The following is a 56,686-nucleotide window of genomic DNA, read 5'->3' on the forward strand; positions in this document are numbered from 1 at the left end:
TCTGGTTCTGGGATGTAGGAGTCCAGAGTTTCTACCAGTTTCTTAACGGCAGAAGTACCCATTTCGTTCTCGTCCTGGCCGTTCAGAGCCATCAGAGCAGAACCCGGGATGATTGGAGTGTCATCACCTGGGAAGTCGTAGGTGGACAGCAGATCGCGCAGTTCCATCTCTACCAGTTCCAGCATTTCGTTGTATTCTTCAGTGCCTGCGCCGCCGCAATCGTCAGCCAGCAGGTCAGCTTTGTTCAGGAATACTACGATGTAAGGTACGCCAACCTGACGAGACAGCAGGATGTGCTCGCGAGTCTGTGGCATTGGGCCGTCAGTAGCGCCGCAAACCAGGATCGCGCCGTCCATCTGGGCAGCACCGGTGATCATGTTCTTAACGTAGTCAGCGTGACCTGGGCAGTCAACGTGAGCGTAGTGACGATCTTTTGATTCGTATTCTACGTGTGCAGTAGAAATGGTGATACCACGCTCACGCTCTTCTGGAGCAGAGTCGATACCATCAAAAGCAACTGCCTTACCGCCCCAAACTTCTGCGCAAACGCGAGTCAGAGCTGCGGTCAGAGTGGTTTTACCATGGTCAACGTGACCGATAGTGCCTACGTTTACGTGGGGTTTGGAACGCTCAAACGTTTCCTTAGCCATGACATTCTCTCTTTTATCGTGGTATCAAGTTTCAGACTGAGCACATAGACAAAAAGGCAGGCCAAATGCCTACCTTATGTCAAATATGGTGCTGATACCCAGAATCGAACTGGGGACCTCATCCTTACCAAGGATGCGCTCTACCGCCTGAGCTATATCAGCAATTCTTTTTCTGGAGCGGGCAGCGGGAATCGAACCCGCATCATCAGCTTGGAAGGCTGAGGTTCTACCATTGAACTATGCCCGCGCACATTCGCCGTCTGGACACCCGGCGCAGGTTTTGCTCGCTCCGACAATCGCGTTTTATCAACGTGCCTGTCATAATAATTGGTGGTGGGGGCTGGATTCGAACCAGCGAAGCTTTCGCGTCAGATTTACAGTCTGATCCCTTTGGCCGCTCGGGAACCCCACCGCGCTTTCAGTGAGACGTATATTAGGCCCGACCCCGGGGTTCGTCAACTACTTTTTTCAAAAAGATTTAAAAAAACTTAATTTTTTTCGTTTTTATCGTACCAATCAGATTTTTTGGTTATTAAACACTCAAAAACTGCAATTCTGGTACGTTTTTTGATCTACCAACGTCTCGATTTTCTGCTAATGAAAAGCCGGTTCGTGAGCCAAATTTCATTTTCTGTCTCTCCCAGCCAGAAAATATTCAGAAAAATCTTATCCACCGAAGCATTTTTCAGAAGTTTTTCTGAGTTTTTTCGAAATCGCGGAAAAATCTCCCTTTCTGTTCCCGCTTGCACCTGATTTTTGATCACTGAAGCGATCCCCCCTTCTGTTTCTGGTGCTCCATCATTCCTGCAGGTTGTCAGAAACGAAAAAAACCGGTCGAAACCGGTTTTTTCTACATCAGAGAAGCCTGATCACTGAACAGAACATTCACTTAACTGCCAGGACGCCTTTGAATCGTCTGCCTGCACTCGATCACGCAGACCCTGATTCACTTCCGGTCCTTCCGGTATCTCCAGCCAGAATTCCCGACGGGTTTTGGTTACCTGCTTAACCGCAACCTGACTATTAAACTCGCGAACCTGATCTGCCAGCTGCACGGCAGAGTCCTGATTGCGGAATACCCCCAGGGAAACACCTTCTGCCAGTTCGCCTTTAGTGATAATAAAGCTGTCGAAACCCCGCTTCTGCATTTCTTTCAGAATTCGCACTGCAGCATCACGACTTGGGCGCGGTGGAATGTAAACCCAATACTCTTCAGGCTCACCACTTGGAATCTCGGTATAAATAGAACGCCCTGTCAGACCAAGCGCCTGCGAGCGCGCAGCAGCATGACGGGAGTCGATCTCATCACCATACGGCCCCAGCAAATAACAACGACGGCGGCCATTGGTGTCGACTTCCCGGGCTTTTGGCAAGGCGATGGTGGTTTCCGATAACAGGGTCAGACGCTGCCCGGTCGTTGGCAACTCCACGGTCTGGCTACTGATGTTGGCCTTGGTGGTGCCTTCCTTCTGCCAGTAATACGCCATCAGCACCATGTTGCCGATCAGCAGCGAGAAAAATATCCAGCGCATAAGGTTTCCAGTCCGTCCAATACAAGCTCTGGCCAATAAGGTTGTCCGAGGGTTGTGGCAAGCCAGTCACCATCCCCTCCCGTAATAAAGGGACTATGCCCCGGATAATCGTCCATGATGCTGCGCACAAATGCGACTTGTTGACGCCGCGCACCGGCGCTCACACATTGCAGGGTATCGCGCCCCGGCGCGAGCAGGCCGTCGTCCTGTTCATCCTGCCAGGGAATCACGCGCCGCGTATTCTGCCACAGCGCCTGCCGGGTCATGGCCAACCCCGGCACAATAAAACCGCCGTCATGGTGGTTGGCAGTGCTCAAAAAATCAATCGTCAGGGCCGTTCCGGCATCAATGACCAACAAATCCCCCGGACGGTGCTGACGCGCTCCCAGCATGGCCAGCCAGCGATCCACGCCCAGACGCTCAGGATGAGGATAACAATGCTCAAAACCCGACAGGTCCGGCAGTGGCTGATCGATCCAGTGCAGCACACAGTTATGACGAATCGCCACTTGCTGCTGTAATAACTCGCGCAGGAACTCCTGATTGCCAACACAGGCCACCAGAATCCGCTCAACACCATCCAGCAGGCTATCCCAGTCGAGTGACTGCAGCTCGGCATACTCACAGCGACCAAAGGTCGGTGCCGAAGTGGTCTTTTTCCATTTGACCCGGGTATTACCGGCATCAAGCAACAGGACGGACACTCAACTCTCCGGCAACAATAACTTCCATGCCCTTCTCGGTCTGCAACAGCAGCTCACCTTTGCGATTCACACCTTTAACGATGCCACGCTTTTCGTTGATGCCCGATACCAGGTTCACTTCTTTCTGATAATAAACGTCTCGCTCGGCCCAATACTGGACCCACGGAGCAAAACCGTCACGTTGGAACTCTTCGACCGTACGCAGCAGCTGCGCCAGCAACACCGCCGCGACCTGATTGCGAGACAGGTCTGGCTGATATTGGCGCAGTGCCGCCCAAGGCTGTTCAATGCTGCTGGCATCACTGTCACTGAGCGCCATATTCAGTCCGATACCAATCACAATCTGGCAGTAATTGGCCTGACTCTGACGAGCTTCCAGCAGAATACCCGCCAGCTTGCGACCATCGAGATAGACGTCATTTGGCCATTTAAGGCCGATGCCACTAATCCCCAGCTGTACGAGAGCCCGCTCAACGGCGATGGCCGTCATCAGGCTCAGACCTTCCTGTCCGGACAAATCACCCGGCAGAGTCACCAGCAGTGACAAATAGATATTCTTGCCAAACGGACTGACCCAGTGACGACCACGACGGCCACGGCCGGCACGCTGTTTTTCCGCCAATACGGCGTAACGCTTGCCCATATGATCGCCAGCGCGTTCCAGCAGATAACTGTTGGTTGAATCCACATCGAGCAGAATGTCGAGGCGATCGAGGCGCGGGCTCAGCTGACTGGTAATAGAAGAAGACGACAGCAGCTCCACCGGCTCTTGCAGGCGATAACCTTTACCCTTGACTGAAGAACAGGGAATTTCCAGATCATCGAGCTTTTTAAGCTGCTTCCATACAGCAGCACGGCTGACACCGAGCTGTTGGCCCAGTTCGTCACCGGAGTGAAAACGGCCATCAGCCAGTAAAGCCAGCAATTGTTCAAGCATGGGGAAAGTCTCCAGCGGGTCTCGCCGGAGACTATAACAGAGAGGATGTAAGGCCAGAACCCGGCAAAACCGGGACGGCCCTGTGTATTATCAGAAGCTGGCGCTGAGGCCGAGGGTGAAGTTACGACCCGGCTGCGGCACGGTGTCTTTCACAAATGAGGTGTGGTAACGAATCACTTCGTTCAACAGGTTATTGGCACGCAACGACAGCTGATATTCTGCCTCAGGACGCACCAGGTAATAACCCACACCGGCATTCAGCAACCAGTATCCATCGGTGCTGGTTTCCTGCAGCTCGCCATCCGCCGAACTGCCCCAGCTGGCCAGGCGATCCTGCTTCAGTACACGGTAGCCCTGCACAAAACCATTAAGGAAGTCGTCTTCGTAGTTCAGGCCCATGCCAACACGGTCGGCCGGCATACGCGGCAGATAACCACCTTCGACGAACTTGCCACGTACACGATCCGCCATCCACTGCCATTGCCAGGCTTCGGTTTGTTGCCAGCTCAGCTGGGCTTCAGCACCGGTCAGGCGGGCGTCGGCCTGTTCGTAGCGATACGCCTGGAACTCATCGACGGTTACCCAGCTACCGTTGTCCTGCAGAGCAGACTGATAGGTAAAGTCACGCACGCGGTTCTGGTATACCGCCACACTGCCCTGCCAGTCACCTTCGGTACGGCGTAAGGCGAGGTCAAGATTGAGGGATTTTTCCGCTGCCAGATCCGGATTGCCAACATCGTAGGTCAGAGTGGAATCGTGCGCACCACAAGAATACAGCTCTTCAGCACCCGGTGCGTGGTGAGCGGATGTCACCGAACTGGCGACCTGCCAACCGCCGTTAAAATCGCGCAGGAAACCGGCCGACCAGGAGCTGTTGGCAAATACCCGCGCTCGAGTGTCATCCACTTCAAAACCACAAAGGTCTTCAACGGCACTGGCCGCCAGCATGGAACCACCCGCCGGGTCGGTACGTTGACGATCCAGACGCGCGCCCAGTTGCCAGGTCCAGTCCTGCCACTGGTGTTCGCCCAGCCAGAACAAACCGCCAATACGGGTATCGGTTTCAGGCACCAGCGCTTCGCTGCCACTGGCGGCGAAATCTTCGTGGCTCAGCTGCACACCCACCCGATGCTCCCAGTCCGCAATCGGCTCCAGCAATGTCTCGACACGTAACGCCTGCACATCACGTTCGAACAGGGTTTTACTCCCCGCCTCGGTATCGCTGCCTTCATGACCTTCCGCGTGCTGATAATCAGTCAGAGCCAGACGAACATCCAGCTGCTGAACGCCATCAACCGGTGCTTCCAGTTTGAGGTCAGACTGCACCCGACGCTGCACCAGCGCCACCCGGGCAGCGCCTTCTTCTTCATGTTCTTCGTGGTCGGCATCCGCACTGTCTTCTTCCTCGTGATGATGCTCGTGGCCCGGCAGACCAAAACCGGATTTCAGCCAGCCCAGTTCCACTCCGGCGGAACCACCTTCGAACTGGTAACGACCACCGGCCGCCACTTCCTGCTGCAGATCGATATCCGAGTTCGGCAGACGTTTGTCGCCGTCATCGGTAGCATCAGACGGAATACGATATTCACCGGCACGGTTCTGGTTGATACGGGCATTCCAGCGCCAAGGGCCATCTTCCTGCTCATGGCGAAGGCCAAGCGCCGTGCCGTCGTTGACGGTCTGATACTGCACATCCGCCGTGGTCAGGCCACCTTCCGGCAACGGCTGATCATCGTTTGCCACCAGATTCACAACGCCACCAAATGCACCGCTGCCGTACAACAAGGTCGCCGGGCCGCGCAACACTTCGATCTGGCTGGCTCCTTGCAGTTGTACCGCAACCGCATGATCCGGGCTGATACTGGACGCATCCACCGCATCCATACCGTTTTCCAGCACCGCCACTCGGGAACCACCCAGACCACGAATCACCGGACGCGAAACCGCTGCACCATAACCGCTGCTGGCGATACCGGCCTGCTGTGACAGTGTTTCCCCCAGTGATGCCGCTTTCTGACGCTGCAACTCATCACCACTTAATACCGCTGACGACTGCGCCAGCTGCTCGGGCGACTTGTCCCCCGGTGTCAGCGTCACCACCACTTCTTCAACCGCAGGATTTGAAGATTCACCCGCATTTACACATGCCGGTACCACCAGCGCACTCACAAGGCCCGGAACCACATAACGCAACATTGATTGTCTACCTGTTCAAAAACGTTCGAACCACCGGCAGCAGCACATCCGCCCCCGGCGAGGAATTACAGCAAGGCCATCAACTGGCCCGAGTCAGGAACAAGGCATCAGACGGGAGGAGCGCGCGCAGCACTGCGAGGAACAGAACGTTCGAGCGAGGCAAAACCGTGCCACGGCAGGTACAGAACCGGAGCAGGAACATACAGAATGGAGGGCAAAACCGGCTGTAACAGGCCGCTGTTGTTATCGGCACTGAAACGGCAAAGATCACAGACTTCTCCGCCCTGATGCGACGCCAGCTGTTCATGCAGCAGATGTCCACCCGATACCAGCAGTACCAGGGCAACCATCAGAGCAGCCAGTGTCGGAGAACGGAAAGCCTTCATTAAAACGTTATACAATTACAAAAACGGGGCAGCAGTCTGAACGCAAAGTCCCGTCGAGTAAAGACCTGAATCCGCCATGTCCGGACAACATGGCGAAGACCAGAACAGATAAACAGGAGGCGGTGATACAGAAAGGCCGCCGGTAAACACCCGAGCCTCTCGGATCACTCAGTGATTAAAGTCGGCAAGACGGATATTGAAGTGCACCTCTACCGCACGCTGGATATCACGGATCGTTGGGGTGCGCTCGGTGTGTACCAGTACAATTAATGACTGGGCATGCACACGATCATCACCATCCGGATGGGTGAACACCTTGCCGTCCTTGGAGACATAAGCCAGTGGTGTGCCCAGATTTTTCTGGACGATGGCATTCACCACGTCAGCCCAGCGTTCACCTTCAAGCCAGATCGGATAACGCACCGCATGGTCATTGGCATGGGTAAACATGTCTTCGATGATCAGCTCCACCCCAGGTGCCACCATGGCCCGCACCAGCATCTCCGGATAGGAACGGATTGGCCGCAGGATCGACTTTACATGCATGTTGCGCAGACGTGGACGGTTGTCGTCATCCACACATTCGGCAATCACCTTCGGCCCCAGATGGCGCTCAAACAGGCGATAACAGATATCAAACGAATAACTGTCGCTGTCAGCCGAGTACTCATCACGCGACAACACAATAATATGACGCGCACGATCAACACCGGCTCGCTGCAAGTCATCGGTGCGACTGGCAGACCCAGTGCAATGGACCACACCAAGACGGCGCAGGGATTCCGGCAAGCCTTCACCAAACTCTTCGTTCAGCAGCATGATCGGGGTTTCCCGATATTCATCACCGCTTTCACGTATCTGGGAAATCAGACGTTCAAAGTAGGCATCGCGGTTATGACGGGGAGAATTGATGATGAGAATGTGGTCAGCCATGTTCCAGTCCCAGAAGCCGGTACGAATACGTTCATTACGAGCCATGCGGAAATCCACATAGTCACTGATCAACAGCGTCATCAAGGAAATGCCGCCCATAAACATCAGCAGGATGGTCGCCAGCTGGCCTGCAGGCGTTGCCGCCGACAAATCACCGTAACCAACGGTTGATACCGTGGTCATGGTCAGCCACAGCGCCGACCACCAGTCCAGGCCTTCAAGGCTCACCATGGCAACCACATGCGCAGCCACCAGACTCAGCAATAACAGGGCTGAACGCTGCATCGAACGGATGATGCTGGCCTCGGTCTGGTAGACCGCATGGCGCACCCGCTGATGATGTTTGATAAATCGGGTAACGGAGTTCATTGCGGCATCATATCCGCAAGTATCCACCGACCGAAACCCTGCCCGGATCAATTCCGGCACTCCTTCAGCCTGCAAAGCGGGCAGGCTTTGGTTACACTGCGCAGCGTTTATCCTGTACCAGAACAGAGGCTTTTATCATGGGTTATGACATTTACGGCATCGGCAACGCGCTGGTCGACAAGGAATTTGAAGTAGAAGACAGTTTCTTCGCCAAGGCGGGCATCGAGAAAGGCCTCATGACCCTGATCGATGAAGACAAGCTTCAGGCACTGCTGGCCCAGCTGACCGCAGAATACGGCATCAAGAAACGCGCCAGCGGCGGCAGCGCAGCCAACACCATCATTGGTGCTACCTACTTTGGCGCCAAAACCTGGTACAGCTGCAACGTCGCCAACGACGAAGCTGGTGAGTTCTACATGAACGACATCCAGACCGCAGGTGTTGATACCAACCTCGGTTTTGACCGTGAAGAAGGCACCACTGGCCGCTGCCTGGTGATGGTCACTCCGGATGCCGAGCGCACCATGAATACCTTCCTCGGTATTACCGCCAACCTCAACGATAGTCACATCAATGAAGAAGCGCTGGCCAGCTCCAAATACGTCTACGTGGAAGGATATCTGGTAACCGGCGAAACCTCGCGCGCAGCCGCCATCAAGGTGCGTGATCTGGCTCGCAAACACGGTGTCAAGGTCGCCATGACCTGCTCCGACCCGGCGATGGCCCAATACTTCCGTGATGGTCTGCTGAGCATGCTGGGTGATGGTGTTGACCTGTTGTTCTGTAACGAACAGGAAGCCCGTTTACTAACCGCCACCGACACTCTGGAAGCGGCCGTGGAACAACTGAAGACTCTGGCTTCTACCTTCGCGATTACCTGTGGTGCCAACGGCGCCCTGGCCTGGGATGGTCAACAGTTGCACCAGATTGCCCCACACAAGGTAACCGCCGTTGACTCCAACGGTGCCGGTGACATGTTTGCCGGTGCGTTCCTGTACGCCCTTACTCATGGTCACGACTTTGCTGCCGCTGGTCGTCTGGCCTCTGCTGCTTCCGCTCAGGTTGTCAGCCAGTTTGGCCCTCGTCTGGAACCTGCCCAGCACGCACCACTGAAGGAACATCTGAACGGTTAACCAGCCAAACCTATCCCGCTTGCGCTGACCGGATCATCCGGTCAGCCGAATTGATCAAAAAACAACCAATCTAAAGATCCTTGCCACCCAATCCCGGCTAGCGCTTCTTTTCTTCAGCTTACACCCAAACTTATCCACAGAATCTGTGGATAGTCCGTCATCCAAATGTCAAAAAACAGCCGTGAACAACCAGGTAGTCTGTACAAAAAAACGTCAAAGTGGAAATGCACAGCAGCAAAGCCGCATCATGACTCAGCCATAATGTGAAGCCATATGATTTTTCAGGAAATTTTTGCGGGGGATAAGTCAACAGAGAAATTGCCCCAAAACACCGGTGTTTACCGGAGTATCCACAAGGGCGACTCACCGATTGAGAATGAGCAGCATGGTTATACACACCGCACGTTTACTGCAGTGATGAACGAGCCAGTTCACCGAGGGTTTTTATCAACAGGCGTGCGTTTACCGGCTTGGTAATCACCTCGTTCATACCGGCATTCAGGCAAATGGTACGATCCTCGGGCAGTGCACTGGCCGTCAGACCAATTACCGGTACCAACGCACGCTCTCCGATCAGCTGACGAATCTCACGAGTAGCATCCAGACCATCCATCACCGGCATATGCCAGTCCATCAGCACCGCATCAAACAACAGGTCACGACAGGCATCAAGTGCCTGCACACCGTTTTCTGCCACGGTAACTACAATGCCGGATTTTTCCAGCAACTTGCAGGTAACCATCTGGTTGATCGGATTATCCTCTACCAGCAGCACTCGCAAACCGGCAACCGACCGCTCATTCAATTGCGTTTCCGAGGGCTGGCTACAACAGGCATCCATGCAGGGTTCAAACGGAATCGAAAACGAAAAACAGGCCCCCACACCCGGTTCACTGCGCACACAGATACTGCCACCCATTTTCTCAACCAGATCCTTGCTGATCGCTAACCCCAGACCGGAGCCCTGATAACGGCGCGTGGTAGAATCGTCGACCTGACTGAACGGCTGGAATAAACGGCCAATATCTTCCGCCGCGATACCAATACCGGTATCTTCAATTTCAAACTCCAGTAACACCCGGCTTTCCTGATAACCGAGGAATTTGCCCTTGATGGTTACCGAACCCCGCTCGGTAAACTTCAGTGCATTCCCGGCCAGATTTAACAAAACCTGCTTCAGACGTCCGGCATCCCCCTGAAAACCCCGCGCCGGTAACGGCTGCAATGACCAGCTGAACGCCAGTCCGCGGGTTTCCGCCGTTGCCCGTAATAACTGATGAACGTCATTCACCACATCGGTCAGGACAAAGGGCTTTTTCTCCAGCTTCAGATGGCCAGCATCAATACGGGCGTAGTCGAGAATATCGCTGGTCAGGCGGGTCAGCGCTTCGGTCGCCTGGGTAATCAGATTACACAGCCCCTGACGTTCGGCTTCATCAACGGCACCCGACAGTAGTTCTGCCGACGCCTTGATACCGTTCAGTGGAGTGCGCATTTCGTGACTCATATTGGCCAGAAATGCCGTTTTGATGCGGTTGGCCCGTTCAGCTTCTTCGGCCGCATTTTCCGCCCGTGACTGGGCGCGTTTGAGAGCCGTAATGTTTCGGGAAATCCCGAATATAAATGCTACCTCACCCTCGTTGTTGAGGATTGGGCAGAGCATGGTGCTCCAGTAACGCACATCATTCGAGGTGAACTGTTCGGACTCTTCGTACTGGATGGACTCCCGCACCGCAATACAACGGCGGTAGTTGGGCGTCACCATATTATAAAAATCAGACGGCAGCACGGAGGCCAACGGCTGGCCGGTACGAGTGTCATCACGCAACTCCTCAACCACCTCACGCTGAGCCAGGTTGGTGTTCATGATGTAGAAATCATCAGGCGCGACCCGCAGGATAAACATGTTATCCGGCGAGTGCTTCCATAACTCCCAGAACAGACTGGATTCCAGATCTGGCCGCCGTGCCTCTGTCATTTTCCTTACCCGTTCAGTTTCTCGATTGGTACATACGTCTGTACCTGTAAGCCATCATCCGGATACGCCTGCTCAATTTGCTGGATATTCGCCATGAACAGCGTCTCCATACGCGTGGTACGCATTTTCTCCGAACAGGATGTACCCCACACCCGACAGCTCATGCCCTTGACCACATCAGCAGTCGACAACGGCGAACCGGCGGCCACCGACTTGCCGGTCGCAGGATCAGTAAAATCAGCGGTTAACACCAGATTGATACAGTCTGGCGCAATCACCTTTGCCACCTTGTTCAACGGATCCCAGGCCAACAGGCTTTCGTTCTTGTAATACACCCAGAACTCTTCACCGGCGGTATCGGTAAAAATCATCTTGCCGATATCAAAACCACCCTCGGTGCTGTTCTTCATATCGGATAGAACACCCTCAAACAGCACATAGTTGGATACTTTCAGCACGTCCAGCAGGCCCTGCAACGCCGCCACGGACTGGGTGGTTTGCATCAGATCTCCTACCAGCATAGCCGCAGATAACGACCCCGGCACCAGCGCCTGACTGCCCGCACTGCTACCTAACCAGGCTGCCGACATGGGATAACAGGCCAAACCCGCTACTTCGTGGTAAATCTCACCAGATACCGCTACCCGCGACTGATCTTCCAGCGTCGTAGCGTCCATCCCCAGAAAAATCTGCGACACCACCGAACCATCGGCAGCGGTATCCGACGCAACCGCAGCCGGGCAAATCGCCTGCCCAGACGCATCCAGCAAGGTTTCATTCAACTGAGGTACAGAACGGCCAGATGGATCCGCATCAACCACCGGCAAAGCCGTTGGCAGCTGCGAAGCTATAAAGAAAGGAATCAGGGAATTCACTGCCCCCAACTCAATTGGCAGCAGGTAAGACACATTGCCACTACCGGTCTGGGCAAGGTAATCCTTCATGGTGTGAAAAACATTGATCGGCGCCGTGTAACCAAAGCCTTCCGCCGCTTTGTCGGGAGAACCCATATCGGCCAGAATCAGCACCTGATCGGTGTCGGAAGCAAATGAAGACAGTTCGTGTAATGCCACCATCGGCACCGGCCCCTTCATACGCTCGAGAAACTGCAGCGCCATACTGATCGGACCACCACCACCCGACGCCAGGAAACAGGCGCCATACACCAAAGAACGAAGCTGTTCGAGAGAAACGCTGGTTGCCATACAAACTCCTTTTGCGTGCAATTCTGATAGACGAGAAGCCAACACCCTAACCTAATCAGGACGTTCCTTCATCTTTCCGAATGTCAGAGATGATCAACGGCATTCAAATCTCCATAAATGATAGCCCAATCTCAGGAAACAGCCCCTGCCGCATCAGAGCACTGCAACACATATCATCAAGACTCTGGCACAGAGCGGCGTTGGCAGGTACAATGCGTGCCTTACTTTACAATCCGCCCTTAGCTCAGCTGGATAGAGCGTTGCCCTCCGGAGGCAAAGGTCAGTGGTTCGAATCCACTAGGGCGGGCCATTCCTTCAGCCGTTCTGGCGATAGTAGTTACTAACCTTTCTTGATCGGTGACCAAACGGTGACCATTTGGTGACCACGACGTTGAGTCACTGAAACGCGTTCTGACCGTTGCCCGACTTTTCTCATCCTGGCTATTGGTCTCAAATTCCGAAGCGAATTTCCCCCTCAAGCAGCTCAATCTGCAACCTTTTCTAACAACTCGCCAACTTCGCACTCAAACAACTCACACAGCTTGTCGATCGCTTCGAGATCAATACGCTGCGCTGTTTCCTTGTACAACAGGGTCACGGTATTACGGTTCAGGCCCGTCTCTCTCGCCACATCGACGATCTTCAATTTGCGCTCACCCATCAGGCAAAATATCAAAAGTCCAGACAGTTCAAGGGGGGGTTAAATAGTCCCCATCTGTATACGAGGCAATCCTCCACCAGCACTTCATCGACCGGATCATCAACCACAAGGCGTACCCCCTGAGTATGGGTTAAACCCGCCCTGGAGCTGTCACGGACCATCGTTGTATCAACAGCCAGCAGCGTTCATTGAAACTCACCAGGGCAAGGCTGGCGCCCGAAATACCCCTCCGGCATTAGCTTCCCGGTGCCAGCGGATATATTCCGGGTTCAGCAGCGGCTGTCCGGGTTTGGGGTCGCGAATACGCTGTCCGCTCAAGCTCCGGATGCGCTCCAGCCCGGCATCAGATCCGGTAAAATCCTGCGATACCAGAATCCTTCGATCATCACTGAGCGACCAGATCCCCCGATCAAACAGAAGATGCAGCGTCGGTTCCAGCGCCAGTCCGTTGTCAACAGAGTCCGGACCACCAAACGCGTGCGCCATGACATGGGCTGCTTCACAGGCGATCTCGGTTCCACCCAGCCAGATCTGGAAGCCGCTGACGGCACAACGGTAGTCGTAGGCTTGCAGCACCTCCCGACGAAAACCGGCGGTACGGTAACGCTGCCCGGCATTTGCCGGGTCGTTGATTACCGATGACGGCTGCAGACTGAACGGCAAGGGTATATCCAGCCCGCATTGATCCAGCAAGGCTTCATAGGTAGAGGGGAGAAAATGCTGCTCCAGTATCAGCCAGGCCATCGACAACAGGGCACTGTCATCCCGATCCAGCCATTCCTGAACATCCGCTGTAAACGCTGCACTGGATTGCCGCAACGCGGCCAGTGTCGGAAAACCGCTGCTTTTGCATTCCAGCTGATCGGCCTGATGCACCTGCCACAAGCCGTCGGATCTCATGTACCAATAGGGCAATTCCGGCTGCGGCCTGCTTTTGGTCGGCGGAGCCCAGGCCTTCAGCAACGGCAACAGCGTTGCCTCAATCAACGGAAACGGTACGTCCCGGATGCCTCGTTGCCAGGCTCCCAATGCCACCAGAATCAGCAGCGGTTTGTGGGGTGCGCGTTTGCCGCTGACACGTGCCATGTTCAGATTACGGATGCGGTCGAGGACCTGTTCTGAAGCCACTCATATCTCCCATCGAGACATTCCCTTGTTGCAGCCAGCCCCGTACGACGGGAGGCCATTCGCGCCGACGTTGCCACAATCAAACACGGCTGTCATGAACGGTGCGTGATTCCCGGCAGTAAAAACATCGGGATAACGTTATCGATTGCTCCTGAAAGCCAGCCTGGTCGTTCATGGCGAACAGGATGAGATGGTACGTCTGCGCGCCGTTTAGACTGGGGAGCACCCTTAAGCCGCCCGGTGGTGGTTATTCCGGCTGCCGACCATTTCTTCAGCCGCAAGCTGCATATCCTCAAGGCCGTGATTGCCGACCATCTGGTCTTGCTGGCCTAGGGGGCGCTCTCAATGATTAAAGCGGGCCTGCTGAGTACCAGTAGGTTCCAGAACCCGTCAGGAGGAGTGTGGTTTAACGGGTTAAATGAGTGACGAATAACGCCGGACTGGGACCCACTGGCCTCAGCCCGACGGGTTATGGTCAAAAAGCCATCAGCCTGTGTTGTTGAACTTGCGCATCGACGATGCCGGCAATCAGGAAATCACCGGCATAGGCCAGTGCGGCGGCGTCGTTATTCAGCCTGCGTGATTGTCCTTTGCGGCTGCTCCATGTCATTTTCATCCGCATCCTGCCTTATAACGAGGTGTCCAAGGTTAACCCGGCGAGGGCTTCGAGTCGTTCGAAGATCACCTCTTCTCGCCCGGCATTGCCGCGTGCCTGGCTTTGCACTGCGTATTCGAAGTCGCTGATGTTCAGCAGTTGGGATATTTCGGTTGCGATGTAGCTTTGAACGTCCGCGGCGGCGGCTTTGATTTCATCCAGCAATTCTTCACGGCCATCAACCAGATTAAGAATGTCTTCGATGTCACGGCTGTCCAGAGGGTCGTTATTGCCCCGGCCGTTATAGGCTTCCAGCTTGGTGGCTATAAAGTACACCGGGCTGACCAGACGGATGCTGAGGTCATCGGTTAACGGGTATGACGAGGCGCTGGCCATGGCGTCTTGATACCAGCGATTACTAAACCCCAACACAGTTGCGTTATCGGGCATAAAGTCGACTCGCAGATCGCCGAGCTTCATTGCACAGGTGGGAGCCTCATCGGTGGCAGGCGGGATGGAAAAGCCGTGGGTTTTCAGTTGCTCTTGCAGTTGAGCAAAGCCGACATAACCCAGGGTATGCACAATCAGATCGACGTCATCGGTGTGGCGAACCTGCTCCAGCGTATATTCGTCGGTCAGTAACAGGCCGGTGGTACAGCCACCCACAAAGGTCATTTGCTGGCACAGCTCTGGCCCCAATGCGGTGGCGACTCTTTCGAGCATGTCTTGCAATACCAGACTGACCTTCATTCACGAATCTCCATGTGAGCTTTCAACAGACTTGTTGCGAGGCTGGCTTCGCGTGGCTGGCCAATACGAATGGCGTCGACCAGCGCCAGCAAGGCGTAAAGCTCCGGATCTCTACGAACCGCGAATGGCACCGACTTGAACAGCGGCTCCACGGATTGTCCCTTGGTGTTGCCTCTGGCGTCTGGCCATACCGGAATCAGTTCTCCGGGGCTCATCAGTTTTTGCTCCAGCACCGGGGCAGCAAAAGCGGTGGCGACACCGCGCACTATTTCGGCAGGTCTGGCCGGGAAGACGTACTTCAGGCCAAACACAATAAACTCCACCAGCGCCTTGGTGTTTACTCGTGGCAGGCCGGTTTTGCGGTCGTTACGGAGCAGCCCCACATCAAAACATCGGTTTAATGACAAATTCACCTGGGACTTGCTGATACCAGTGACGTCTTCCAGTGCTCTGGCGGTATAACGAGAGGCGATGTAGCTCTCTGCATGGCCCCGGGTTTCGAATGACGTATCGTCTTGCAGGGCGCCATTCGCGAGTAGATACACTTCGTCGTCCCAGTCTTGCCAGTCGGATGGCCAGGCTCGGCTGACACCTTCTGAAAAATTCCTCTCCTGTCTTTCAAGGCTGAATAGCTTGAGCAACAAAAAAACATCTTGACTCTTCATATCCGGATAAACACCCCCGTCCCTTGTCCTGGGACACGGGACATCAATCTCATGAAAACTCAAACTCCACAAGGATTATTTAATTCGGACGCTATGTTCATTACGAACCAGAGCTTTCAGTTCAGCTTTCAAGGCTTCGATAAATTGATCCACGGATTCTTCCGTTGCAAGGAACACGCCTTCACAGACATAACTGCAAACTCTGGAGGCATCGTATTCGATGGGCCGTACTGCTAAGCCGCCCGGTGGTGGTTATTCCGGCGGCCGACCATTTCTTCAGCCGCAAGCTGCATATCCTCAAGGCCGTGATTGCCGACCATCTGGTCTTGCTGGCCGAGGGACACTCTGAATAACTCTGCACAGCTCTGCGCGACTGCTGCACCGCGTGTGAGCAAGGCGACGATCGCAGCGAAATGACGAACCAACCTGGCCGGGTCCTTTTCAAGATCGGCAACACCGCTCAAACGCGCGGCAGCCCGCGCCCTTCGGGGCTTTCGGGATGGCTATGACCCGGTGTCGCCGGTTTTTGACGTAGCCCGCTATGCCATCAAACCGACTTCGTGGTTCATCACCATCCCGATAAGCCAGAGCGGGCACCGAGTTATTCAGAGGGTCCCTGGACGATCAACTTCAGCAGCTCGGTTCTGACGCGCTGCTGCGGGATAAACTCCTGCTCCAGTCGGCCTTTTTCACGTGTTGATAAATACCGGTAAAACCCGGCCTCGCAAGCAGTCAGCCCGGCGGGCGCCTGCGGCTGGGCTGATACCGGCTCAATCACTGCCGATAGTGGCGCAAACTCTTCAAAGGCAGCCCGGTTCATCAACACGGGTTTGATCGACGGGCAGTATTGGCGGGCTCTGGCCAGCATCAACAGCCCCCAGCTATCCATATCACCCCAGTAGAGTATCTGTTTATCTGCCAGGGTCGGGCTGTCCAGCCACCCCAGATCGAGCCCGGCACCGAGAATGGCAATGGTATCGGCCAGCTCCGGCAACAGGTGTTCACACTGTTCGTTCTCAACAACAATCAACCTGCTGGCAGGCAGATTGACGGCAGCGATTTCGGAGGTCGTCAGTCGCAAGCGCCGGAACGGCAATAATCCCTCGCACAGGGGTTTGATCAGCAGCCAGTGATCCTTGTCAGCGGCGGCATCCAGAAAGGTGATCAGCCCCTGCTCACTGACGGTGCCATTGAAACGCTCGTCCAGCAGTTTCTGCAAGGTCGTCTGGTTACGCTCGATCAGTTTGGTATCAACGCCAAACCCCGACAGTAAACGTAACGGACGCCCTTGTCCGATGCCCGGCTCCAGCTGATCCGCCAGCTGGCAGAGTTGAATGACGTCAGGCACAGATTTGCCCAGCCATAACGACCGCTCCCGCACCAGCCGTTGCCGATACACAGGGCTGACTGCAGCCACCAGTTCGCACAGTTGCCGGAATTCCAGCGCCACGGTTTTATCGTTGGTGGCCGCAATCCATTGTGACGGTGACGTAATCACCCAGCGCACCGGCAACCTGACAGGAGCCGCCGTGCTGCGATAACTCACCTCGTCGTACTCCACCGTGCCTTGATTGCCCAGCTCTGCCATCGCTCGCCATGCGTGCAGATGCTGCTGCACCTGCAAGGTCTGGTGCAGGACCTGACTGGCCGTCGGTTTGCCGATATTGAGTGTTAATGGCCAGCTATCCCGGTCGAGCAGACGGCTAACCCGCAGATCCGGGCGATGCCATTGTTTGGCGAGTTGGGAGGCGAGGTCGGAGGGGGATTTCATAAAAAATCAGGGTTTATGGTGATAACTGGCCAGATCGGCATCCAGTGACCAGATAAATATCTCGGACATGGAAAAGCGTCGACGGCACTTCTCGTATTCCTGGATAATGCTCAGATCACCGAAGCTGGTGCCTTCTGTGGTCTTTTTCGGAGATTTATTCTGGCTTGCATGATCCGGAAAGGCATCCAGCCAGCTCAGAACTTCCACAGAGCCGGGAAATTCACTGATCTGATAAGGAGCCTCTCCTATCAAAGCCGCTTTAACCTGCTTACAAAATCGCTGAGCGGTACTACGGCGCGTGCCACCATCCCCGTTCTGGGCAATATGGTTACCGGTTTCGATAATCGTGGCCATCGGCAGGAAAAACTGCACTCCCATCTTTCGGAATACTATAAAATCGTTTCCTGCCTGCTCTCGCTCGTTATTTCGGTTTGGCACATCCAGAAGATTTAAAAAGATAGATGTGTCTATCAGGCATATCGCACTCACGATGCATTCCCTCGCATGCTTTCCAGCCATTCCACGGCTTCTCTGGCTCGTTGTTCTGGTGTTTCGTTTGTTTTCGAAGACTTCACAAATCGATCCACGACACCACGGGAGACCAGACCTCCCAGTGGCCCTTGCATAATCAGGCCCGGATAGTTCGGCAAATCCTGCAAGCGGACCAGTTTGCTGGAGCCGTCTTCCGGGCTGCGATAGCAGAACACGACATCGCCCAATGCTTCATCGGGCAAAGCATCCATCAATGCCGGGTTATGGGTTGATAGCAGCAAGCGGATACCGCGTTGTTCCGCTTGCTTGCGCATGGTTTCCAGTAGTTGATGAGCACGGGATGGATGAACGCCGTTATCGACTTCTTCGATAACAACCGTGCTGCCAGGCTCAGCCGATAACAAGGCGGCGGCGATGGCCAAAACCCTGAGGGTGCCGTCGGAAAGTAAATCAGCGGTCCACAGTCGTTCCCGCTCACCAAAGTTTTCGATCAGACCCAGCAAATACTTACCCCGACTAAAGGCATCAAACGTCAGGCCTTTAATATCCTGTTCAGGCAAACTGCAAATAAATTCGACGATTTGCTCTTTAACGTTTTCGTCCCTGCAAAGGTTGTACAAGACGCCTGAGAGGTTTGAGCAATTTCCCTTAAGCCGCTTATCAGGGTAACTGGCTTCCCGCATTTGAGAGGGCACAGGGTCCAGAAACAAGGTATTTTCAAGAAGGGCGCTGAATCGCTCGGTGACCGCGGGAATAACCTTCTGAGCTTTTTCATGTGTCCGGTCGAAGGTCGCGGGACTCACTAACTGCATCAGAACAGCAATTTGATCAGTGCAGTCAATCTGCGGCTTGTTGCGACCACGGGCAAAATTGTTATAGGAAACCCGGATATTATTGGTCAGCCCCTGGGACGCCTGCTCTATGCGATACAGGGGATATTTTTCAGAAGGGGATGAAATGGATTCACTGGATATATGCAGTTCGTCTTCTCTCACAGACAGCTCGATAGCAAACTCATTCCAGTCCGCATCATCGGTATAACAGCCCAGCCCGAAGCGATCAGAATCCAGATAGCCAAGGGTGCGCACATCACCACGAATGACCTGATCTGAATCCTGTACTTTATGACGCAGCTTATCGAGTCTCTCTCCTTGCGCCAGCCAGCATAAAAACCGGAATGCTTCGATTGCATTGGTTTTACCCGATGCGTTGGCGCCAATCATCAGAGTCAACGGCGCCAGCGGCAATGATGCGTTCTGGTAGCTCTTGAAGTTATTCAGGTTAATGGCTGTAAGCATTTTCGCCTCGATTTGATGGCCTCTGGTATTTATTCAATTGGAATAAGATTACTACATCTTCACCTGGATTATCCCCGCACACCGTTGCGCTGTTTCTGCTCCATCGCCCTCTGCTCCAGTTCTTCCCAGCTCAATGAGGTCAGGCTCGATAACGTGCCGCGCCGGTGCACCACAGTGGCGGAGCGGGTGTGGTTGCGCAGCAGCCGCATTTCCTTGTTGGGGGTGATAAACAGGGCGTGCAGGCCAAACTCCTGGAGCGCTTCGATAATACGTCCGGCGACGGCATGGGAGCTGCGTGAGAAGGCTTCGTCGAGCACGATGGTGCCGAACAGGGGCTGGCTGCTGCCGTCCGGGCAGAGTGCGTACGACAGCGAGGCGGTGAGGACAAACGAGGCAATAATTTCTTTTTCGCCACCGCTACCGCCCTGGGAGCTTTTGAATTTGCCGAGACTGGCACCGCTGCCACGGTCAATGGTCATGGCCTCGAATTCGAGCCGAAAGCGCGGGTCGAGCAGGGCTTTGGCGGCCTGGGTGTGGCGTTTTTCACAGAGCGAACGCAGGTCTTCGACCACCACCCGCAGGGCCTTGTAATGGCTACTGCCGTCGTCTTCGGCCAGGCGTGCCGAGCGCAGGGCATTGAGGCTTTTGTTAAAGGTGGTCAGGCGTTCATGAATGACCTTGCTGGCATTCAGTTGCAGGTAACGACCGGGCTGGAAATCCACCCGCCGCAAGGTGTTGTTGACGTCTTCAAGACGGTCGATGATTTTTGCCACTTCGCCATCAATCATGGTCAACAAGCCGGTCACACCGTCATCCGAAGAACGGTTGAGATACTCACGGAATTGTTTCTGTTTTTCCGGCAGGGCTTCTTCGCGCAACAGCTGATAACGCTTGAGGTAGTCCTGAATATCGTCCAGTTCGGTGCCGGTTTCGGCCAGCGCGCCGCGATCTTCTTTTTTGGCATTGGCCATCGCCCGTACCAGATCGGCCTGGGCCCGAGCCTGCTGGTCGACGAGTTTGTCGATGTCATCACGCAGGCGATTATGGGTCGCCTGTTCCAGCTCCAGCAGTTCCACCGGGCTGGCCTGCTGGATAGCGGCGGCCAACGGCTGCCAGCAACGATCCGCCAGATCCCGCTGTGACTTCGATAACCCCGCTTCTGCCCGTTGCCAGGCCCGCGATTGCTGTTGTCCGGCGTCACGCAGCTGGTTGGCCAGCCCTGCCAGCCGGGTCTTGAGGTCAATGACCTGCTTGTCACAGGCGGCACAATCCTGCCCGACCTGCTCAAAGCGGGCTTTGGCGTCACTGAGGTCCGAATCAGGTGCCGTCAGGCGTTGCAGCTCCTGCTCGGCGTTGGCCAGGGTCTGCTGCGCCATGGGCACATTGATGGATTCAAAATCCACGTGCAGCAAGGCATCGGCTAACGCCTGTTGCTGCTCCAGCTGACTGACCTGGCCTCTGGCTTTTTCGGCCGCGTTCTGGTGTTGCTGATGGCGCTGCTGCTGGTCCTGCAACTGCCGTTGCAAGGCGTCGAGACGGTCGCGGTTGTCAAAGCCGGTCAGCCAGTCGTCCGTGAGGGCTTTCTGGTCCTGCTTTTCAAAAAAGCGCGCCTTGCCAGACAGGGTGCCTTCGCGGGTGATGGCGTGTTCGGTGTGACGCAAGGCTTCGCTGCTGGCGACACAATGCAGATCAATACCGGCCAGCAGGGTCTTCAGCGCGTCCCGGTACGGATGGTTTTTGTAGTCGAGTTTGCGGGTAAAACCATCGTCCATAAAACGCGCCGGTTCGATGCTTGCGCGAACTTCGAAGAAGCGGACGTGCAGATGGTTATTGCGCTGGTTCACCCAGTGCAGTGCCTGCCCCAGCTGCTGTTCCGGCACCAGAATCCGCAAACGCTGGCTCCCGATCGCCCGTTCGATGGCACCGCGCCAGCCCTGCTCTTCCGCTTTCACCTGTACCAGTTCAGCAACAAACGGCAGATCCTGTTCGTCCAGCTCCAGGAAGTCAGCCAGATCCGTGCGGAAGTTGCGGAATTTCGAGCTGATGTTGGAGCGACTGCGGCGGGTATCGGCGAGTTCATGCTCAAGACCCTGAATCGCCTGTTGGCTGCCCTGCGCGGTCGATCCGGCCTGAAACGCCTGTTCGCGGGCAGTCGCCAATTGCCGGGCCAGCGATTCCAGCTGCTGGCGGGTCTGCTGCTGGTTGGTGGCCAGTGCTTCACGGCTGAGGGTTGGATCCAGCGCCAGTTTCTGCACCAGCGCCAGATACTGGCGGGCATCGCGCTGACGCTCTGCAAGTGTACCGCGCAAGGCCCTGATCAGTTGCTCCCGAGATTGCAGGTCCTTGCCGCCCAGATTCAGATAACGGGCGTAGAGTTCGTCACGTTGCTGACTGAGTTGTTGCTGGTGCTGTTCCGCATCCCCCAGCTCCGCTTGCAGACTGGTGCTCGCCAGTTGCAGACGCTGGCTTTCGGCTTTCCATTTGGCATGGGCCTGTTCCGCAAACCAGACCGGCAAGCTGCTGCTGAGCTGTTTTTGTTCACTCAGGTGAGCCTCAAGCTGCTGATATTTTTGCCACTGCAGAGTCACCGGCTCCAGGGAGCGTAACTGGCGGCGCGCCACTTCCAGTTCTTCGTAGATGGCGGTGAGGTCATCAAAGCTGTTGGCGACATCTGACGCCCGTTCAAACTGAGCGGTATCATCCAGCACCAGTTCGCGGAAAATCTCGTCGATGCTGTTGAGCTGCTTCAGACCGGCGGCCCGGTTAAGCAGGTTAAAAGCATTTTCCCGCACTTCAAAAAAGTCACGAATCCGGGCCAGATACCGGCCTTTGCTGGGGTAGCCCGTCAGCCCGGTGGTCTGTTTTTCCAGTTGGGTCAGCGCCCGCTTACCGCCCTCGTTGAGGGTGGTAAGCCAGTCCGACAGGGTTTGTTGCGGGTGGCTGGAAAACAGCCAGAGTTTGTTGAGATCGGAAGCGGCCATGCTGTTGCCGTCGATCCAGAACAAACCCGCCAGCTTGACCTGGCTATCACTGCTGGCGAAGGTGGCGCAGATGCCGGACAGGGTTTTGCCCTGGCGGGTGATATGGTTTTGCTCGACACCACCGTTACCGGCTCCGGCGACACCGCGCACATAGGAAATCAGATCGCGGTCGCTCTCGTGGCCGCCGGTTGAAGCCAGATTGTATTTGGGGTTGGCGGTCAGCAGGGTCATCAGGGCATCCACCAGGGTGGTTTTACCGCTGCCGGTGGGGCCAATAATGGCGGTCCCCTGCGGGTCGATGTCCACCGCTTGTGGTCCGGCAAAACCTCCCCAGTTGAACAGCTCCAGTCGGCGCAGCTGGTAGGTCGGTTCGAAACTGAACATCTCACTTTGGGATTGCATCAGTCATTCTCCCCGGCTTCTGATTCGGCCTTCGTGCCGTCGTTATTTACCTTTGGGTTAGCCATCGTGTTGGCCATCTGTTGCAGATCGCGCAGCAGTGCCTGCAGGTTTTCCGGGTTGGCCAGATGGGCAATCAAGGGCCGGATACCAACGCGGTCGTGGCTGTCGGGGGGCGTCACCAGACCGTGGCCTTTAAGCTGTTCGAGCAGCTGCAGGGTGCGATTACGCTCCTTGGCCTCGCTGCCTGGGTCACCCAGATAGAGCTGCAGGTGGGAGCTGAGTTCATCGACGTTGACCACCGCATCACCGGCACCCACACCATGTTCCTGTTCGTGGCTGACAAAATGCTGGCGCAGAATCGCCACCAGCAGCGATTGTTCCAGGGTCAGGCGTTGTTTGCGCACCAGTGGGTGCGCCCATTCATCGTCATCGACCAGCCCTTCCTTGCGCACCAGTAAAAACAGCAACCCCCGCACTTCGTCAGCGCGGGCGTGCAGGTCCAGCGGCTCAAGGATGCGATTGAGGTCGGGCAAATGGGTGAGCCCGAGGCGGTACAGATTGGGCTTGTCGGTTTGTTCAATCAATCCGGATGCCAACAGGTTCTGTGTCACTTCACGCAGCCGCGCCGGCGTGCGGTCAGTCTCGGTGTCCGCGTCAGCCGCAGCAGCGCCAGACTCAGGGGCAAGCCCGGCAGCCGTCGCTGACAGTGCAGATTCTGAATGGTCGTCGGCGCTCGCCGGGGCCGCCGTCAGCTGGTCAAAAAAGTTGCTGCTCATGGTGTGTAATCCTTATAGATCCCAGTCGATGGCGGCCAACAGCTCCCCATCCAGTGCCACTGTCGGCAGGGTAAAACGCCACTGGCGCTGATCTCGATCGGTCAGCTCAAGGCTCTGGCTCTGCTGATCCTGAACCTCGATACCGGCTTCCCGTGCCATGGCAATCCACAACGCCAGGGTTTCCAGATCGTGAACCGGCGGCAGTGCTGCAGCGAGTTCGGCCAGCGTCAGCGGTTTGCCAGCCTGTTTCAGGGTAGCGAGGGTGTCGGCGATCACGGCCTCACGGTCAAGGCCGTCGAGGGCATCCCAGAAATCATCGTCGAGATCATCCAGCGAGGTCGGATGGGGGGTGAAATCCAGTGCATCGGTGCCTTCCTGATCCAGTGATTTGCAGCGCAAACGTTCGACCGTCGGCAGTTTGGCCAGCGCAAAGCCGACGGCAGGCAAGCTTGATGGTGCCCGCCGGGTAGCCTGCCGTTGCCAGTCGAGTTCCATCGCCTGTCTGAAAATATCCTGCAACAAAATTCCCACGCGATGGTGCTCACTGGCCAGTCCGGTTTTGATAAATCCTTTGACGTCCTGCTCACTGCGGGCACGGGCCTGCATCACCTGATGGCTTTCGCTGGCGAGACGCAGACGCAACCAGCGCAGGTCATTCATCTGGTTACGGCTGAGGGCTTTGCTGGCGGCGGGGTTCGACAGAATCTGTTTGAGCCGATGACCCATATCTTCCAGCTCGGTGGTCTGGCGCAGCTGCTGCAAAAAGCCATCAAACACCCGCCCTTCAGGGGTATTCAGCAACGCTTCCTGACCATCCAGCAGGTGCTGCACCACATCGCCACGGTTGGCGCCTTCCGACACAATGGTCTGGCGCAGCTGGCGGTCGGCCTCACGCCAGGAGTCCTCGACCCGCCGGAAATCCGCACTGAGCCCGGACGCCAGCGTATAGACCTCTTTCAGGGCTTCAATGGCGTCATTTTCGGTTAACACCTCAATGTGGCCAGCACGGGCTTGCTCCAGTTCTTTCTGCAGTCCGGCAATTTTGTTTTCGAGGGTGCGGATACGGCTTGCCGGATTGGGATTAAGGCCGGTTTCGAGCTGTTCGATCTGCTGCTGCACCACCGCCAGACGCGAGGCTGTCGTCGTCATGATGCGGTTATCCAGGGACTCGATAAACTGCACGGCACTGTTAAGGGCATCGGTGGAATACAGGCGGTGACTGCGTTCGATGATCAGGCCACGGCGAATCCACTCGCGCAGTTCCCGCCCGGCCTGCTGGGGCGCCTTGTCCGGGTCGACATCAAATTCTGCCTCTTCCGCAAAGGCCAGCAGCATATTGGTTAACGCCTGCAGGGCATCTTCTTCGGCGACGCCATCCCGCGCCTGTTCGAACAGGACGGTCAGACAGCCCAGCATTAACGGGGCTCGGGGAGAAACCAGTAAACGCCAGGCCGGATGGTTATGGCGGGCACTGATAAACTGACGGGCTTTTTGCTGGGCAGTAATTGTCATAAATCCATTTACAGAGTGACGTCGCAACGAACGGTTTCAGCAAAGTAAATAACGATTCATGACCCGCCGCAACCTTACTCACACGCAGAGTTTTTCAGAGTGTTTGAGCTCTGAATCTGCCTCCGATAACCAGTTCTGGCGACCAGAGGTTGCGCAGAGACTCTGGTCAGTTCCCGATAACCCCTATGCACAAAACGGATAATCCTCGTGATGTGCTGGATAGTGGCGCAGTTAGCAGGCTTTTACTCTGGAAACACATACGGAGGGGCCTTTGATGAACAACCAACTCATAACAAAAATCCAGAGCATGATGGAAGAAGACCCGGCCAAGGGGCTATATCGCTGCCGTCGTGACATGTTCACCGATCCTGAGCTATTTGAGCTCGAAATGAAGTATATCTTTGAGGGCAACTGGGTATATCTGGCCCATGAGAGCCAGATCCCGGCCAATAACGATTTTTTTACCGGTTATATTGGTCGTCAACCGGTGCTGATTACCCGCAACAAGGACGGTGAGCTGAACTGCTTTATCAACGCCTGCTCGCATCGCGGCGCAGTATTGTGCCGCACCAAACGGGGCAACAAGTCGGTAATGACCTGCCCATTCCACGGCTGGAGCTTTAATAACTCCGGCAAATTACTGAAGGTAAAAGATCCGGTGGATGCCGGTTATCCGGAGTCATTCAACTGCAACGGTTCCCACGATCTCAAGAAGGTTGCACGCTTTGAGTCGTATCGCGGCTTTCTTTTCGGCAGTCTGAACGCGAATGTAAAACCACTCACTGAACATCTGGGAGAAGCCACCCATATCATCGACATGATTGTAGATCAGTCGCCGGATGGGCTGGAGGTGCTGAACGGTGCATCGACTTACGTGTATGACGGCAACTGGAAAGTCCAGGCTGAAAACGGTGCCGATGGTTATCACGTATCAGCCGTGCACTGGAACTACGTGGCCACAACGTCACGCCGCAAGAGCGGTATATCGGATGACGACGTCAAAGCCATGGATGCCTCGACCTGGAACAAACAGAAAGGTGGTTTTTATGCCTTTGAGCAAGGCCACATTCTGTTGTGGATGCAATGGCCAAACCCACAAGACCGCCCATTATATGAAAAACGCGATGAGCTGGTTTCGCGTTTTGGCGAAGCCCGTGCGGACTGGATGATTGGCAATCTGCGTAATCTTTGTCTGTACCCGAACATGTTCCTGATGGACCAGTTCGGATCGCAGATCCGCCATTTCCGGCCGATTTCCGTCGACAAGACCGAAGTCACCATCTATTGCATTGCCCCGAAAGGAGAAAGTGACGAAGCCCGTGCCCATCGCATTCGTCAGTACGAGGACTTCTTCAACGCTTCTGGAATGGCCACTCCGGACGACCTGGAAGAATTCCGCGCTTGTCAGGAGGGTTTCAAAGCCAGCGCCTTGCCATGGAATGACATGTGTCGAGGTGCCAAACACTGGATTCAGGGACCGGATGATGCTGCCCGCTCAATTGGCCTGAAACCACTCCTCAGTGGTGCCAAATCCGAAGATGAAGGCTTGTACACCATCCAGCACCGTTACTGGGTCGACTACCTGACCACCTGTGTCGACACGCACCACTCTGGCAGTCACGAGGAATAAGGAGAACACCATGCGTTTTGAATATCAGGACATTCTCGACTTCCTGTACTCCGAGTCCCGAGCACTCGATGACAAACAATGGGATCAATGGCTACAGCATTACGCTGTCGACGCCGAATTCTGGATGCCCAGCTGGGATGACAGTGGCGAGCTGGTCACCAACCCGCAACGCGAAGTATCGCTGATGTATTACCGCCGCCGTGATGGTCTGGAAGACCGGGTGTTCCGTATCAAGACCGAACGCTCCAGCGCCTCCAGCCTGCCGGAACCGCGCACCAGCCATAACCTGTCGAATATCGAGATTGTGGAGGAGCAAGGCGACACCTGCCAGGTACGTTACAACTGGTGCACCCACAGCATCCGTTACCAGACAGTGGATAGTTATTTCGGCACCACCTTTGTCACGTTGCGCCGCGACGCCTCCGGTGGACTGCAGATCACTCGCAAGAAAGTAGTACTGAAAAACGATTACATCCATCACGTGATCGACGTCTACCACGTATGAATGATCCGGGGCTGGCCACCAGCCCTCTTCTATCTGCAACCTGACAACAAAGCCTTATTGAAAGGCTGGAGCGTGCTAGCCATGCCAACCATTGCATTGAATTTTGAAGACGGGGTGACCCGTTTTATCGACACCATGGCAGGCGAAACCGTAGCCGATGCGGCCTATCGCTCTGCTATCAATATTCCGATGGATTGCCGTGATGGCGCCTGTGGCACCTGTAAATGCCAGGCTGAATCTGGTGAATTCATGATGGAAGGCTACATTGACGATGCCCTGTCCGAACAGGAAGCCGCAGAAGGCAAGGTGCTGACTTGCTGCATGGTGGCGGAGTCCGACTGTGTCATCAATGTACCGGCCACCTCGGCCATGTGTGTGCGGACGGCGATGGCGGATATTCACGGTGAACTGACGTCTATCGAACGCCTGTCAGAATCGACGCTGACTTTCAGTATTGCCAGCGACCAGATCCGTGCCATGCACTTTTTGCCTGGTCAGTACGTGAATCTGCAAGTGCCGGGTACGGATCAGACCCGTGCCTATTCGTTCAGCTCGCTGGTGCAGCCGGATAACGGTCAGGTGTCATTCCTGATCCGGGTAGTGCCCAACGGCCTGATGAGCAGCTGGATGACTGCGACGGCCCAGGTCGGTGATCGTATGACCCTGCGTGGCCCGTTTGGCAGTTTCTACCTGCGCGACGTCAAGCGTCCGCTGTTGATGCTGGCTGGCGGTACCGGTCTGGCACCGTTCCTGGCGATGCTGGAAAAACTCGAACGGGATGGCTGCCCGCAGCCGGTGCATCTGATCTATGGCGTCACCAACGACTTCGATCTGGTGCAGCTGCCACTGCTGGAAGGTTTTGCCGAACGCATCGCCAACTTCAGCTTTACCGCGTGTGTGGCCAACCCGGATAGCGAATATCCGCACAAGGGGTATGTGACCCATCACATGGAACCGGGCTGCCTGCATGATGGCGCGGTGGATATCTACCTCTGTGGCCCACCACCCATGGTCGATGCCGTTAACGCCTTTATGGCTGACAAGGGCATCAAGCCTGTGAATTTCTACTACGAGAAATTCAACGCCAGCTGATGAGCTGAGCGTCGGAACTGACGCCCGACGCTCGGTGCGTGAGACGCACCCTGCGGAAAAAACCGCCGGACATAGGTGCAAACCGACGAACTCCAACCCTGCAGGAGGCAGCCATGCTGCCGATTCGAATCCGACTCACCCCGGCCAACCCATAACAAGAGAGCAAATTCATGCGCCCCAATCGTTTTGAAAACAAGGTAGTGATTGTCACCGGTGCGGCCCAGGGCATTGGTAAGGCCGTGGCCGAATCCATGGCCGCCGAGGGGGCCACGCTGGCTTTGATCGACCTGTCACCAATTGTTGAAGAAACCGTCGCCAATTGCCTCGAAGCCGGGGCGCCGAAGTGTATCTTCCGCCTCGCCAATCTGGAGCAGCACGATACCGCCACCGCTGCCATTCACTCCGCCATTGATGAGCTGGGCCGGGTCGATGTGCTGGTCAATAACGTCGGTGGCACCATCTGGGCCAGGCCTTATGAAGCCTATGAACCAGAACAGATTGAAAAGGAAATCCGACGCTCGCTGTTTCCGCCCCTCTGGGGCTGCCATGCGGTACTGGATACCATGCAGGCGCAAAAGAGTGGTGTGATTGTTAACGTCTCCTCCATCGCCACCCGTGGTCTCAATCGTGTGCCGTATGCCGCCGCCAAAGGCGGGGTGAACGCGATTACGGCCTGCCTGGCACTGGAAAATGCCCAGTACGGTATTCGCGTCAACGCCACCGCCCCTGGCGGCACCGATGTTGGCGCCCGCCGCATTCCCCGCAATGCCAGCGAACAAAGTGAACAGGAGAAAATCTGGTACCAGCAGATCGTTGACCAGACTATCGAATCCAGCCTGATGAAGCGGTATTCAACCCCGCAGGAACAGGCCAATGCCATTCTGTTCCTGGCGTCTGATGAGTCTTCGTACCTGACCGGCAGCGTGATTCCGGTCGGTGGTGGTGATCTTGGCTGAGATCGCGCAGACCCGGTACTCTCGTGTCGGGTTATGACGGCTCCCAACACATCCGGTAACGGTTTTGCAAAATGACCACGGAGAGTCCGATATACTAGGGACACTCTGAATAACTCTGCACAGCTCTGCGCGAGCGCTGCAGCGCGTGTGAGCAAGGCGACGAACGCAGCGAAATGACAAGTCCTTTTCAAGTTCGTCAACACCGCTCAAATGCGCTGCAGCCCGCGCCCTTCGGGGCTTTCGGGATGGCTATGACTCGTGCTCCGTTTTGTAGCGCGCCGCATCTTTTTAGATTTTCTGCGCCATCTTCTTAGACACCCTCCCCTCCAGCTTTTTCGGCTTCCAGCTTCGGATACGGCTGCACCTTAAACAGCTTGCTGTTGAGGCGTTTGCGGGCCTTCTTGTTCAGAAACTTCACATACCGAAACTGGCGCATCATATGAACGTTTGCCCGGTGCAAGTTTGCCTGCAAGTGGGCACCACGGACGCCACCCTTTCGGGTCTTGGCCAGCTCGTGATACCACTCGCCATCCAGTTCATAGAAGCGGCTCAAATGACTACCGACATAGTCGAAGCTGCAGGCCTGATAAACCACACCGCCCTTGCCGCAGCGCTCGTCGGCAAATGACTGCACCCACTGAACCGATGGATACAGCTGCCGAATCAGGCGAATGGCATAACCAATCGCACGGCTTTCGCTGTTGCGCGGCATTGAGTCATGTAGCCACAACCGGTTCAGTTCCATGTATTCCCGGTTGCCGGTTTCCAGCACAACGCGCCGCCCACTGTTCGGGTTCAGAGCGTAGCCCCACTGCATCACCCCTACCATGGTTCGGCCGCTCATTACGCCCAGGTGCAGGTAGCTGTTGTTAACCCAGCGTCGGCTGTAGTGGTGCACTTGAACCAGGGTTCTGGCCAACCAACAAGGAATGACCTCTACCCTCAACTCAGGGCAACCAAAGCCAACGCAATGGCCATCCTCCAGGATCACTGACGGGTTACTGCTTTTTCGGGAGACTTCCGGTTTTGCCACAATACCTCCGGTGCGAGCGAGTTTGCTCGTACTGCTGGCACTCGTGGCGCTCGGTTGAAAGATTGCCGCATCGGGAGCATTTGATCTCCAGATGGGCGTTGCCGCTGAAGCGGCATAGCAATTTGTTGCAGCGGGAGCAGCGAATTTCGCGCATGGGAATCACCTTTTTGATAGGCTTGCCCGCGCTCGTCGACGAGCGGGAGGCCTTGGCTGATTCGCAGTGCTTGTGTCGCTGCGGGTTGGCGGCGCTGGTCCGGTTGCAGCCGGGTTGGCGTCGCTTCCTTCCTTTATATAATTTCAGTCAGTGACTATACCGATTGCATATCGCCAATCGGTTTAAAGCCCTTTAATCCGCGTTAAACCTCTACCGACAGCATCGGTAGACTGGGTGCCTTGCTCATAATTTTGCCATCCTGAATGATGGCCTTTTCGCCCGCTGCAACGCTGTCGCCAGCGACGCGGATCTGGCTGCCGTCCCGCACCGTCACAATTGACGTGCCGTCGGCACCAACGCTTGCAACAGTGACAATCTGCTTTGCGCCGGGTGCCAGCAGCGCTTTAAACTTTATCCAGGGGTTGCTCATGCCACCTCCCATCCCGCAGGACGATCCAGTGTCACACTCTGAATAACCGCTGCATTGCCGCGCCCTGGCACCGATATGCTGATTGCATCAACATACGCCCGGTAGTCGTTTACAGAGTCATCATGCTGCACAGCCACCATCAGCCCTGGCACGAGCAAGCCGGGCTGACCAATGGATTCTGGAATCGCCAGATCCAGCGTGTAGGTTTGACGATTGCCACTGGCAGACAACTCTGCTGTACCGCGACTTGTGTTGCCTTCGATCGCCGTCAGCCAGCCTTCGGTAATATCGGGTGCCGGGTTATCTCCTGCGGTCCCCAGACGGTTTACTATCAGCGCCACGCCTTCAGATTCACCGGATACTAACACGCTGTTAAACAGCGGCTTTTCCTCGCTGTCCATGGATTCAGACAGGATTTGGGACTCGTGGATTGTGCGATCCATATTCGCACTAATCAGCTGCCACGCTGCGACCTGATACTTCGGTCGCACGTACAGTGTGTTGCTCGCCGGGTCTGCCAACACGACGCCACCGGCAACAGACGCCAGGCGTTTAATCACTTCAATCGGCGTCAGATCCTGATACGAAAACGAGCTGTTGGGCATTGACCAGTCCGGCAGCAGCGCAGTGTCCCAATCGAGCGTAAATCCAGTACCGAACAGTTCGTTTGTAGCCGCTTGTACAGCGGTAGTCGATGCGATCGACCGGGTACGCTTCGGTGCATAGGGTTGCCCGAGATACTGGCTTCGGCTGTACCCCGTAATACGCCAGCTCTGATCGAGTTTGTCGTCAGTAATCTTTCGCGACGCTGAATACTTCGGAATGAAAAACTCCCAGCGGTGGCCGTTGATTGTTACGGCCAGTTCCCTATAACCGCTAGCACCGGGTTTAATCAGATTGAGCGATGCTTTGTTGCGGATCTCGCACGTCAGTTGCCAGCTGAATGTTTCCCGATCACATGAGATACGGATATCCGCGACATTGAGTGGCTCATTGCCTGGTAGTGCAATGACATCTACTGAGTTCACTGTGATGTTTACCTTTGCTGAATTTCCTGCGGGAATATCGCCTGGCACAACCACCGGCGGCTCGGTCAGATACGGTGTTTCAATCTCATGCGCGCGGCGGGTACTAACCCCCCAGGGCGCAATCAGATCTTTGTCTTTTTTCGGCGGCTGATGGATGGCCACCAATACACAGCTGGTAATCGGCTGTGAGGGCATATCGGTCAGTTTGCGGCCGCCCCACTCAATCAAACCTGACGGCACATAAGGGCCATCCGACAAATCCAGCCAGCCGGATAAATCCAGCAATAATTCACCGGCCAACAGGTCGTATTCAGAGGGGCGATCGCTGTATTTCGCCACCCACAGCTGTGGCATCGCCACCGGCAGATCCAGCACGACCAGACTGGTCGACACATAGGTGGCCATACCCTGCCAGAGTGTGCCACCCGCCGCATGATGACCTCACCGGCAGGGCTGACTGAGCGGCGTTAAAACATCCCAGCCGGTGCCTGTTGCTCGTTGCAAAATCTGCGATGTCTGCACTACCGCGCCAGACATATCGCATTGAACCGGAACACCGCCGCCGAATGGGTTAACCACGGCTGAACACACCGGAAACTCTGCTGGCACAATCGCCGCCGCCGCAGTCTGGCGAATGGGCTTTAATGGGGCGGAAACGCCAGCAACGGACACGGCAGCGGGCGATGCTGCTGAAACGGTGGTGGTGAACCCCGTGCGCAGATACTCAGCCATTACACGACCACCGGGCCAACCGTTTTCGGTCGATAAAATGGCACGGCAACCAGCTGACAGCTGCCGGACATCACCAGTGCTCCGGCACTGGTTGGCCATACAGGCTCCATCCCTAACTGGCCCGCAACGGATATTTGATAGACGAAACCGTTGGGTGTCGCCGGATGCACGCGCTCACCGACACCGTGCGTGGCACCTGCAACGTGTGGCACGCCATAATCGTCCAGCGCGGTTACCAGAATCTGACCGGTGTAGCCCTGCCACTGCAAGGTGTACTGACCCGTGGTTTCACTGGATTGCGTTTGCGCCAGAAACACCGGCTCGTCGCCATCAATGGCAATGGCCATCACGGTGCGGGATACAGGAGATTTGTTGACCGTAGTGAGACCGGTAAACGTCTGTTGATGGCCGCTGCCAGCGGATTGGCCACGGCTGCTGAACACCAGATTCAGCTGCCCCGGATCATAGACAAAATCATCGATCCACCAGAGACCTGGCTGAAAACCACCATCGACGCGACTGGCGATTATCTTGTAGGAAAGACTCTGGTCCAGCCCGCTAAGGGCCAGCAGCAGTGAGTCGTCACGGACGACAATGGCACGCACCAGCGCCTCGGGCCCACTCAGCATTTGCAGGTAAAACAATCCGCCTGACGGCAGATTATGCGCGTATCGATGGGATGCAGGATGAGTAACGGCCAACTGAAACGGGTGGGATTGCAAAAAAATCACGGCTACCACCTCACCAATCTGCAGCGTCCAGTGACAGGAAAATCGGTGTTTTGGCGATCACCCCATAGAGCACATTGCGACCATCAACCGTCATAACATCACGAAACGAGACGCCCCCCGGATGATATTTGGCGGCTAGTGCATCGTCATTAAACACAGACATATCCCGGTATCCCATCAGTCCGGGGAGTCGGCCGAGCTGGCGAGTGTTCACCAGATAGGACGTTGACGATTCTGAAACGTACAGCATGGCGGGCAGCAATTGCGACTCATAGGCCGCCTGGCAGGCCTGGGTCGCCGATATAAACGGTGTGACCACCGCATAACGCGCCGCCAGCGCCTGCGACGTCCCCAGATCACTGCGCAAACCGGTAAACGGTGCCGGGCTCGTCAACCAGTCGGGATAACCAAGGCCAACACTGGAGTAACCACCGACGATGCAAAAATTACCAGCCACTGCCTGCGGCCCAGCCCCCAGAGTCGCCACCGGACTGTTGATCGCACCAAAACCAATGGCTTTGTGCAGCCATTGATCCCAGGCGCTGACGCGCGGCGGATTACCGTTAAAATACCCGTGATAGCTGGCATTGCCGACAACGACAACCCAACACCAGCTGTCATTTGCAATCACCAGCCATCTGGGCGAGTAGTTGCTGCTGCTCTTGTAACCGCCCGCCCCATGTAACGTCGTTGAATAGGTATATGACAATGCCGCGGTGTTGGTAATGGTCGTTGACAGTGATCGCCCCAACACCGGTACGGCGGCAGACGACATCCCCTCTGCGACGAACAGTACCGGCTCGTAACTTCGCAATGCCGTTGTTTTGGCATGATAGAGACCCAGAACCCCCGATTGTGGCCCGTTGGTCAGCGAGAAATTGCCAGTGGCGGCGTAGTCGTCATAAACCACACTCCACCCAGCCGCCGCCTTACTGCCGTATCCATCAACCAAACAGGCTTTCAGAACCTCGTACATACCGGCTCCGTACACCTCTGCAGGCCAGGCAGGCGCGCCGGGGTCATCCCAGGAATAAACCGTTGGTGCTCCCATCAGTCTGCCTCCACCCGTCCTTCAAATATTGTCGCGTCTTCTGGTGCCACACCGCTGCTGGGCAGTACTGTACGAATTGCCCACACCGGCGCAGCAGCCGGATCGGTGTCAAACCGCAACACATTGGATGCCACCCAGCCCGCTCCCCAGCCGCTCGCCTTGATGGTGAAATACGGCTCCCCCGTAAACGGGTTGAGCGGCGCAAAATCGGCGTTGATGCTGCCCGTACCGATAACGCCGCGCTGCTCCCCAATACACTGAAAACCCGTGCTGGAGGTGAATTTTATTTTCCAGCGTTCTTTTACCGCCGAGCGATTGTCGATCAGAATTGGCCAGTTGACGGAATCAAAGCTGGCGGTCGCCGGTGTGCCTGTCGTGTCATCAAATCCGCCATCATCGGTTTGACGGTCATGCATGTTTTTTATCCGCGCCTGCAGGGTGCCAAAATATACAGCCGCACTGACAAAACTGGTTTCGGCAGGATAGTCATGAGTCAGCTCGGTCAACAGTTGCAGAGTGCCATCAACCCCAACTGCCCCCAGGGAAACCACGTCCTCAACCCGATGCGACAACGTGAGCGGCAGAGTCAACGAATTACCTTCGGCATCCTGTGCCGTAAACGGGTCTGCCAGCGTCACCACCCCCGTCACTCGATCAACAACAAACATGGCGGGATCCAGATCTGTGTCTGCGGCATCCTTGATGGTGACCACGGCCAACGAGGGGCGACCACACTCCAGCACCTGCCCGGCGATTGGAGCCGCCAGGGTGATGCGTTGGGTGTTATGCACAACTGCCAAATAACCGCTCTGAAACACCGGCACATACCCATTGGTGGGCAATTTCACCGGGTTGAGGCCGAGCACATCCGGATCCAGCGGGATAGTGGTGTAACTGACCGCGTTATAGGTGAGCGTGCTCAGAATAACGGGCTGTGAGAATGTCAGGCGTACCACGCCATTGACGTAATCGACCGTCCCGGATGCACTGCCCGCCGTCATCGCCACCGGCACAATGGGCAACGAATAACTGCTCAGACTGCTGCCCTGAGGCAGGGATGTCAGTGTGTCGGCGGCATCAAAACTACCGTTAATGGTGCCATCATTGGCGGATTCAGCACGCAACAGCGCTGCATCAGCGGCACGCCGGGCCATAAACTGCAACCCCGATGGCCGCAGCGGGCTGGCGCTGGTGCGAAACACCAATTTGCTGACCGCCGCGGCAACACCAATGCCGGATGCGGCACACAGCAACTGACCTTCAATGTTTGGCACCGTTGAAACCAACGGCAGCAACGGAATGCTGATGCTGCCGCTGGGGTAGTCGATCTGCCCGGTTTGCAAACCAGCCGCAGTGACGGCATTGAATGACCGGTACAAATACCCATCGCCGCGATCAACCAGCTCCAGCCCCCCCAGAGCGACCACAATGCTGCCTGGGATGAATGGCTGCGTGGCATCCAGATCAGCGGTGATCAGGGTATCCGCCAATGCCTGCGTATGCGTTTCCACAACGGGGGTGGCGGTCGTGCTGGCGTAATAGCTGACCGCCAGGGATTGGGTTTCGATGCGCACGGTTTTGGTGGTGGTCAGATACTGACCGCCGCCCAACGCGCTGCTGTCTGTTTGCACAAATTCGCTGACATCGGTGCGCAGGGATGATGCATCGAGCGTGATAACCCCCGTGTTGGTGTCAATGGATCCAACTTGTTGCCGACTGTGCATCACCCGGTTCAAACCATCACAGACCATACGATACGTGCGTTTAACGCGGGTCGTGGTGACAACGCCATTGATGGTTGTGTTGACATCAACAGACGCCTGCAGCGAAAACGACACCGATCCCTGGCGAACGGATGTGCCCAAATTGATTGATAACGAACCGCCGGTTTGTTCTGCAACGGACATCGTGGCGAGCTGAACACCGGCAATGTGACGACTGAACGACACCGTGATGGCAGACGTCGGCATCGCAGTTGGCCGCATGTAAATGCGAGTGCCACGAATATAGCCACTGGCGTGACCGGCCAGCACATTGCTGGCGTTAGCGGTCGCTGTGTACTGGCTGCTGTTACGCGACCAGGTAATAACGGCAGTCCCCGCCACTGGCTGTGCTGGCAGATCAACCGCTACCCAGGCATCCAGATCAACGGCGGCCGGCAGCGTTCGGTACGGCGATTGTGCCCAGGTGTACAGGATATCGGTCCCCAGATCCGGCTCACCGGGCAGCGTAAAACTCAGGGATCCCGTGGTGTAGTTGATGGTGCCACTGGCGGCCGAACCACTCAGCTTGCCAGTGCCGTTGTCCGTGATCGTGAACCAGCGCCCCAGGTATGAAAATTCGATCCGCACTGAACCTGGCATGGGTACTGGCGCCAGCTGCTCCGTGTACGTCAATTGTCGATTACCAGCCGTCACAGTAACGCTGTCGGTGTAGGGCATCAGCTCCACCGTTACGCCCGGTAAAAACGTGACACTGATGGCCTGTGACGATAACAGCGGCAGCTGCAGCGTGCCGCGCCGGGCATCCACCACCGCCGCGGCACTGAGGCGCTCAATGCCGGATGCCAGTTTCAGTGCTGAGCCATCATCGGTGTACAGACTGCCACCAATCGTCAGTTGCAACGACCCCGGCACCCAGCCGTTGGGCAACGTCAACATGGCCGTACCGCTGTGGGTGCCCAGTGAAAGCACGCGACTGACGCCGGATTGCTGCACAGCACTGGCCAGCAATCCGGGTTTTTGATCCAGCACAGCCTGTTCTGTGGTCGCCGCCGGGATGACAGGTGAAAAAATCGACTCAACCTGCACCGACCGTGAGCCCGACAGCGCTGCCGCCGCCAGCGGTTTAATGCCGTAGTAGCGGGCGCTTGCATTGGTTTGAGCGTTGTAAATGTCGGTCAAACGGGTTGCCAGCGGCGACGGATCAGCGCCCTCAAATTCGTACTGCAGCGGCTGGGTGATGGTCAGCGTCATTTCGTACGCCGTAAATTTTGCGTAGCTGCTGTTGTTGATGTAGGTGTACGAGACCCGGCGCACACCAACACGATTGATTTTGACCGCTTGTTGTTTATTGCCCTGAACCAGTATCAGAACCTCGCCGACCTCGGGGGCATCGTCGACGTCTTCCGAATACACAGTGATCGCCACTTGCCCCTGTCGCTGAGTACCCACGGGGCGCAGAGACGAACGTGTGCTCATCACCACATACTGCTCGACCGCGTTCTGAGCACTGAGGCGCTGGTCATAATGGTCGCCGGTGCTGAACAGCAGAGTGGAGACATTGGCGGCGCTGGAGTCTTTCAGAATAATAAAATGACTGCCCAGCCCTTTATCGGCGTTTGCAGATCGGACAGCCAAAAACAGCTTGCGCATGGATACACCGCCAATCGCCATCAGCGGTCTGGATATATCATCCCAAAGGTTATTGATTTGCCCGTTGGGAATAACGGTGCCGGTCATTTGGCCACCACCGTCGGTTTCGTCGGTCTGGCGTTCGGATTTCAGAATAACGACGTCTTCAGCTGAGATTGCCATTAAACAGGCTCCACGGTAATAAAATTCAGTGTCAGATCAAACAGATCATCCGGTGTCGCGACGGTGCACTTAAACAACGGCCTCGCCTCAATGCCTCCGGCCTCCAAATCAAACAGCACAGTGAACGTTTGTGACGCCAGCGTTAATGCGCGCGGAACCAGCGGTTCTGACTCCAGCGCCTGCAGCTGTTCCAACTCGCTGCGGCTGATCCAGCTACCAGTCAATTTGATCGGGCGGCCGTAATGCAGCGCTACCGCCTGCACATTCAATGCACCGTTCACCGCCCGCTGTTTGGAAAATGCCCAGGGTTTGAAATCCTGCTCGTTATCCCAGACCAGATTGTCTGGCAGTGGGAGCGTATTCAGCATGGCCATTAAACGGATCTCCTCATGGCGTCTTCGATAATCGCCAGGATGTCTGATTTGTCAGTAGCAATAACGTTTGCAGACAAACTGCCCATCTCAATTCTGACAACCTCGACAACAGAAACGGTGGCAGCGCTGGATGCAGTGGTCTTGCTGGTTGTGGAGGCGGTACTGGATGAGCTATCGGACGAACTGGAACTGGCTGCCGCTGCCGTTGCGGATGAATTGCCATTGCCGTCAGCTTTCGCCTGGGCCTTCTGCTCTTTGCGGATTTCAGCGAGAGTGCTTAACGCTTCTTTATAGGCCGCTATGGCTTCTTTATTACCGGCGGCCTGGGCTTCGGCCAGCGCCGCTTCCAATTCGGCTTTGCGCTGTTTGTATTGGGATTCTTGCAGGGCTTCGGTTTCACCACGCAGCGAATACAGCTCTTGGCGCAGACTGGTCAGGGTATCGGTGGCGCTGCTGCTCATTTGCTGTAATTGAGCGGTGGCGGACGATATGGCGTTGCGCAGGGTGGCGAGGCTCTCAGAACCCAACAGGTTCATATTGGCGGTGGCGTTGCGGGCGCTATTTATCAAGGACTGGTTGACGGTTTCACCGCTTTGCAGCGCCGTCATATATTCCTCAAACTTCAGTTTCTGCTGGCCATACGCCAGGATGGTTTCGCCCTTGGCTTGCAGCACTGAGTTTTTCCAACGGTTGATGCCCGTTACATCAAATACCTGCAGGTTATCCTTAGCGATACCGGCCAGCTGTTCACGGGCGTTTTGCATACCCGCTTCAATGGCTTCCACTTCTGTCAGGATCGGGCCGCTGTTGATGCCCAGCTTGCTGTCAAACATCGCCCCGGCTTCGGCGCTGAGGGCCTGCATTTCAGAGCGGACACCCCAGAACCACGCGCCCAGGTCATCGGTCAGGCCCTGCACATCGCGAGCGGTTTTTTCCGTGCTGTCAGCGAGATCCTGAGTCGCGTCTTTGGCTTTTCTGGCACCGTCGGCGGCTTTATCGCCTGCTTCTTTGCCGGTGTCACCGGCCTGCTTTTGTTTGTTGATCAGCTCATCCAGCTGCTCAGTCATGCCCAGTCGGGCGGCCTGCAGGCGCAGTTCGGATTCTGAAATATCGCTGTTAGCGGCAATGGCTGCCTCGGCGTAGTTCATAAACGCTTGCTGCTGTTCAGCAATTGGCAGGCCCGCTTTTACAATATCGTCGTAGAGCTTGCGGGCAGATTCAGCAATACCATCCAGGGATGCCTGTGTGACGATCCCCGCGTCTTTCATGCGTCTTGCCAGATCGTCACTGGCAGCGCCCAGGCCGCTGGTTTCAGCCGTAATCTTTTTTACGGCATCTGCCGTGATCAACCCCTGAGCTTCCCAACGAGCCATAACCTCATCCAGCGCCGCTTTATCGGCTGCGGATTTGGCGTTCTGGTAGGCATTGATAAAGGCTGTTTCGGTAAGACGCCCGGCAGTGGTGGCATCCGCACCAGATTGTTTCAGCTGCTCCTGATAAAGACCCAGATCGTTAATGGCTTGCGCTGTGCCCTTTGAAATCTGATTGTTCAGTTCGGCTTGAGACACTCCCAAACGGGTTAACGCCGCATCGAGTTCTGACGCCTTCAGCGATTCCAGCAGCTTTTGCAACTGCCCAACCGTGACACTGGCATCTTCAGCACCGGCAGCCACTTTTGCCATGGTTGCCTTCAACAACTCGCCAAAGCGTGTACGCTCTTCGTCACTCAAGTTTTGCAGAGCGGCGCCCAGCCCATCGTTGATCTGGTCAGCGGTCAATGAGCCTTGCTGCTCTGCGTTTCGCAATGCAATGGCCAAACTGGCGACGCCTTTTTCACCGCCCTTCAACGCAGTCAAAACTTCGCCGGATAACACGCCTGCCAGCTTGCTGTTGTCGTCGATAGAGGTTTGCAGGTTTTGGTTAACGGCTTGATAGGCTTCGCTCAGCTGCTCCTGGCTGTAAGCCATTTGTTTGGCAGCATCAACAGCCTCCTGCTTGGCTTGGGCTGTGCGCTCGGCCAGTAACTCCAATGCTTGAGCGGCACTGATGTAAGAACCGGTTGCCTCGTCGATGGCGATCCGGCCATCAGTAATCGCAGCATCCAGTTCTTTCATGTTGGTGACGGTGACGCCGGTCTTTTCACTGATCTCGGCGAAACGAGCAGCCAGAGCCTTTTGGGATTCGTCCAGCTTCTTATTAACGGCAGCCAGCGCTTCGGCAGCCTGTTGATGTTCTTTGAGCGTGCTGACCAGGGTTGTTACCTGATCAATGGCAAAGGCGAATGCCGCAAACGGAAATGCTTTGATAATCAGACCAACCGACGCTGCCGCCGCTTTGGATGCCAGCGCCAACAGATCCATTGAGGCGACGGCTTTTATTCCCACGACCGTGGCAATGGATGCACCCGTGGTTGCCACCTTGGCGGCGATGTCGTCCAGGCTGCCAGAAATTCCGTTCAACGCACTGACAACCAGTTCGGATGCTCCGGTCGCATTGTTCAGTTCGCCCAGGAATGTTTGCCACTCATTGGTCAGGCGTTGCGTCGCCTGACCAATGGTGGTTGGCATCTGCTCAAATTCATCACGGATGGCGTCCGACTGTTGTTGCAGAGCTTTCACCACCACATCGGCGGTCAGCTTGCCTTCTTCTGCCATATTGCGCAGCTCGCCGGTATTCACGCCCAGGCTTTCGGCCATGGCCCGCGCCAGGCGCGGACTTTGCTCCATGATGGAGTTGAATTCATCACCGCGCAGCACACCGCTTTGCAGCGCCTGCCCCAGCTGAGTAATAGCAGCGTCAGCTTCTTGGGCTGATGCACCAGACACGATCATGGATTTACTGATGGTGTCGGTCAGTTCAGCAACCTCGGACTGCGACAGGCTCAGTTCTTTGGTAGCCCGTGTCAGGTTGCTGAACAGATCTCCGACGGATTCCAGCGAGCTGCCGGTGTTATTAGCGGTGTCTCGCACCGATGCCAACGCGGCATCAAAATTTCCGGTTTCCCCCACCGCCAGCTTCATGCGGCTGGTCATGTTGGTGTAGCCATCCACCAGGTCCGTGATCGCTTGCAGGTTGTTACCAATCAGATCCGTGGCCCACGCTACACCGGCAAGATTCTGGAGGCGTGACAGCTGGGTTGAGATGGACTCGACACCCTCGCTGATCTTTTTATGGGAGCGCTCGGCCTGTTCGGCTGACTGGGCGCTGTTGTCGAGCGCCAGTGATTCGGCCTTGAGGCGTTGAATCAGTGACTGCTGCTGGTTATCCAGGTCACGCGATGCACTGGCCAGTTCCAGCTGTCGGTCGGCGAGATTGTTGGTGTCCACTCCGGCCGCCGATAGACGGGATTTCAGTTTGCTGACAGCGTCCTGATTGCGCTCGAAAGCACTGGCAGCCTGAATGGCCGTTTGCTCGGCCTGTTGCAGGGCTCGGGCTTGCTGTTGAGTGGGAGCTTCGGCCAGGTCAAACGTCTGCGCCAGTTCTTTGGCTTGCTGTTGGGCCCGATCCATCGCAACGCGGCTTTGTTCGGTGGTTTGCTCCAGCTTCAGCAGGGCTGCAATCAGCGCCTGCTGGCGTCCGGCACTGTCAAAGGCGGCGGCCAGCTGGTCGATTTCAGATTGCAGCTGGCTGGTTTTGATACCAGCGGCGGCCAGGTCGCTGATGGTCTTTTGTGTTCCGGCTTGCAGGTTTTTGCCTGCGGCCAGCAAACGTTCAGCGGTGTTTTCAGCTGCCTTGGCCAGTTGTTGCTGACGTTCATTGGCACGGTCGTACTCGGGTGCACTGGCCCCGACCTGTTCGGCCGTCGCTGCAACCTTTTGCTTCAGGGTATCGGCTGCCACACCCAGTTCAGTGGAAGTGCGCTTCAGGTCGACCTGGTGTTGGGCCAGATTGCTACTGGACAACCCGGCATCGGTCATGGTGCCGCGCAGGTCTTGCAGCTTCAGGCGGCTGGCTTGATAGGCGTCGGCCGCATCGCGGGTAGCCTGACGGGCGCGCTCAAATTCCGCCGTCTGTTTTTTGGTCGGGCTTTCAGTGTCTTTTAACGCCAGCGCCAGTTCTCGGGTTTTCTGCTGTGCCTGCTCCAGAGCGTTTTTGGCATCGTTGGTTTTGGTCTTCAGATCAACGAACTGATCCACCAGTTTTTGCTGCTGACTGACCTCGTTCATGGCTTCCGCCAGTTGCTTTGCCTCATCTTCAAAAGCAGCGGTTTCAACCCCGGCGGCGGCCAGTGCACGGGTGACAGCGGCAATGTTTTCAAGGCCGGTCTGTGCTATTTTGAGAGCCAGCGCTACTTCGAGGTTATTTGCCATGAAGATCTTTATTCCCCTGTTTGTGTTTGGTGTTTGGCTGATCGCCATTGGCATCGGTGCAAAGCTGGGCACAGCCATTGTATGGGGAGGTGCGTTGGTTTTGGCTGCACCGGCTGCGGCCACTGTTTATTACGCATGGCTGATTCTGTTCCGCCCACCCGCTTGATAGCGGTCTCCGATTTATTGAAAAGGGCCTCGCGGCCCTTTTTTGTTACGTGCTTCCTGCCTTACTGCTGACTGATGCGGTAGAACTTGCTGACGCCGGTACCGGTCTTGCTGGTGTCTTTCAGTACAGTTCCTTCCAGCGGCAGGCTGCCGAAGCCGGTGCTGATCAGCCCCAACTCTTTGGCCAGCGCCGGTTTGAACTTGAACACATCCAGAATCTGCGGGCTGTCACCGTTGCTGTCCGCTTCGTTCATGCCGCCGAATACCAGCTCCAGTTCCACACCGCTGCCGGTCAGAGCTTCGATGACGTCGTATTCCGGATTGGCGTAGCTGACCAGGATGGCAGCGCCGTCGGTGATGCCACCGCCCTGAATAATAAACAGGCCCTCGGCGCGGACTTCGTAGTCAGTGCCTGCCACAAAGGCGGTGCCCGCCGGGTCACTGGTGACAACCACGGAGGTTGGGTTGATGTGCGCCAGGCGGATCAGGCCGCCTTGCTTGGCGGTGTGGGCTTCGTCGGTGACGGTGCCGCTGGTCACGGTGCTGGCGGTACCGCGCAGCAGCCAGGCCAGGTTCTGGCGGTTCCAGTCGTAAACCGCAGCGGTCAGGGTCACGGCCTTGAGCTGGCGGCTTTCGGCGTAGGTGCCGCCACCGGGGCGGTTGTCGGCCAGACTTTGCACGTCTTCTTCGTGGGCCAGTTTCAGTTCACCCACGTTGCCCAACTCGATCATGGCGTCGGTGCTGCCCGCCACGCGGGCGTAAACGTTGCCCGCACCACGGTAGGGGCGGAAGGTTTTGATGGTGGTTGGCATAACGCTCTCCGGGTCACTCAGGGGTTATTGTGCGGTGGCAGGCATAGCGGCAACGGCTTCCACAACGCCCTCTGATCGCAACCAGTTCGCGGTGGCCACGGTAACGGTCAGCTTCTCACCTGGCTTAAAGGCTTTGCCTTGATGGGTGTGGGGTTTGGCCAGCACGACGGTTTCGGTCGCGGTGGCTGGGGTTTTGGATGCGCTTGCCATGGTCACTCCGGGCCAGGTGCCCGGTGTATTCAGGCGCTGGCGGTTAAGGTGGTTTCGACGGCGAAGGCCAGCGGCAGGTATTGATGCCCGGCGCTGTAGCTCGCCTGTGGTGCGTTTACCAAGATAAGTGGTTTGGCGGCGGCATCGGGTTTAAAGCCCATTAATGTCGGCGCTACCTGGGCGGCCAACTCAACGGCTTCAGAGCGGGCGGCGCTGCCGCTGCGGGGATTGCGGACGTTACGGACGGCTATTACGGCCAGCCAGGTTTGCTGAATGCGGCTAGCGCGGCCGTCGTTGCGGGATTCCAGGACACGGTAGTTTTGATACACCAGATGCACGGCGGGCACCGGTTGGCTGGCTTCGGTAGCACCGGCCAGATCGGCGGCGGTAAGGACGTGAACATGGGCTGGCAGGCGGCTTTTCAGACGCGCCACCAGCTCGGTTTCGATATGGTCAAACATGCTGCCTCCTTAAACCCCGAAGGCCCCACTACCCCGGCGCCAGTCATGGCCATCGCTGCTGATCTCGATACCATCGGCGTCGGTGCTGGTATTGGCGGCCTCCGGTATTGGCAGGCTGGCGGTGCCGCTGGCCACCCGCACCAGGAACTTGATGCGCTCCTGGTAACGCTCGCGCACCAGCTCGGGCACGGCCGCGCCGTACAGGTAATAACGGCTAACATCAGCGCAGACCGCCACCAGCAGCGTGGGGATTGTGGCCAGCGGCAGTGCGTAGCGTCCGGCCAGATAGCTGTCGATTTCGTCGCTGGCATCGGCCAGGGCGGAATCAATCTGGCTATTGCCCAACTGACCGCTGTTATCCGTATCGGTCAGCTGCAACAATTCCAGTTCACCAAAACGGGATACCAGATCGGTGGCGGTTGCATAGGCCATCAGTCACCACCACCAGGCAGCGCCTGCCCTTCTTCCTTGGCCGTGGCGGCCTCCGTTGTTTTGTCAACTTCCTGCACAGCGTCTTTCACGATCAGGGCCGGGTCATTACGCAGGGCCTTGATCTGATGTTCTTTCAAGTCAGCCAGCGGAATGACCGTCGGTGTTTCAGCAAAGCCAAAACCGGCGCGGCGGAATTTGCTGATACCGCGTGCCGTACTGATCATCAGCGCTGGCACGCCTTTAGATGGCGCGGGCTTTTTAACCGGGGTTTTATCCGTCATAAATCACCTATTAACGTCTGTTAAAGCCCCGTCAAACGACGGGGCGTTACCCCTGCGTGTTACAGGGCGTCGGCCACCAGCAACTTGACCTTGCCTTTCAGCTCGTTGTTAACGGCGGCACCGTTTTCTACCAACAGATCACGCTCTAACAACTTGGTGGCGGCTTCTTCCAGGCTGGCGGGTACCACCAACAGGGTTGGGCGGATCTTCAGCTTCTTGCCACCGTCACGGGTAAAGGCGCGCATTGCCTTCCAGGCGGCCCACAGGTTAGTAGCATTGAGGTCATCCTTTACCCCAAACGCCATTTGCCAGAAGCCGTAACCGGCGTTGCCGCGCAGGTCGGCACCGAACTGGAACTCGTTGCTGGTGAACACCGCCGGATCGTCTGGGTTAAACAGGGTGGTCAGGGCCAGGTTACGGCGGTTCTGCCAGATCAGCGGCTTGATAGCGCGGGAGGTGTCCAACAAATACCAGGGCTCGCCGGTATAGCTGCCATTCACCAGCACGTTGGCCACAGAGGCATCGGTGCCGGTGCCATCGTGGGCACTGTTGACCGGGTGATCGGTATCAAAAAAATACTGGCCGTCGTAACAGGTGTTGGCCCAGCCGCTGGCCAACAACGCAAACACCAACTCGTCCGGGAACTCGGCACCTTCGCGGGCCAGCTCCTGCACCATGGGCTTATAGATGCCCAGGTTGTCGTCTTCGATGTCGTCGCGGTTGACGGCAATCGAGCTTTCAAAGGTCTTGTTGGTGATGCTGTAGCCGTGTTCCTTGATGCTGTTCATCACACGGTCGCCAATCCATTCGCGGAAGCCGGGCATACTGCCCAACCAGCCGTAGGTGTTGCTTTTGGTGGTGCTGGGCACCACGGTCGCTACCTGCGAATACTGCGGGTCAACGGTTTGCAGGGCGTTCTGAAAATCGGCACGGAAAGCGGTGCGCAGGCTGTTCAGAATGGCAGCGGTAACAAAGGCCATGATTATTGCTCCTCAGCTTTGGCTTTCAGGAAATCGGCGTGGGAAATACCCAGCTGATCGGCCACCAGCTTTTCATCGGCGCTCAGGGCGGCGGTGCCGGTGCTGGTTTCCGGTGGCTTGCGGTTGCCCGCCTGTTGCGCCTTGAGGGCTGCAATGGCCGGGCGCTGGGCTAGCAGGGATTTCAGGGCGGCAACCCCCTGCTGTTTACCAAACGCCTGCAGGTAATCGGTTTCGGCGGCCAGCACCTTGCCTTCATCGGCGGCGCTTTCGATCAGCTGGTCAATGGTCAGCACACCGTTTTCAGCACGCAGGGCCGCCAGTTCAGTGACAGCGGCATCGTAGGTTTGGCGCGGTACGTATTGGCCCAGGTTCACTTCTCCGGCTTTCTGGGCCTTCAGTGCGGCCAGGCCGGTTTCCAGCTCGGGCACCTTGTTGGCTTTGGCGGTTAACACGGCCAGGGCGGTGTGGGCGGTTTTACAGTGAGCGGTCAGCGCGGCTTCGGATACGTCGCCGGCCTCTACCTCAATGCCCAGCATTTTCAGCAGGGCGCGGAGTTCCTCGTTCATGTGGGCACCTTTCGGGGTTGCGGGGGTTGGTTTGCGGGTATGCGGGTTTGGGCTAACGGGTTCCATCGCACCCATGCGGGCGGATAACGCGGCAATGGCATCCATGCCATCAAGGGCGGGGTCATTGGTCAGGGCAACGTGCAACAGCTTGACCGGGCGGCCGGTCTGTTTGTCGTAGGTAAACACGCTACTGATAAAGCGGTATTCCTCGCCCTGAATGTAATCACGGGCGCGGGGCGTCCAGCGGGCCAGAGCAAACAAGCCTTTGCCGGGTTCGTAGGTAATTGACGCAGGGTTGATCCAGCCGGACGCCGGGGCGGCGCTGCCGGATTCGGCGGCGTAGAGGGTTTGGTGTTCGTAGTCGATCACGTAATCATTGGCACGGCCATCCATACCGGCCTTGAGCGCGGCCCATGCCTGGGCATCCATCAGCCACTGGCCACCGGGCACATCGTCCGGGCGGCCATCGGGGGCGGCAAACAGGCCATCGGGCAGCAATTGGATACGGTACAGCCCATCTGTTCCGGGGCGGTTATCGCCGGGCATGGTGCTGTCAGACAGCGCACTGCATACCGCTAGGCCCAGCGGGTGCGGGTTGGCGGGGGCAGGTTTGGATGTGGTGTTGGGGTTTTGTGTGCTCATGCCCCCAAGGTAAGGGGCCGGAGCAAGGGAGTGGGATTAAAGCAAATTAATTATTGATACGTAAAAGCACTTTGTATAGATAGTGCGTAGAAACAACAAAACTGTACATCCCAACACTAAACAAACTAGACAAAAGAGCTACACCATACCGATCATAAACGGCAGGTGTATACATAAAAACAACCCCTACCAATGAAGCCACCAAAAAAACGCAACCTGAACAAAGCATAGAATCTATCAGCATTTTATAATGCCCAGTTTGCGTCATATTACGAATCAATCTCGAACCAGCTACAGACATTACAATGGCACCAGACGCAACAAGGATACTCATCAGCGTGACAGCATACCCAGTTAAATTCGAGATAATCTGACCAGCCTTTCCATCAGAAAGATTGTCAAATGATATAAATGAGAAATAAGCAGCCAAAATGGCCATCATCAGACTCAAAAATATCACACTAACTCGTAATTTAGCGAACACCACCATCCCCCACGGCCAGAACCTGCTTAATTTCATCGGCATAACGACGATACACAGCGTCCAAAGCCGAAAAAATAGAATCTATTTTCGGGTATTTCCCGTCCTGTTCAACAGGATCAGTTATCCCCTTAATCCGATCCTCAACCAGATCTATAGGATCAGCTGACTCATCGAACCATAGTTGTGAAGTTGCAACTGGAATGGTATCACTTAAATGAACCAAGCCTAATTTAACAGAGTCAGAAAGAAAGTTCCGAAAACTGGAACGTCCTCGACCATTAGCACTAATCGTCAAAGTCAGATTTGCACCATCCGATGAGCTAAGCAGATCTAAAAGCCCATTACTAAAAGACGGCATATCAGACTTATAAATATCCGGATTTGTCGGCCTAGCAAAAGACACCTTCAACTTCGTAGGCTTTATATTTTCATCTAAAATTCTTCTAATCGCATCTGGGCGAAGAACTGGCGACAAGAAAACATTAACAATCGTCCCCGTCTTGTCGCTACAAATACCAGTTAGAATTTCAGCAGTCTTATTTATTTTTGTACCCTGCCCATTTACTTGAAATATGAGCAATTCCATACGAGGATCATATAAAAAATAGTTTTTTTCTAGCAGCCCTTCATCATCTCTCAGATCAATAGGTCTCTCACCATCCTGACCATTATTAAAACGACTTCCTATTTTAGGCAGATCATTACTTCGAAATTTGGCAAAAACACCACGAAACCGCCCATCAACCATCCGCATAACATCTCGCAGCTGGTAAGTCATTTGTTCTACCTGATTGTAGACCTCACAGGGCAAATCACCACCACTGACAATACCATCAAATACCTGTGATAGTTTTGGCGGATTATCGGTTCCATCAACAAGAAATACTGTATAAAAACTTACGTTATAAACCTTTGTGTCTGGCACAACTGTCGTCCTTGGTCAAAACATTGCATTGCATTGCATTTAACCCCCCTTTAAATCCCGGCACAATCCATTTTCAAAAATTCTCCGGCCCGTTGCCGCCCTCCGTCGTTTGCGCGCCTTGTAGCCCTTTACAGGCCGTCGGCCAGATACCCCTGCACGATCTCGATAATTTCCTGTTCGCCCTCGGGGCTCAGACCCAGGTACGGCCGTGCCGGTACAGCGGCGGGGCCGGGTGCCATTCCCGGCAGGCCACCAAACTGGTGTATGGCGGCGTAGATCTTGTTGGTGCCGACAGCGGCGTAGTCGCGGCCGTAGTCGCTTTGTATTGAGGTGGCCAGTTGCCCGCTGGCTTGCAGCAGTTGGCCGCCCTGGCGTTTGGGGTTGCGTTTTAAGTAGGCGGGGCTGAAGGGTTGCCATGGTTTGCCGGTGGCCGGGTCGGCCTGATCGGCAAAGGCTTGCTCGACACCATCGGCCAATACCCCGGCTATCTCGCGCATGGCGGGTGCGGTATCGGCAGCGCGTTGTTGTAACTGGTTCAGCACGTCCAGAATCTGCGGGCTGGTATCGGTGATGGCGATATTGATCATGTTCAATCGGCCCCTATCGGTTTGTTAATCCCGGCTTACAACCGCCGCTACGGATTCCATAAACAGCGTCAGCAGTTTCTGCCCAAAGAGCGGCGGCATCGCCCCCAGCTTTTGTTCTGCTTGTTGTAGTAATTGCTCCCGCCAGCTTTGCCCGCTGTTATACGACCACCCTGCCCCTGGCAGCAGACGGGTTTTGCCGTCATCAAAACCGGTAACGGTGGCTTGATACACCTCGCCGGTATGGGCATTGATTCCGGCGTCGATATGTTCCGTGGCGATATGGTCGGCGCTGTTTTCCACTGTCAGGCCCATTTGTTCAACCTGGCTGGCGGTTAATGCTCGCACCCGGCAGCGACAGCCCCAGTCGTTGGGTGGGTAGAGGGTTTGCCAGATCGGGTCGTCGTAACGGAACACCTTGCCGTGGAACTTGCGGTGTCCGGGGCGGGTGACGTTGTCGCGGATGGCGATGTATTGCCAATACGGGCGGGCGTTGGCGTTATCTTTCTGTTGTTGATAACGCCCGGCCTGGTAGCTGGTTTGCAGGTTGGTACGGTAGATGGTTTTTAACCGGTGCGGGCTGCCTTCTTGCACCACCTCGGTATTGCCCTGGCTGTCGGTTATCCACTTTTCGCCCCACCACCCGGCTTTTTGCAGTAACGGGGTCAGCGTTTTAATAAAGGTACGCTCGGTGGTGCCGTCTTTTAATGCGGTTAACACACCGTCGCTCAGGGTTTGCAATATATCCAGGCGTGCCACTTTGGCCACGGTAAACGCCTGGGTGTGTTTTTCTTGCCAGACGTCTTGCCAGTTCCAGCCTATGGCGTAGCCCTTACTTTCAAAGTAGGCGATGGCGTCCGCCGGTGGCAGGCTGATGGCATAACCCAGGTCAATGGCGGCGGTATTACTGGTTGGCATGCAGGCGCCCCCAAATATCGGCGACGAACATTATGCGGGCCAGGGTTTCTTCTATCTGGCGGTCATCCAGCGCCGGGTATAACTCAGCCAGCTTGGTTTCGGCAGCGGCGGGATCGGTGGCCAGGGTTTCCAGAACCGGGGTTAAAAGCGCTTTCATCTGCTGGTTAAGTTGCTGGCTGGTCAGACTGGCCAGCAGGTTATCCAGCGCCTGTTCGTGATCGTCCGGGCGGCTGGTTAATACCGCCATGCCCTGTGTTGGTGGTTGCGCCGGGCGCAGGGTTAAGGCGGTTTGCCCGTTATCCTGTATTACAGCCCCCGCCTGCCCCACCATAACCGGCTGACTGGGCGGCGTTAGCGCCAATACCGGTTCGTCGCCTTCGGGCTGTGGGATTTGCAGTTTGTCGTGTGCCCATGCCGTCGGAATCTTCAGGCCAATTTCAACCAATTTGGGCAAGGCTTCGGCGTATTGGGTGAGGTCTTCGCCTTCGGTAACATCAAACACCAGGCGCGGGTGGCGGCGCGGGTTGTTGTAGCTTTTGCAGTTAAGGGCATAGATAGGAAATAGCAGGTCACGGGTTAGTGTGGCGGCCAACTGCTTCAGATCGGCGTCGCGCAGCTCTTCCCGCACTTCGTTATGCACTTGCCCCAGGGCGTTGGTGTTGGTGCCGTCGCCTGTGCCGCTGGTTAAGGTGCCGCCCAGAATCGCTTTGGACTGGCTACGCTCGGCCCAATTGATCATGGCCTGATACGGGTCGCTGCTGCCCTTGGCGGCCTCCTGAAACTCAATGTCCATGCCACGGGGAATGATGCCCCCGGCGTTGTGGCCAATGCTCATCACGGCGCGTAACAGCGTGGCTTTTTCTTGTGGGCTGGCACCGCCGGGGTATTTGCCCAGGCGTAGCGGCAGGCCATAAATTTCCAGGAATTCGGCCAGGTCGCGGACGCTGTAGTTTTTGAACAGGTAGGGCCAGGCAATGATGCGTACCAGACCGGCGCGGGCTAAATAACCGCTTTTGGCGCGGGCCATATGACGCACCCAGCCGAAGGGCTGCAACTCCTGCCCTTCCGGGGTGTTATCGCGCAGGCGCAGTTCATTGCGGTTGTCGGGGTGTACCTGAAACCAGCTGGCGGGCTGGTGAATATAGCCCTCTGGCAGCCACAGGTTACCGTCACGTTGCCACTGCAGTTCCGCCACGCTGAATGCCTTGAAGATGGCATCGGTCAGATCAAACCGCAGGTCATCCAGCCAGGTAAAGCTTTCCAGCCATTGCTGGCACAGGGCGGCATCTTCTTTTTCAGCGGCACTGGCGTTATCGGGCGGCACTACCTGAAAGGGCGTGGTCAGGGTAGCGCGGCGGCGTTTTTGCAGTTCGCTGAAGACGTGGGCGTCTTTTTCTTCGATGTCTTCGGCCAGGGCGCATTGCGCCATCAGGTTGCCCTGCTCGGCTTCCAGCATCAGGGTGGCCAGGCGTGCCGGGGTCAGGCCGGTGGATGGGTGTTCATCCCACTCCCGGCGCAAATGAGCCACGCTGGCGTCGCCGGTCTGGTTACGGTTCAGGCCCAGGGTTTTTACGGCCCGGCCCCACAGGTCTTTCAGCATTACCAGGCTCCTGTTGGCTGACTGTCATCGTCGTCGGTCTGGCCGGGGCGAACGTCCCAGCGGTTGTGTTTGGCGGGCAAGGCTTCGTATTCGATGGCACCGCCTTCCATCCAGCTGGCGCGCACGGCCATGGCCAGCGCCACGGCGCTATCACCGTGACGGGTTTTGCCCCCGCCCTGCTCATCGCGGCCTTTGTCGATTTTCGGGGTACCGTTCACCACCTTGATTTTGTTCAGGTCGTCCAATACGTCCTGGTGACGCGGTATTTTGAGGTTGCCGTCTTCAAATTCGGCTTTCAGTTTGGGCATCCACTCGCGGTACCAGGGTTCGCTCAACATCACCTGATCAATGGCATCCTGGCCGTAACGCAGGGCGGCGGCTTCGGCCAGATAACCGCCGTTACCGGTGGCGTCGAAGGCCCCGGCCTGAAAGCGTGGCAAGTTATCCAACAGGAAGAACAGGATCTGGCGCTGGGCGTCGTAGGTGAGGTTCCATAGCTCAACCAGGAACGGCACCCGTTTGGTGAGGTCCGGGAAAATGCTCATGGGCGCAAACACCGACAGGTCGCCCCGGCGGGCGAAGTCTTCACCAAAGCAGTGGTTTACATCCGGTAGCTCGGCCATCAAGGGGGTCAGTTCGGTTTGGCACCATTCACTGATCCAGCCGTTACGGCGGGCGTCAGTCCAGGTTTCAAAGCCTTCCGGTGCCTGTACCCGCAGGATGGGAATACCCGCCTCCATGGCCTGTTCCAGATACACCCTCTTTATATAGATACCGCCGGACTGTTTGGGGACGCAGTAGTATTCCTCCTGGGCGTCATCTTCGGTGGCGGTATCGCGCAGCAAATCGGCCTTCCATTGGTTTTCGGCGGCCTGACTCCAGGGTTTGCCGGTGCGCTGGCAAATGCGTTTGAACAGCCCCTCGCGGCAGGCATCGTCCAGGGTTATACGGTGGATGCTGTAGCGCTTTTTCCCGGCGCGGCTGTCGTTGATCAGGTCGTTAAAGAGGTTTTCAACGCCGTTATGGGTGCTGATCAGCCGGACCTTAGCGCCCCACATCGTCAGTGCCAGCGCGGCCTTGAGCACTTCAGCCAGGCGTTCGTGGAATGCGGCTTCGTCGATTGTGACGTTGCCCTGCATACCTCGCAGGTTGGACGGATTGCTGGACAGTGCCTGCACTTTGAAGCCACTGGCGAAGTAGACCACAAATGTCAGGATCTCTTTGCCGTCCTGGCCGTCGTCTATAAACAGCTCTTCCTGGATCTCTCCGGCGGCCTTGTTAAACGCCCTCGCCCACATGGCAACGGCGTCGATAAACTCCCGCGCCATCTCCTTGTTGGAGCCAACGTAAAAATGGTTGGTGCCGCCTGCGCTTTTGGCAGCGCTGGCGGTTAAGCAGGCGTCGGCCGCTTCGGCCCAGGTGATACCGGTTCGGCGGGATTTTTCAGCGATCTTGAGCGGTGATTCGTCGGCGATCCAACGCTTCTGGTAGCCCAACAGCAGTTCGTTTTCGTCGTAGGGGATAAAGGCGGGGGCTTGCATTTCAGGAATCCTTGCAGCACAGATAGCTGACTTCCAGAACGCCGCCACTTAACAACAGCAGCGGAATATCAATTGATGGAGGACGATCCGGCGAAAGAAGCTGCCAACAAATGATCCATGCACACCCCCTGATCAGCTGATCGCCGGTTAAAAATAAAGATGCCAGCCACACCATGAGTACGGTCGTCAGCAGCAAATCCAGATCGGCGTTCATGAGCCAAACACAATGGCAGGCCAGGCAATCATGCAGACCAGCAATAAGCCGATTTTTCGAAGCGGTCCTGCTTGAAGTGCATCGTGGCACAAGACAATAAAAGCCAGCCAAACACAGAGACCGATGAAAGCCCAAATGCTGAAAAGCCAAGCCATGATCGTATCGACCATCACGCAATCCCCAGAATTTGCTGTTTGATAGTGTTGACCGCTTCGCGGGTTAACCCGGCTGCTGCGGCTACTTTTTCGGCGGCGTTCGCGGCTTCTTCGGCGAAGGCTTTGCGGATCTCCTTCTCGCGTTTGAGGCTGTCCATGCTGGCTTTCTCAAGCCGCTGAACCGTTAATGCCAGCTCTTTGATCAGGCCCAGGCTGGCCGGGTCTTCTTCGTCCAGTGCGGCTTCGGCCACATCAAAGGCCATGGTCTGGGTCATCTGGATCAGCAACTTGCCAATATCGCCGGTGGGCTTTTCGCCCAGCTTCGCTACCCAGGCGTTAGCGGTGGCCTGGCGCTCCTGCATCTTCTTGCCGATCTTGGCCATCTTGGTGGCGTAGCGGTTCAGGCCGGAACGCGATAGCAGGTCTTCTTCTGGAATACCCATCTCCGCCAGTTGACGGTTTACCTCCTCGCGAATGGCATCCTGGCTATTGGCCGGATCACGCAGTGCCGCATTCAGAAAGGCTTTTACCTGCTCAGGCAGCTGATCAATTTTGGAGGGACGACCTCGGGTGATGTTATCGGCCATGTTTACGCCCCAGGGCGTGGCTGACCAACGCCAGGCACGCGGGCGCGGCCCTGGGCTACGTCGTAACCACGGTCGGTTATGGTGGCCACATCGGTGGATAACACGGTGTCCAACGTCAGCAGCCCTTGTTCTTCCAGCCAATAAAGGTGGGTTTTCACCTGCTGGCGGCTGATTTTGTGGCCGTAAGCATCCAGCATTTTGTTCAGAATGCTGTCGTTGGCGGTGCCGTTGACATCGGCCAGGCTGCGCAAGATCACCAGGCGCTGATCCTGCTCGACCATATCTTTGAATGCCATGTTATTTACCTCCGTTCAGCATGTGCTGGTGCATCAGTTGCAGGGTGTGATTCAGCTGGCCCAGGGTGCCGCGCATTTCCTTGATGTTCTCGTTGGCTTCGTTCACGCGGGTGTGCAGCTTGCTCATATCGTCATGGGTGGGTAAGTGATCAACATCCCGCTCTACCCTGATCAGGCGGTCATCCAGGGCATTGATGCTGCCGTGGAGGTCTTCGCGCAGCTTGTCTATGGCGGCGGTGTTGGCCTTCTGGCGACTGGTTAACCACACATACACAAACACCATGCCGGTGATCACGGCCTGGGCTAACTGCAACCAGAACCCCAGGGCTTTGTAGTCCAGTTCCATTGCGGCTCCTTAACAGTGATCCATCAGTTCAAACAGCTGCTGGCAGTCTATGCAGCGGGCGGCATTGGGTTTGGCTACCAGGCGCTTGAGGCTTATCGGTTCGGCGCAGTCGATACACAGCACCACCCCGCGCTCTACCCATTGGGCGGGCTCGGCACTGCGGCTGTGCTGTTTGGCCAACGCCCGCTCACGGTCGGCCTGCTCCTGGCGGGTGGCGTCATCGGTCCAATCCATTAATCATTGGCTCCGGTGTTTTCGTCGGTAGTGCCGGGTGTGCGGCGGTCTTGCCGCAACTGGTATTCAGTGGCTTTTAACAGGCGTTTCTGTTCCAGCATGGCGGCAATCAAATCAACGGTTTCATCTACCACGTCGTTGGTGCTCAAGCCTTTTACCCACTGCAACAGGCCAATCAGTACGCGGGTTAACAGGCGCTCCAGCACCACGGTCCATTGAATGCGGCCCAATACGGCGGTCAGGGTGTCTTGCAGCAATTGCCAGCTGACGGCGCTGGCCAGTGTTTTGATAATGGCCAAGGCGTTCATTGGCGCACCTCCGGCAAAATGTTTGCCCGTGGCGGGGTGCAACCGTTCAACAACCAATCGGCTACATCAAAGTTCGGGCAGGTTTTGCCTTTAAACAGGTCGCGATGGCCGCAGATCGTGCGAATATTCAGGTGTGGTGGGCTGGAAGGGTCACTCAAGGACTGCACCAGGGTACGGAGGCTTTCCCATTGCTCTTGCGTGAACTGGTCACGGCCAATCAGGCATATACCAATGCTGTCGTGATTGTGGCCGGTTACGTGTGCGCCAGATTCCTGAAGTGGCCTGCCGGGACGTACGGCCCCATCCAGCTCAATGACAAAGTGATACCCTATGGCGGTCAATTGCGGCTGCCACTGAGGGGCCAGCTTGAGGTCGCGTTTGAATCCTCGCTCTCGGTGCCATTGGTCGATGTCTTCGATGGTGTTGGCGCGGCCGTTCGGAGAGTCCGAACAGTGAATTACCATGGTGGTGATTTGCGAAAGCTGGCGGCGGTTGCCCATTACATGCTCCTGACCCCGGTCTGTTGTGATGAAACAGTGATATGGTCAGGTTACGCGTGGGCGCGTTAGTGGCGGGATTCAAGGGATTTAAACCGTTTGCCCGGTATTTGATATTTACTGACACGACCACTGGCCGGGTTAATAAAACCTGTTTAAATTGCCGGATAAACGACCAGGGACAGGATACAAACAATGCTGAAAACCTTACCACTTCTGCTGGCATTAGCCAGTTTCCATGCCGTTGCCGGTAGCGGCTCTTATCATGTTTGTACGGATGCCAAAGGCCAAAAGCTGTTTACCCAAGACCCTTGCCCCAATGGCCAGGCGGCCGAGGTCAAACATTACAGCGTAACCAATACAGCGCCTGCGCCTGCTCCTGATGCCGCTTCCGACAATCGTTTAAGCACTGACAATCCTGCTTACATAAAAATGCGGGACAGTAATCGTCGGGCAGAACTGGAACGGGCCATCAAAAAAAGCGAAAAAGAAATCAGCAAACTGCAGCAGCAACTGGATACGGAGCTGGCGGGCCTTAAAGTAAAACAAGGGCAAGCCAACAACAACCTGGCGGGCGCTACCTATCAGCAAAGCCTGGCAACGGAGATGCAGGCGGTAACGGATCGGTACAAACTGCAAATGCAGAACAAGCAAAGTGAACTGGATCGGCAACGGGAAGAACTGGCGGGATTACAGAATTAAAACAGCCCCGGCTGAACCCGCTTCCGGTGCAGCCCATGCTGACGAGCGACTATAGAGCAGATCTGCTGCTGGGTCAGGCCGAACCGTTCCGCCAGTTCGCGGCTGTTGCCGCCTTTGTATTGCCCGTAAA

At 56.2% G+C, this 56,686-nt stretch carries 57 protein-coding genes and 4 tRNA genes (1 of these 61 cut by a window edge); 8 read left to right on the plus strand and 53 right to left on the minus strand.

The annotated features are described in order from the left end of the window. The 10 genes from OUO13_RS12900 to OUO13_RS12945 all read right to left on the minus strand — a co-directional run. Positions 1-650, minus strand: a 650-nt coding sequence (locus OUO13_RS12900) for a GTP-binding protein (protein WP_283174307.1), incomplete at its 3' end; no start/stop codon positions are given. An 86-nt stretch (positions 651-736) separates the two neighbouring features. After that, positions 737-812, minus strand: a tRNA-Thr gene (locus OUO13_RS12905). Positions 813-823: 11 nt separating this feature from the next. After that, positions 824-897: transfer RNA gene (locus tag OUO13_RS12910), tRNA-Gly, on the minus strand. Between the two features lie 81 nt (positions 898-978). Further along, a tRNA-Tyr gene (locus tag OUO13_RS12915) sits at positions 979-1,062 on the minus strand. Positions 1,063-1,519: 457 nt separating this feature from the next. Continuing rightward, positions 1,520-2,182, minus strand: a complete 663-nt coding sequence (locus tag OUO13_RS12920; RefSeq protein ID WP_283174308.1) for an SPOR domain-containing protein — start codon at positions 2,180-2,182, stop codon at positions 1,520-1,522. Then, positions 2,155-2,886, minus strand: coding sequence for a type III pantothenate kinase (locus OUO13_RS12925; RefSeq protein ID WP_283174309.1), 732 nt, complete (start codon positions 2,884-2,886; stop codon positions 2,155-2,157). Before OUO13_RS12925 ends, OUO13_RS12920 begins: the two co-directional genes overlap by 28 nt. Continuing rightward, on the minus strand, positions 2,867-3,823 hold the full coding sequence (birA, locus tag OUO13_RS12930) for a bifunctional biotin--[acetyl-CoA-carboxylase] ligase/biotin operon repressor BirA (protein WP_283174310.1): 957 nt from the start codon (positions 3,821-3,823) through the stop codon (positions 2,867-2,869). The genes OUO13_RS12925 and birA overlap by 20 nt, the downstream gene beginning before the upstream one ends. A gap of 90 nt (positions 3,824-3,913) precedes the next feature. Beyond that, the gene (locus OUO13_RS12935; RefSeq protein WP_283174311.1) at positions 3,914-6,019 is read right to left on the minus strand and encodes a TonB-dependent receptor; all 2,106 of its coding nucleotides are present in this window, start codon (positions 6,017-6,019) and stop codon (positions 3,914-3,916) included. A gap of 107 nt (positions 6,020-6,126) precedes the next feature. Next, positions 6,127-6,405 carry a hypothetical protein gene (locus OUO13_RS12940; protein ID WP_283174312.1) on the minus strand — a complete coding sequence of 93 codons (279 nt, stop codon included), beginning with the start codon at positions 6,403-6,405 and terminating at the stop codon, positions 6,127-6,129. 168 nt (positions 6,406-6,573) lie between these two features. Then, positions 6,574-7,707: a potassium channel family protein gene (locus OUO13_RS12945; protein WP_283174313.1), complete on the minus strand. Its 1,134-nt coding sequence runs from the start codon at positions 7,705-7,707 to the stop codon at positions 6,574-6,576. Positions 7,708-7,844: 137 nt separating this feature from the next. On the opposite strand from OUO13_RS12945, the gene OUO13_RS12950 reads away from it, so the two are divergent. Continuing rightward, positions 7,845-8,840, plus strand: a complete 996-nt coding sequence (locus OUO13_RS12950; RefSeq protein WP_283174314.1) for an adenosine kinase — start codon at positions 7,845-7,847, stop codon at positions 8,838-8,840. 406 nt (positions 8,841-9,246) lie between these two features. Here the strand turns inward: OUO13_RS12950 and OUO13_RS12955 are convergent, their stop codons facing one another. After that, positions 9,247-10,818, minus strand: a complete 1,572-nt coding sequence (locus tag OUO13_RS12955) for an ATP-binding protein (protein ID WP_283174315.1) — start codon at positions 10,816-10,818, stop codon at positions 9,247-9,249. Positions 10,819-10,823: 5 nt separating this feature from the next. Continuing rightward, on the minus strand, positions 10,824-12,023 hold the full coding sequence (locus tag OUO13_RS12960; protein ID WP_283174316.1) for an S-methyl thiohydantoin desulfurase family protein: 1,200 nt from the start codon (positions 12,021-12,023) through the stop codon (positions 10,824-10,826). Between the two features lie 233 nt (positions 12,024-12,256). Between OUO13_RS12960 and OUO13_RS12965 the strand changes: the two genes are divergently transcribed. Then, positions 12,257-12,333, plus strand: a tRNA-Arg gene (locus OUO13_RS12965). 174 nt (positions 12,334-12,507) lie between these two features. Here the strand turns inward: OUO13_RS12965 and OUO13_RS12970 are convergent. The 11 genes from OUO13_RS12970 to OUO13_RS13020 all read right to left on the minus strand — a co-directional run bounded on the left by OUO13_RS12970 (position 12,508) and on the right by OUO13_RS13020 (position 25,054). Continuing rightward, positions 12,508-12,684: a helix-turn-helix domain-containing protein gene (locus OUO13_RS12970; RefSeq protein ID WP_283174317.1), complete on the minus strand. Its 177-nt coding sequence runs from the start codon at positions 12,682-12,684 to the stop codon at positions 12,508-12,510. Positions 12,685-12,879: 195 nt separating this feature from the next. After that, positions 12,880-13,812: a phosphorothioated DNA-binding restriction endonuclease gene (locus OUO13_RS12975; RefSeq protein WP_283174318.1), complete on the minus strand. Its 933-nt coding sequence runs from the start codon at positions 13,810-13,812 to the stop codon at positions 12,880-12,882. A 475-nt stretch (positions 13,813-14,287) separates the two neighbouring features. Further along, the gene (locus tag OUO13_RS12980; RefSeq protein ID WP_283174319.1) at positions 14,288-14,428 is read right to left on the minus strand and encodes a hypothetical protein; all 141 of its coding nucleotides are present in this window, start codon (positions 14,426-14,428) and stop codon (positions 14,288-14,290) included. A gap of 12 nt (positions 14,429-14,440) precedes the next feature. After that, complete coding sequence (locus OUO13_RS12985) at positions 14,441-15,157, minus strand: hypothetical protein (protein WP_283174320.1); 717 nt, start codon at positions 15,155-15,157, stop codon at positions 14,441-14,443. Beyond that, the gene (locus OUO13_RS12990) at positions 15,154-15,801 is read right to left on the minus strand and encodes a hypothetical protein (protein ID WP_283174321.1); all 648 of its coding nucleotides are present in this window, start codon (positions 15,799-15,801) and stop codon (positions 15,154-15,156) included. The genes OUO13_RS12985 and OUO13_RS12990 overlap by 4 nt, the downstream gene beginning before the upstream one ends. A 622-nt stretch (positions 15,802-16,423) precedes the next feature. Further along, a complete protein-coding gene (locus tag OUO13_RS12995; RefSeq protein WP_283174322.1) occupies positions 16,424-17,593 on the minus strand; it encodes a DUF3322 domain-containing protein in 1,170 nt (389 codons plus the stop codon). Positions 17,594-17,599: 6 nt separating this feature from the next. Then, positions 17,600-18,082 carry a hypothetical protein gene (locus OUO13_RS13000; RefSeq protein ID WP_283174323.1) on the minus strand — a complete coding sequence of 161 codons (483 nt, stop codon included), beginning with the start codon at positions 18,080-18,082 and terminating at the stop codon, positions 17,600-17,602. Next, positions 18,079-19,383 (minus strand): AAA family ATPase, encoded by a 1,305-nt coding sequence (locus tag OUO13_RS13005; protein ID WP_283174324.1) that lies wholly within the window; start codon positions 19,381-19,383, stop codon positions 18,079-18,081. The genes OUO13_RS13000 and OUO13_RS13005 overlap by 4 nt, the downstream gene beginning before the upstream one ends. Before the next feature lie 68 nt (positions 19,384-19,451). Further along, on the minus strand, positions 19,452-22,766 hold the full coding sequence (locus OUO13_RS13010) for an ATP-binding protein (RefSeq protein ID WP_283174325.1): 3,315 nt from the start codon (positions 22,764-22,766) through the stop codon (positions 19,452-19,454). Then, positions 22,766-23,542, minus strand: a complete 777-nt coding sequence (locus tag OUO13_RS13015; protein WP_283174326.1) for a DUF4194 domain-containing protein — start codon at positions 23,540-23,542, stop codon at positions 22,766-22,768. Before OUO13_RS13015 ends, OUO13_RS13010 begins: the two co-directional genes overlap by 1 nt. A 12-nt stretch (positions 23,543-23,554) precedes the next feature. Further along, on the minus strand, positions 23,555-25,054 hold the full coding sequence (locus OUO13_RS13020; protein ID WP_283174327.1) for a DUF3375 domain-containing protein: 1,500 nt from the start codon (positions 25,052-25,054) through the stop codon (positions 23,555-23,557). Positions 25,055-25,328: 274 nt separating this feature from the next. On the opposite strand from OUO13_RS13020, the gene benA reads away from it, so the two are divergent. From benA to OUO13_RS13040, 4 genes are all read left to right on the plus strand, one after another. Continuing rightward, complete coding sequence (benA, locus tag OUO13_RS13025; protein ID WP_283174328.1) at positions 25,329-26,684, plus strand: benzoate 1,2-dioxygenase large subunit; 1,356 nt, start codon at positions 25,329-25,331, stop codon at positions 26,682-26,684. Between the two features lie 10 nt (positions 26,685-26,694). Then, positions 26,695-27,189, plus strand: a complete 495-nt coding sequence (gene benB / locus OUO13_RS13030; RefSeq protein ID WP_283174329.1) for a benzoate 1,2-dioxygenase small subunit — start codon at positions 26,695-26,697, stop codon at positions 27,187-27,189. An 81-nt stretch (positions 27,190-27,270) separates the two neighbouring features. Continuing rightward, entirely contained in the window at positions 27,271-28,281 is a 1,011-nt protein-coding gene (benC, locus tag OUO13_RS13035; protein ID WP_283174330.1) for a benzoate 1,2-dioxygenase electron transfer component BenC, read from the plus strand. Between the two features lie 170 nt (positions 28,282-28,451). Then, entirely contained in the window at positions 28,452-29,237 is a 786-nt protein-coding gene (locus OUO13_RS13040; RefSeq protein ID WP_283174331.1) for a 1,6-dihydroxycyclohexa-2,4-diene-1-carboxylate dehydrogenase, read from the plus strand. 310 nt (positions 29,238-29,547) lie between these two features. On the opposite strand, the gene OUO13_RS13045 is transcribed toward OUO13_RS13040, so the two are convergent. The 9 genes from OUO13_RS13045 to OUO13_RS13080 all read right to left on the minus strand — a co-directional run bounded on the left by OUO13_RS13045 (position 29,548) and on the right by OUO13_RS13080 (position 42,616). Continuing rightward, positions 29,548-30,270 (minus strand): Mom family adenine methylcarbamoylation protein, encoded by a 723-nt coding sequence (locus tag OUO13_RS13045; RefSeq protein WP_487362617.1) that lies wholly within the window; start codon positions 30,268-30,270, stop codon positions 29,548-29,550. Next, positions 30,236-30,424: a Com family DNA-binding transcriptional regulator gene (locus OUO13_RS20075; RefSeq protein WP_428982343.1), complete on the minus strand. Its 189-nt coding sequence runs from the start codon at positions 30,422-30,424 to the stop codon at positions 30,236-30,238. Before OUO13_RS20075 ends, OUO13_RS13045 begins: the two co-directional genes overlap by 35 nt. Before the next feature lie 202 nt (positions 30,425-30,626). After that, positions 30,627-30,854, minus strand: a complete 228-nt coding sequence (locus OUO13_RS13050; protein WP_283174333.1) for a hypothetical protein — start codon at positions 30,852-30,854, stop codon at positions 30,627-30,629. Continuing rightward, positions 30,851-32,287, minus strand: a complete 1,437-nt coding sequence (locus OUO13_RS13055; RefSeq protein ID WP_283174334.1) for a hypothetical protein — start codon at positions 32,285-32,287, stop codon at positions 30,851-30,853. Before OUO13_RS13055 ends, OUO13_RS13050 begins: the two co-directional genes overlap by 4 nt. 326 nt (positions 32,288-32,613) lie before the next feature. Then, positions 32,614-33,243: a hypothetical protein gene (locus OUO13_RS13060; RefSeq protein ID WP_283174335.1), complete on the minus strand. Its 630-nt coding sequence runs from the start codon at positions 33,241-33,243 to the stop codon at positions 32,614-32,616. A 112-nt stretch (positions 33,244-33,355) separates the two neighbouring features. Further along, entirely contained in the window at positions 33,356-34,321 is a 966-nt protein-coding gene (locus OUO13_RS13065) for a hypothetical protein (RefSeq protein WP_283174336.1), read from the minus strand. A 74-nt stretch (positions 34,322-34,395) separates the two neighbouring features. Beyond that, positions 34,396-37,932: a hypothetical protein gene (locus tag OUO13_RS13070; protein ID WP_283174337.1), complete on the minus strand. Its 3,537-nt coding sequence runs from the start codon at positions 37,930-37,932 to the stop codon at positions 34,396-34,398. After that, the gene (locus OUO13_RS13075; RefSeq protein WP_283174338.1) at positions 37,932-38,306 is read right to left on the minus strand and encodes a hypothetical protein; all 375 of its coding nucleotides are present in this window, start codon (positions 38,304-38,306) and stop codon (positions 37,932-37,934) included. Before OUO13_RS13075 ends, OUO13_RS13070 begins: the two co-directional genes overlap by 1 nt. Beyond that, positions 38,306-42,616 (minus strand): tape measure protein, encoded by a 4,311-nt coding sequence (locus OUO13_RS13080; protein ID WP_283174339.1) that lies wholly within the window; start codon positions 42,614-42,616, stop codon positions 38,306-38,308. The genes OUO13_RS13075 and OUO13_RS13080 overlap by 1 nt, the downstream gene beginning before the upstream one ends. Between OUO13_RS13080 and OUO13_RS13085 the strand changes: the two genes are divergently transcribed. After that, positions 42,615-42,782 carry a hypothetical protein gene (locus OUO13_RS13085; RefSeq protein ID WP_283174340.1) on the plus strand — a complete coding sequence of 56 codons (168 nt, stop codon included), beginning with the start codon at positions 42,615-42,617 and terminating at the stop codon, positions 42,780-42,782. The two genes, OUO13_RS13080 and OUO13_RS13085, sit on opposite strands and share 2 nt — an antisense overlap. A 61-nt stretch (positions 42,783-42,843) precedes the next feature. On the opposite strand, the gene OUO13_RS13090 is transcribed toward OUO13_RS13085, so the two are convergent. The 20 genes from OUO13_RS13090 to OUO13_RS13185 all read right to left on the minus strand — a co-directional run bounded on the left by OUO13_RS13090 (position 42,844) and on the right by OUO13_RS13185 (position 55,857). Beyond that, on the minus strand, positions 42,844-43,593 hold the full coding sequence (locus OUO13_RS13090) for a phage tail tube protein (RefSeq protein ID WP_283174341.1): 750 nt from the start codon (positions 43,591-43,593) through the stop codon (positions 42,844-42,846). A gap of 24 nt (positions 43,594-43,617) precedes the next feature. Further along, positions 43,618-43,803 carry a DUF7210 family protein gene (locus OUO13_RS13095; RefSeq protein ID WP_283174342.1) on the minus strand — a complete coding sequence of 62 codons (186 nt, stop codon included), beginning with the start codon at positions 43,801-43,803 and terminating at the stop codon, positions 43,618-43,620. Positions 43,804-43,832: 29 nt separating this feature from the next. Then, complete coding sequence (locus OUO13_RS13100; RefSeq protein WP_283174343.1) at positions 43,833-44,264, minus strand: phage tail terminator protein; 432 nt, start codon at positions 44,262-44,264, stop codon at positions 43,833-43,835. Positions 44,265-44,273: 9 nt separating this feature from the next. Beyond that, entirely contained in the window at positions 44,274-44,696 is a 423-nt protein-coding gene (locus tag OUO13_RS13105; protein ID WP_283174344.1) for a gp436 family protein, read from the minus strand. Further along, positions 44,696-44,977: an HI1506-related protein gene (locus OUO13_RS13110; protein WP_283174345.1), complete on the minus strand. Its 282-nt coding sequence runs from the start codon at positions 44,975-44,977 to the stop codon at positions 44,696-44,698. The genes OUO13_RS13105 and OUO13_RS13110 overlap by 1 nt, the downstream gene beginning before the upstream one ends. Positions 44,978-45,036: 59 nt before the next feature. After that, positions 45,037-45,957 carry a Mu-like prophage major head subunit gpT family protein gene (locus OUO13_RS13115; RefSeq protein WP_283174346.1) on the minus strand — a complete coding sequence of 307 codons (921 nt, stop codon included), beginning with the start codon at positions 45,955-45,957 and terminating at the stop codon, positions 45,037-45,039. A gap of 2 nt (positions 45,958-45,959) precedes the next feature. Next, positions 45,960-47,165 (minus strand): phage protease, encoded by a 1,206-nt coding sequence (locus OUO13_RS13120; RefSeq protein ID WP_283174347.1) that lies wholly within the window; start codon positions 47,163-47,165, stop codon positions 45,960-45,962. Positions 47,166-47,211: 46 nt separating this feature from the next. Then, positions 47,212-47,616 (minus strand): hypothetical protein, encoded by a 405-nt coding sequence (locus OUO13_RS13125; RefSeq protein WP_283174348.1) that lies wholly within the window; start codon positions 47,614-47,616, stop codon positions 47,212-47,214. A gap of 22 nt (positions 47,617-47,638) precedes the next feature. Beyond that, a complete protein-coding gene (locus tag OUO13_RS13130) occupies positions 47,639-48,574 on the minus strand; it encodes a DUF6731 family protein (protein WP_283174349.1) in 936 nt (311 codons plus the stop codon). Positions 48,575-48,702: 128 nt separating this feature from the next. Continuing rightward, positions 48,703-49,161, minus strand: coding sequence for a phage virion morphogenesis protein (locus OUO13_RS13135; protein ID WP_283174350.1), 459 nt, complete (start codon positions 49,159-49,161; stop codon positions 48,703-48,705). Between the two features lie 24 nt (positions 49,162-49,185). Further along, on the minus strand, positions 49,186-50,076 hold the full coding sequence (locus OUO13_RS13140) for a phage head morphogenesis protein (protein ID WP_283174351.1): 891 nt from the start codon (positions 50,074-50,076) through the stop codon (positions 49,186-49,188). Beyond that, entirely contained in the window at positions 50,063-51,676 is a 1,614-nt protein-coding gene (locus OUO13_RS13145) for a DUF935 domain-containing protein (protein ID WP_283174352.1), read from the minus strand. The genes OUO13_RS13140 and OUO13_RS13145 overlap by 14 nt, the downstream gene beginning before the upstream one ends. Further along, positions 51,676-53,217: a hypothetical protein gene (locus OUO13_RS13150; protein ID WP_283174353.1), complete on the minus strand. Its 1,542-nt coding sequence runs from the start codon at positions 53,215-53,217 to the stop codon at positions 51,676-51,678. The genes OUO13_RS13145 and OUO13_RS13150 overlap by 1 nt, the downstream gene beginning before the upstream one ends. 1 nt (position 53,218) lies before the next feature. Beyond that, positions 53,219-53,431: a hypothetical protein gene (locus OUO13_RS13155; RefSeq protein ID WP_283174354.1), complete on the minus strand. Its 213-nt coding sequence runs from the start codon at positions 53,429-53,431 to the stop codon at positions 53,219-53,221. Between the two features lie 169 nt (positions 53,432-53,600). Further along, a complete protein-coding gene (locus tag OUO13_RS13160) occupies positions 53,601-54,173 on the minus strand; it encodes a DUF3486 family protein (protein WP_283174355.1) in 573 nt (190 codons plus the stop codon). 2 nt (positions 54,174-54,175) lie between these two features. Next, positions 54,176-54,469, minus strand: a complete 294-nt coding sequence (locus OUO13_RS13165; RefSeq protein ID WP_283174356.1) for a VpaChn25_0724 family phage protein — start codon at positions 54,467-54,469, stop codon at positions 54,176-54,178. A 1-nt stretch (position 54,470) separates the two neighbouring features. After that, positions 54,471-54,815, minus strand: a complete 345-nt coding sequence (locus OUO13_RS13170) for a DUF2730 family protein (RefSeq protein WP_283174357.1) — start codon at positions 54,813-54,815, stop codon at positions 54,471-54,473. Between the two features lie 9 nt (positions 54,816-54,824). Next, the gene (locus OUO13_RS13175) at positions 54,825-55,049 is read right to left on the minus strand and encodes a TraR/DksA C4-type zinc finger protein (protein WP_283174358.1); all 225 of its coding nucleotides are present in this window, start codon (positions 55,047-55,049) and stop codon (positions 54,825-54,827) included. Continuing rightward, positions 55,049-55,357, minus strand: a complete 309-nt coding sequence (locus OUO13_RS13180; RefSeq protein ID WP_283174359.1) for a hypothetical protein — start codon at positions 55,355-55,357, stop codon at positions 55,049-55,051. The genes OUO13_RS13175 and OUO13_RS13180 overlap by 1 nt, the downstream gene beginning before the upstream one ends. Further along, positions 55,354-55,857 carry an N-acetylmuramoyl-L-alanine amidase gene (locus OUO13_RS13185; protein ID WP_283174360.1) on the minus strand — a complete coding sequence of 168 codons (504 nt, stop codon included), beginning with the start codon at positions 55,855-55,857 and terminating at the stop codon, positions 55,354-55,356. Before OUO13_RS13185 ends, OUO13_RS13180 begins: the two co-directional genes overlap by 4 nt. A gap of 192 nt (positions 55,858-56,049) precedes the next feature. Here OUO13_RS13185 and OUO13_RS13190 point away from each other — a divergent pair, with 192 nt between their 5' ends. Beyond that, positions 56,050-56,556 (plus strand): DUF4124 domain-containing protein, encoded by a 507-nt coding sequence (locus OUO13_RS13190; RefSeq protein WP_283174361.1) that lies wholly within the window; start codon positions 56,050-56,052, stop codon positions 56,554-56,556. On the opposite strand, the gene OUO13_RS13195 is transcribed toward OUO13_RS13190, so the two are convergent. Further along, a protein-coding gene (locus OUO13_RS13195) for a Mor transcription activator family protein (RefSeq protein ID WP_283174362.1) crosses the window boundary here: on the minus strand, positions 56,553-56,686 show its 3' end. 289 nt of this gene lie beyond the right edge of the window; the window shows 134 of its 423 coding nt (coding positions 290-423); its start codon lies off the right edge, out of view — the gene reads right to left on this strand; it ends in the stop codon at positions 56,553-56,555. The genes OUO13_RS13190 and OUO13_RS13195 overlap by 4 nt on opposite strands.

Source organism: Parathalassolituus penaei (assembly GCF_026626885.1).
Taxonomy (GTDB): domain Bacteria; phylum Pseudomonadota; class Gammaproteobacteria; order Pseudomonadales; family Oceanobacteraceae; genus Oceanobacter; species Oceanobacter penaei.

Excerpts from the sequence above, each read along its gene's own strand:
- OUO13_RS12960 (WP_283174316.1), bottom strand. The coding sequence starts at position 12,023 with ATGGCAACCAGCGTTTCTCTCGAACAGCTTCGTTCTTTGGTGTATGGC.
- OUO13_RS12995 (WP_283174322.1), bottom strand. The coding sequence starts at position 17,593 with ATGAAATCCCCCTCCGACCTCGCCTCCCAACTCGCCAAACAATGGCAT.
- OUO13_RS13180 (WP_283174359.1), bottom strand. The coding sequence starts at position 55,357 with ATGAACGCCTTGGCCATTATCAAAACACTGGCCAGCGCCGTCAGCTGG.
- OUO13_RS13165 (WP_283174356.1), bottom strand. The coding sequence starts at position 54,469 with ATGGCATTCAAAGATATGGTCGAGCAGGATCAGCGCCTGGTGATCTTG.
- OUO13_RS12970 (WP_283174317.1), bottom strand. The coding sequence starts at position 12,684 with ATGGGTGAGCGCAAATTGAAGATCGTCGATGTGGCGAGAGAGACGGGC.
- OUO13_RS12985 (WP_283174320.1), bottom strand. The coding sequence starts at position 15,157 with ATGAAGGTCAGTCTGGTATTGCAAGACATGCTCGAAAGAGTCGCCACC.
- OUO13_RS13150 (WP_283174353.1), bottom strand. The coding sequence starts at position 53,217 with ATGCAAGCCCCCGCCTTTATCCCCTACGACGAAAACGAACTGCTGTTG.
- OUO13_RS13085 (WP_283174340.1), top strand. The coding sequence starts at position 42,615 with ATGAAGATCTTTATTCCCCTGTTTGTGTTTGGTGTTTGGCTGATCGCC.
- OUO13_RS13075 (WP_283174338.1), bottom strand. The coding sequence starts at position 38,306 with ATGGCCATGCTGAATACGCTCCCACTGCCAGACAATCTGGTCTGGGAT.
- OUO13_RS13155 (WP_283174354.1), bottom strand. The coding sequence starts at position 53,431 with ATGAACGCCGATCTGGATTTGCTGCTGACGACCGTACTCATGGTGTGG.
- OUO13_RS13065 (WP_283174336.1), bottom strand. The coding sequence starts at position 34,321 with ATGTACGAGGTTCTGAAAGCCTGTTTGGTTGATGGATACGGCAGTAAG.
- OUO13_RS13140 (WP_283174351.1), bottom strand. The coding sequence starts at position 50,076 with ATGCCAACCAGTAATACCGCCGCCATTGACCTGGGTTATGCCATCAGC.
- OUO13_RS13185 (WP_283174360.1), bottom strand. The coding sequence starts at position 55,857 with ATGGGCAACCGCCGCCAGCTTTCGCAAATCACCACCATGGTAATTCAC.
- OUO13_RS13175 (WP_283174358.1), bottom strand. The coding sequence starts at position 55,049 with ATGGATTGGACCGATGACGCCACCCGCCAGGAGCAGGCCGACCGTGAG.
- OUO13_RS13135 (WP_283174350.1), bottom strand. The coding sequence starts at position 49,161 with ATGATCAATATCGCCATCACCGATACCAGCCCGCAGATTCTGGACGTG.
- OUO13_RS13190 (WP_283174361.1), top strand. The coding sequence starts at position 56,050 with ATGCTGAAAACCTTACCACTTCTGCTGGCATTAGCCAGTTTCCATGCC.
- OUO13_RS20075 (WP_428982343.1), bottom strand. The coding sequence starts at position 30,424 with ATGCGCGAAATTCGCTGCTCCCGCTGCAACAAATTGCTATGCCGCTTC.
- OUO13_RS12945 (WP_283174313.1), bottom strand. The coding sequence starts at position 7,707 with ATGAACTCCGTTACCCGATTTATCAAACATCATCAGCGGGTGCGCCAT.
- OUO13_RS12980 (WP_283174319.1), bottom strand. The coding sequence starts at position 14,428 with ATGAAAATGACATGGAGCAGCCGCAAAGGACAATCACGCAGGCTGAAT.
- OUO13_RS13170 (WP_283174357.1), bottom strand. The coding sequence starts at position 54,815 with ATGGAACTGGACTACAAAGCCCTGGGGTTCTGGTTGCAGTTAGCCCAG.
- OUO13_RS13110 (WP_283174345.1), bottom strand. The coding sequence starts at position 44,977 with ATGACGGATAAAACCCCGGTTAAAAAGCCCGCGCCATCTAAAGGCGTG.
- benC (WP_283174330.1), top strand. The coding sequence starts at position 27,271 with ATGCCAACCATTGCATTGAATTTTGAAGACGGGGTGACCCGTTTTATC.
- birA (WP_283174310.1), bottom strand. The coding sequence starts at position 3,823 with ATGCTTGAACAATTGCTGGCTTTACTGGCTGATGGCCGTTTTCACTCC.
- OUO13_RS13020 (WP_283174327.1), bottom strand. The coding sequence starts at position 25,054 with ATGACAATTACTGCCCAGCAAAAAGCCCGTCAGTTTATCAGTGCCCGC.
- OUO13_RS13090 (WP_283174341.1), bottom strand. The coding sequence starts at position 43,593 with ATGCCAACCACCATCAAAACCTTCCGCCCCTACCGTGGTGCGGGCAAC.
- OUO13_RS13010 (WP_283174325.1), bottom strand. The coding sequence starts at position 22,766 with ATGCAATCCCAAAGTGAGATGTTCAGTTTCGAACCGACCTACCAGCTG.
- OUO13_RS13005 (WP_283174324.1), bottom strand. The coding sequence starts at position 19,383 with ATGCTTACAGCCATTAACCTGAATAACTTCAAGAGCTACCAGAACGCA.
- OUO13_RS13160 (WP_283174355.1), bottom strand. The coding sequence starts at position 54,173 with ATGGCCGATAACATCACCCGAGGTCGTCCCTCCAAAATTGATCAGCTG.
- OUO13_RS13120 (WP_283174347.1), bottom strand. The coding sequence starts at position 47,165 with ATGAGCACACAAAACCCCAACACCACATCCAAACCTGCCCCCGCCAAC.
- OUO13_RS13070 (WP_283174337.1), bottom strand. The coding sequence starts at position 37,932 with ATGGCAATCTCAGCTGAAGACGTCGTTATTCTGAAATCCGAACGCCAG.
- OUO13_RS13080 (WP_283174339.1), bottom strand. The coding sequence starts at position 42,616 with ATGGCAAATAACCTCGAAGTAGCGCTGGCTCTCAAAATAGCACAGACC.
- OUO13_RS12940 (WP_283174312.1), bottom strand. The coding sequence starts at position 6,405 with ATGAAGGCTTTCCGTTCTCCGACACTGGCTGCTCTGATGGTTGCCCTG.
- OUO13_RS13100 (WP_283174343.1), bottom strand. The coding sequence starts at position 44,264 with ATGTTTGACCATATCGAAACCGAGCTGGTGGCGCGTCTGAAAAGCCGC.
- OUO13_RS12935 (WP_283174311.1), bottom strand. The coding sequence starts at position 6,019 with ATGTTGCGTTATGTGGTTCCGGGCCTTGTGAGTGCGCTGGTGGTACCG.
- OUO13_RS13115 (WP_283174346.1), bottom strand. The coding sequence starts at position 45,957 with ATGGCCTTTGTTACCGCTGCCATTCTGAACAGCCTGCGCACCGCTTTC.
- benB (WP_283174329.1), top strand. The coding sequence starts at position 26,695 with ATGCGTTTTGAATATCAGGACATTCTCGACTTCCTGTACTCCGAGTCC.
- OUO13_RS13050 (WP_283174333.1), bottom strand. The coding sequence starts at position 30,854 with ATGAGCAACCCCTGGATAAAGTTTAAAGCGCTGCTGGCACCCGGCGCA.
- OUO13_RS13095 (WP_283174342.1), bottom strand. The coding sequence starts at position 43,803 with ATGGCAAGCGCATCCAAAACCCCAGCCACCGCGACCGAAACCGTCGTG.
- OUO13_RS12955 (WP_283174315.1), bottom strand. The coding sequence starts at position 10,818 with ATGACAGAGGCACGGCGGCCAGATCTGGAATCCAGTCTGTTCTGGGAG.
- OUO13_RS13040 (WP_283174331.1), top strand. The coding sequence starts at position 28,452 with ATGCGCCCCAATCGTTTTGAAAACAAGGTAGTGATTGTCACCGGTGCG.
- OUO13_RS13145 (WP_283174352.1), bottom strand. The coding sequence starts at position 51,676 with ATGCTGAAAGACCTGTGGGGCCGGGCCGTAAAAACCCTGGGCCTGAAC.
- OUO13_RS13060 (WP_283174335.1), bottom strand. The coding sequence starts at position 33,243 with ATGCTGAGTGGGCCCGAGGCGCTGGTGCGTGCCATTGTCGTCCGTGAC.
- OUO13_RS12950 (WP_283174314.1), top strand. The coding sequence starts at position 7,845 with ATGGGTTATGACATTTACGGCATCGGCAACGCGCTGGTCGACAAGGAA.
- OUO13_RS12920 (WP_283174308.1), bottom strand. The coding sequence starts at position 2,182 with ATGCGCTGGATATTTTTCTCGCTGCTGATCGGCAACATGGTGCTGATG.
- OUO13_RS13055 (WP_283174334.1), bottom strand. The coding sequence starts at position 32,287 with ATGGCCACCTATGTGTCGACCAGTCTGGTCGTGCTGGATCTGCCGGTG.
- OUO13_RS13105 (WP_283174344.1), bottom strand. The coding sequence starts at position 44,696 with ATGGCCTATGCAACCGCCACCGATCTGGTATCCCGTTTTGGTGAACTG.
- OUO13_RS13015 (WP_283174326.1), bottom strand. The coding sequence starts at position 23,542 with ATGAGCAGCAACTTTTTTGACCAGCTGACGGCGGCCCCGGCGAGCGCC.
- benA (WP_283174328.1), top strand. The coding sequence starts at position 25,329 with ATGAACAACCAACTCATAACAAAAATCCAGAGCATGATGGAAGAAGAC.